50 protein-coding genes and 6 pseudogenes (1 of these 56 only partly in view) are annotated in these 56,826 nt (G+C 69.9%); 29 read left to right on the plus strand and 27 right to left on the minus strand.

Annotated features, from left to right (window positions below; genetic code table 11):
- Positions 1-124: 124 nt before the first annotated feature.
- Together LQ326_RS37535 and LQ326_RS37540 are read right to left on the minus strand one after the other, a co-directional pair.
- Positions 125-868, minus strand: a complete 744-nt coding sequence (locus tag LQ326_RS37535; protein WP_234543552.1) for an SOS response-associated peptidase — start codon at positions 866-868, stop codon at positions 125-127.
- A 155-nt stretch (positions 869-1,023) separates the two neighbouring features.
- Positions 1,024-1,890, minus strand: a complete 867-nt coding sequence (locus tag LQ326_RS37540) for a helix-turn-helix transcriptional regulator (protein WP_234543553.1) — start codon at positions 1,888-1,890, stop codon at positions 1,024-1,026.
- A gap of 211 nt (positions 1,891-2,101) precedes the next feature.
- Between LQ326_RS37540 and LQ326_RS37545 the strand changes: the two genes are divergently transcribed.
- The 3 genes from LQ326_RS37545 (at position 2,102) to LQ326_RS37555 (ending at position 5,840) form a co-directional block, all read left to right on the plus strand.
- On the plus strand, positions 2,102-2,800 hold the full coding sequence (locus tag LQ326_RS37545; RefSeq protein ID WP_234543554.1) for a type 1 glutamine amidotransferase domain-containing protein: 699 nt from the start codon (positions 2,102-2,104) through the stop codon (positions 2,798-2,800).
- A 98-nt stretch (positions 2,801-2,898) separates the two neighbouring features.
- Positions 2,899-4,401, plus strand: coding sequence for an NAD-dependent succinate-semialdehyde dehydrogenase (locus LQ326_RS37550; RefSeq protein ID WP_234543555.1), 1,503 nt, complete (start codon positions 2,899-2,901; stop codon positions 4,399-4,401).
- Entirely contained in the window at positions 4,398-5,840 is a 1,443-nt protein-coding gene (locus LQ326_RS37555; protein WP_234543556.1) for a lyase family protein, read from the plus strand. Before LQ326_RS37550 ends, LQ326_RS37555 begins: the two co-directional genes overlap by 4 nt.
- On the opposite strand, the pseudogene LQ326_RS48480 reads toward LQ326_RS37555, so the two are convergent.
- A pseudogene (locus LQ326_RS48480) lies at positions 5,805-6,096 on the minus strand (IS630 family transposase); the annotation flags it as partial. The gene LQ326_RS37555 and the pseudogene LQ326_RS48480 overlap by 36 nt on opposite strands.
- Positions 6,097-6,115: 19 nt before the next feature.
- Between LQ326_RS48480 and LQ326_RS37560 the strand changes: the two are divergent.
- Entirely contained in the window at positions 6,116-7,018 is a 903-nt protein-coding gene (locus LQ326_RS37560; protein WP_234543557.1) for a hypothetical protein, read from the plus strand.
- 336 nt (positions 7,019-7,354) lie between these two features.
- On the opposite strand, the gene LQ326_RS37565 is transcribed toward LQ326_RS37560, so the two are convergent.
- Positions 7,355-8,404, minus strand: a complete 1,050-nt coding sequence (locus tag LQ326_RS37565) for a LuxR C-terminal-related transcriptional regulator (RefSeq protein WP_234543558.1) — start codon at positions 8,402-8,404, stop codon at positions 7,355-7,357.
- 368 nt (positions 8,405-8,772) lie between these two features.
- On the opposite strand from LQ326_RS37565, the gene LQ326_RS37570 reads away from it, so the two are divergent.
- Both LQ326_RS37570 and LQ326_RS37575 read left to right on the plus strand, forming a co-directional pair.
- Positions 8,773-12,738: a S8 family serine peptidase gene (locus tag LQ326_RS37570; protein ID WP_234543559.1), complete on the plus strand. Its 3,966-nt coding sequence runs from the start codon at positions 8,773-8,775 to the stop codon at positions 12,736-12,738.
- A 480-nt stretch (positions 12,739-13,218) separates the two neighbouring features.
- Positions 13,219-17,019, plus strand: a complete 3,801-nt coding sequence (locus LQ326_RS37575) for a S8 family serine peptidase (protein ID WP_234543560.1) — start codon at positions 13,219-13,221, stop codon at positions 17,017-17,019.
- A 244-nt stretch (positions 17,020-17,263) separates the two neighbouring features.
- On the opposite strand, the gene LQ326_RS37580 is transcribed toward LQ326_RS37575, so the two are convergent.
- The 4 genes from LQ326_RS37580 to LQ326_RS37595 all read right to left on the minus strand — a co-directional run bounded on the left by LQ326_RS37580 (position 17,264) and on the right by LQ326_RS37595 (position 22,492).
- Positions 17,264-20,212, minus strand: coding sequence for a SpoIIE family protein phosphatase (locus LQ326_RS37580; RefSeq protein ID WP_234543561.1), 2,949 nt, complete (start codon positions 20,210-20,212; stop codon positions 17,264-17,266).
- A gap of 136 nt (positions 20,213-20,348) precedes the next feature.
- Positions 20,349-20,522 carry a UTRA domain-containing protein gene (locus LQ326_RS48075; RefSeq protein WP_308402105.1) on the minus strand — a complete coding sequence of 58 codons (174 nt, stop codon included), beginning with the start codon at positions 20,520-20,522 and terminating at the stop codon, positions 20,349-20,351.
- Positions 20,523-20,564: 42 nt separating this feature from the next.
- Positions 20,565-21,464 (minus strand): LysR family transcriptional regulator, encoded by a 900-nt coding sequence (locus LQ326_RS37590; protein WP_234543563.1) that lies wholly within the window; start codon positions 21,462-21,464, stop codon positions 20,565-20,567.
- A 167-nt stretch (positions 21,465-21,631) separates the two neighbouring features.
- A complete protein-coding gene (locus LQ326_RS37595; protein ID WP_234543615.1) occupies positions 21,632-22,492 on the minus strand; it encodes an NAD-dependent epimerase/dehydratase family protein in 861 nt (286 codons plus the stop codon).
- Between the two features lie 299 nt (positions 22,493-22,791).
- On the opposite strand from LQ326_RS37595, the pseudogene LQ326_RS37600 reads away from it, so the two are divergent.
- The 5 genes and pseudogenes from LQ326_RS37600 to LQ326_RS37620 form a co-directional block, all read left to right on the plus strand.
- A pseudogene (locus LQ326_RS37600) lies at positions 22,792-23,032 on the plus strand (IS4-like element ISSav1 family transposase); the annotation flags it as partial.
- A 739-nt stretch (positions 23,033-23,771) separates the two neighbouring features.
- Complete coding sequence (locus tag LQ326_RS37605; protein WP_234543564.1) at positions 23,772-24,377, plus strand: BlaI/MecI/CopY family transcriptional regulator; 606 nt, start codon at positions 23,772-23,774, stop codon at positions 24,375-24,377.
- A gap of 567 nt (positions 24,378-24,944) precedes the next feature.
- Positions 24,945-25,265 (plus strand): amidase family protein, encoded by a 321-nt coding sequence (locus LQ326_RS37610; protein WP_308402106.1) that lies wholly within the window; start codon positions 24,945-24,947, stop codon positions 25,263-25,265.
- Between the two features lie 40 nt (positions 25,266-25,305).
- Positions 25,306-25,458: a hypothetical protein gene (locus tag LQ326_RS37615; protein ID WP_234543566.1), complete on the plus strand. Its 153-nt coding sequence runs from the start codon at positions 25,306-25,308 to the stop codon at positions 25,456-25,458.
- Complete coding sequence (locus LQ326_RS37620) at positions 25,418-25,621, plus strand: DUF6233 domain-containing protein (protein WP_234543616.1); 204 nt, start codon at positions 25,418-25,420, stop codon at positions 25,619-25,621. The genes LQ326_RS37615 and LQ326_RS37620 overlap by 41 nt, the downstream gene beginning before the upstream one ends.
- Before the next feature lie 260 nt (positions 25,622-25,881).
- Here LQ326_RS37620 and LQ326_RS37625 read toward each other — a convergent pair whose 3' ends face one another.
- From LQ326_RS37625 to LQ326_RS37640, 4 genes are read right to left on the minus strand one after another with little or no spacing between them, the layout of a single operon-like run.
- Positions 25,882-27,522 (minus strand): glycoside hydrolase family 13 protein, encoded by a 1,641-nt coding sequence (locus tag LQ326_RS37625; RefSeq protein WP_234543567.1) that lies wholly within the window; start codon positions 27,520-27,522, stop codon positions 25,882-25,884.
- Between the two features lie 56 nt (positions 27,523-27,578).
- Complete coding sequence (locus LQ326_RS37630; protein WP_234543568.1) at positions 27,579-28,412, minus strand: carbohydrate ABC transporter permease; 834 nt, start codon at positions 28,410-28,412, stop codon at positions 27,579-27,581.
- Positions 28,409-29,461 carry a carbohydrate ABC transporter permease gene (locus LQ326_RS37635; protein ID WP_234543569.1) on the minus strand — a complete coding sequence of 351 codons (1,053 nt, stop codon included), beginning with the start codon at positions 29,459-29,461 and terminating at the stop codon, positions 28,409-28,411. Before LQ326_RS37635 ends, LQ326_RS37630 begins: the two co-directional genes overlap by 4 nt.
- Before the next feature lie 11 nt (positions 29,462-29,472).
- A complete protein-coding gene (locus LQ326_RS37640) occupies positions 29,473-30,771 on the minus strand; it encodes an ABC transporter substrate-binding protein (protein ID WP_234543570.1) in 1,299 nt (432 codons plus the stop codon).
- Positions 30,772-31,140: 369 nt separating this feature from the next.
- Here LQ326_RS37640 and LQ326_RS37645 point away from each other — a divergent pair, with 369 nt between their 5' ends.
- Positions 31,141-32,223, plus strand: coding sequence for a LacI family DNA-binding transcriptional regulator (locus LQ326_RS37645; RefSeq protein WP_308402103.1), 1,083 nt, complete (start codon positions 31,141-31,143; stop codon positions 32,221-32,223).
- A gap of 82 nt (positions 32,224-32,305) precedes the next feature.
- Here the strand turns inward: LQ326_RS37645 and LQ326_RS37650 are convergent, their stop codons facing one another.
- Complete coding sequence (locus LQ326_RS37650) at positions 32,306-33,145, minus strand: IS3 family transposase (protein ID WP_234543571.1); 840 nt, start codon at positions 33,143-33,145, stop codon at positions 32,306-32,308.
- A gap of 65 nt (positions 33,146-33,210) precedes the next feature.
- On the opposite strand from LQ326_RS37650, the pseudogene LQ326_RS37655 reads away from it, so the two are divergent.
- Positions 33,211-33,525, plus strand: a pseudogene (locus LQ326_RS37655) (rod shape-determining protein); the annotation flags it as partial.
- A 480-nt stretch (positions 33,526-34,005) separates the two neighbouring features.
- On the opposite strand, the gene LQ326_RS37660 reads toward LQ326_RS37655, so the two are convergent.
- Positions 34,006-34,263 (minus strand): hypothetical protein, encoded by a 258-nt coding sequence (locus tag LQ326_RS37660; protein ID WP_234543572.1) that lies wholly within the window; start codon positions 34,261-34,263, stop codon positions 34,006-34,008.
- 3 nt (positions 34,264-34,266) lie between these two features.
- On the opposite strand from LQ326_RS37660, the gene LQ326_RS37665 reads away from it, so the two are divergent.
- The 4 genes from LQ326_RS37665 to LQ326_RS37680 are packed head-to-tail and all read left to right on the plus strand — an operon-like array spanning position 34,267 to position 37,521.
- The gene (locus tag LQ326_RS37665) at positions 34,267-35,262 is read left to right on the plus strand and encodes an FAD:protein FMN transferase (protein ID WP_234543573.1); all 996 of its coding nucleotides are present in this window, start codon (positions 34,267-34,269) and stop codon (positions 35,260-35,262) included.
- The gene (locus LQ326_RS37670; protein ID WP_234543574.1) at positions 35,259-35,981 is read left to right on the plus strand and encodes a ferric reductase-like transmembrane domain-containing protein; all 723 of its coding nucleotides are present in this window, start codon (positions 35,259-35,261) and stop codon (positions 35,979-35,981) included. Before LQ326_RS37665 ends, LQ326_RS37670 begins: the two co-directional genes overlap by 4 nt.
- Positions 35,978-37,303, plus strand: a complete 1,326-nt coding sequence (locus LQ326_RS37675; protein WP_234543575.1) for an NADH-ubiquinone oxidoreductase-F iron-sulfur binding region domain-containing protein — start codon at positions 35,978-35,980, stop codon at positions 37,301-37,303. The genes LQ326_RS37670 and LQ326_RS37675 overlap by 4 nt, the downstream gene beginning before the upstream one ends.
- Positions 37,300-37,521, plus strand: a complete 222-nt coding sequence (locus LQ326_RS37680) for a ferredoxin (protein WP_234543576.1) — start codon at positions 37,300-37,302, stop codon at positions 37,519-37,521. Before LQ326_RS37675 ends, LQ326_RS37680 begins: the two co-directional genes overlap by 4 nt.
- 95 nt (positions 37,522-37,616) lie before the next feature.
- Here LQ326_RS37680 and LQ326_RS37685 read toward each other — a convergent pair whose 3' ends face one another.
- Positions 37,617-38,159 carry a hypothetical protein gene (locus tag LQ326_RS37685; RefSeq protein WP_234543577.1) on the minus strand — a complete coding sequence of 181 codons (543 nt, stop codon included), beginning with the start codon at positions 38,157-38,159 and terminating at the stop codon, positions 37,617-37,619.
- Between the two features lie 98 nt (positions 38,160-38,257).
- Here LQ326_RS37685 and LQ326_RS37690 point away from each other — a divergent pair, with 98 nt between their 5' ends.
- Positions 38,258-38,950 carry a response regulator transcription factor gene (locus LQ326_RS37690; protein ID WP_234543578.1) on the plus strand — a complete coding sequence of 231 codons (693 nt, stop codon included), beginning with the start codon at positions 38,258-38,260 and terminating at the stop codon, positions 38,948-38,950.
- On the plus strand, positions 38,947-40,290 hold the full coding sequence (locus LQ326_RS37695) for a sensor histidine kinase (protein ID WP_234543579.1): 1,344 nt from the start codon (positions 38,947-38,949) through the stop codon (positions 40,288-40,290). Before LQ326_RS37690 ends, LQ326_RS37695 begins: the two co-directional genes overlap by 4 nt.
- A 140-nt stretch (positions 40,291-40,430) precedes the next feature.
- Here the strand turns inward: LQ326_RS37695 and LQ326_RS37700 are convergent, their stop codons facing one another.
- Together LQ326_RS37700 and LQ326_RS37705 are read right to left on the minus strand one after the other, a co-directional pair.
- Positions 40,431-40,754, minus strand: a complete 324-nt coding sequence (locus LQ326_RS37700; RefSeq protein WP_234543580.1) for a hypothetical protein — start codon at positions 40,752-40,754, stop codon at positions 40,431-40,433.
- Between the two features lie 35 nt (positions 40,755-40,789).
- Positions 40,790-41,215 (minus strand): hypothetical protein, encoded by a 426-nt coding sequence (locus LQ326_RS37705; RefSeq protein WP_234543581.1) that lies wholly within the window; start codon positions 41,213-41,215, stop codon positions 40,790-40,792.
- Positions 41,216-41,349: 134 nt separating this feature from the next.
- On the opposite strand from LQ326_RS37705, the pseudogene LQ326_RS37710 reads away from it, so the two are divergent.
- A pseudogene (locus tag LQ326_RS37710) lies at positions 41,350-41,573 on the plus strand (hypothetical protein); the annotation flags it as partial.
- Between the two features lie 32 nt (positions 41,574-41,605).
- A pseudogene (locus LQ326_RS48910) lies at positions 41,606-41,748 on the plus strand (ISAzo13-like element transposase-related protein); the annotation flags it as partial.
- Between the two features lie 112 nt (positions 41,749-41,860).
- Here the strand turns inward: LQ326_RS48910 and LQ326_RS37720 are convergent.
- The 3 genes from LQ326_RS37720 to LQ326_RS37730 all read right to left on the minus strand — a co-directional run bounded on the left by LQ326_RS37720 (position 41,861) and on the right by LQ326_RS37730 (position 45,833).
- Positions 41,861-42,985, minus strand: coding sequence for a golvesin C-terminal-like domain-containing protein (locus tag LQ326_RS37720; protein ID WP_234543582.1), 1,125 nt, complete (start codon positions 42,983-42,985; stop codon positions 41,861-41,863).
- 39 nt (positions 42,986-43,024) lie between these two features.
- A complete protein-coding gene (locus LQ326_RS37725; RefSeq protein ID WP_234543583.1) occupies positions 43,025-44,758 on the minus strand; it encodes a hypothetical protein in 1,734 nt (577 codons plus the stop codon).
- A gap of 673 nt (positions 44,759-45,431) precedes the next feature.
- The gene (locus LQ326_RS37730; RefSeq protein WP_234543584.1) at positions 45,432-45,833 is read right to left on the minus strand and encodes a hypothetical protein; all 402 of its coding nucleotides are present in this window, start codon (positions 45,831-45,833) and stop codon (positions 45,432-45,434) included.
- A 184-nt stretch (positions 45,834-46,017) separates the two neighbouring features.
- On the opposite strand from LQ326_RS37730, the gene LQ326_RS37735 reads away from it, so the two are divergent.
- The gene (locus LQ326_RS37735) at positions 46,018-47,142 is read left to right on the plus strand and encodes a helix-turn-helix domain-containing protein (protein ID WP_234543585.1); all 1,125 of its coding nucleotides are present in this window, start codon (positions 46,018-46,020) and stop codon (positions 47,140-47,142) included.
- Positions 47,143-47,325: 183 nt separating this feature from the next.
- Here LQ326_RS37735 and LQ326_RS37740 read toward each other — a convergent pair whose 3' ends face one another.
- From LQ326_RS37740 to LQ326_RS37755, 4 genes are all read right to left on the minus strand, one after another.
- Positions 47,326-48,336: an amino acid permease gene (locus tag LQ326_RS37740; protein WP_234543586.1), complete on the minus strand. Its 1,011-nt coding sequence runs from the start codon at positions 48,334-48,336 to the stop codon at positions 47,326-47,328.
- A gap of 457 nt (positions 48,337-48,793) precedes the next feature.
- Positions 48,794-49,561: an amino acid ABC transporter ATP-binding protein gene (locus tag LQ326_RS37745; RefSeq protein WP_268208081.1), complete on the minus strand. Its 768-nt coding sequence runs from the start codon at positions 49,559-49,561 to the stop codon at positions 48,794-48,796.
- An 85-nt stretch (positions 49,562-49,646) separates the two neighbouring features.
- Positions 49,647-50,492, minus strand: a complete 846-nt coding sequence (locus LQ326_RS37750; RefSeq protein WP_234543587.1) for an amino acid ABC transporter permease — start codon at positions 50,490-50,492, stop codon at positions 49,647-49,649.
- Between the two features lie 31 nt (positions 50,493-50,523).
- Positions 50,524-51,366: an ABC transporter substrate-binding protein gene (locus LQ326_RS37755; protein WP_234543588.1), complete on the minus strand. Its 843-nt coding sequence runs from the start codon at positions 51,364-51,366 to the stop codon at positions 50,524-50,526.
- A gap of 213 nt (positions 51,367-51,579) precedes the next feature.
- Between LQ326_RS37755 and LQ326_RS37760 the strand changes: the two genes are divergently transcribed.
- Entirely contained in the window at positions 51,580-53,199 is a 1,620-nt protein-coding gene (locus tag LQ326_RS37760) for a gamma-glutamyltransferase family protein (protein ID WP_234543589.1), read from the plus strand.
- A 51-nt stretch (positions 53,200-53,250) separates the two neighbouring features.
- On the plus strand, positions 53,251-53,964 hold the full coding sequence (locus tag LQ326_RS37765; RefSeq protein ID WP_234543590.1) for a TetR/AcrR family transcriptional regulator: 714 nt from the start codon (positions 53,251-53,253) through the stop codon (positions 53,962-53,964).
- A gap of 134 nt (positions 53,965-54,098) precedes the next feature.
- On the opposite strand, the gene LQ326_RS37770 is transcribed toward LQ326_RS37765, so the two are convergent.
- Positions 54,099-54,359, minus strand: a complete 261-nt coding sequence (locus tag LQ326_RS37770) for a hypothetical protein (RefSeq protein WP_234543620.1) — start codon at positions 54,357-54,359, stop codon at positions 54,099-54,101.
- Here LQ326_RS37770 and LQ326_RS37775 point away from each other — a divergent pair.
- From LQ326_RS37775 to LQ326_RS49160, 3 genes and pseudogenes are all read left to right on the plus strand, one after another.
- Positions 54,268-54,553: pseudogene (locus tag LQ326_RS37775) on the plus strand (hydroxymethylglutaryl-CoA lyase-like TIM-barrel protein); the annotation flags it as partial. The gene LQ326_RS37770 and the pseudogene LQ326_RS37775 sit on opposite strands and share 92 nt — an antisense overlap.
- A gap of 164 nt (positions 54,554-54,717) precedes the next feature.
- Positions 54,718-54,840 carry a hypothetical protein gene (locus tag LQ326_RS48085; RefSeq protein ID WP_268208089.1) on the plus strand — a complete coding sequence of 41 codons (123 nt, stop codon included), beginning with the start codon at positions 54,718-54,720 and terminating at the stop codon, positions 54,838-54,840.
- 106 nt (positions 54,841-54,946) lie between these two features.
- Positions 54,947-55,660, plus strand: a complete 714-nt coding sequence (locus LQ326_RS49160; protein WP_234543619.1) for a hypothetical protein — start codon at positions 54,947-54,949, stop codon at positions 55,658-55,660.
- A 206-nt stretch (positions 55,661-55,866) separates the two neighbouring features.
- On the opposite strand, the gene rpsN is transcribed toward LQ326_RS49160, so the two are convergent.
- Together rpsN and rpmB are read right to left on the minus strand one after the other, a co-directional pair.
- Complete coding sequence (rpsN, locus tag LQ326_RS37785; protein WP_234543591.1) at positions 55,867-56,172, minus strand: 30S ribosomal protein S14; 306 nt, start codon at positions 56,170-56,172, stop codon at positions 55,867-55,869.
- Positions 56,172-56,408 carry a 50S ribosomal protein L28 gene (gene rpmB / locus LQ326_RS37790; RefSeq protein ID WP_234543592.1) on the minus strand — a complete coding sequence of 79 codons (237 nt, stop codon included), beginning with the start codon at positions 56,406-56,408 and terminating at the stop codon, positions 56,172-56,174. Before rpmB ends, rpsN begins: the two co-directional genes overlap by 1 nt.
- 67 nt (positions 56,409-56,475) lie before the next feature.
- Between rpmB and rpmG the strand changes: the two genes are divergently transcribed.
- Positions 56,476-56,640 carry a 50S ribosomal protein L33 gene (gene rpmG / locus LQ326_RS37795; protein ID WP_030573688.1) on the plus strand — a complete coding sequence of 55 codons (165 nt, stop codon included), beginning with the start codon at positions 56,476-56,478 and terminating at the stop codon, positions 56,638-56,640.
- Positions 56,641-56,671: 31 nt separating this feature from the next.
- Positions 56,672-56,826, plus strand: partial view of a type B 50S ribosomal protein L31 gene (locus tag LQ326_RS37800; protein WP_234543593.1) — the 5' portion only. The gene runs 100 nt beyond the window's last position; only the first 155 of its 255 coding nucleotides appear in the window; the start codon lies at positions 56,672-56,674; the stop codon falls past the right edge of the window.

Below are 56,826 nucleotides of genomic sequence, written 5' to 3' on the forward strand. Positions count from 1 at the left end.
TCAGCGGGCACGATGCCACATCGGAGACCGCATGGCATGCGAGTGGTCCGAGCGCGCCATTACTCGCGGCCGGAGCTGTAGGGCCGACTCCAGACGGTGCGCAACCCCGGTCCGCTGGAGCGATCTACGGTGCGGTTTCTTCAAGGAGTTGAGGGCCGTTGTTGCGGACGTTGTTGACTGCTGTGGAGACCGGCCGGGCGTCCAGGTGGCCGTCGGCGGGCTGGGTCAGCAGTGCACGCAACTCGTCGGGGTCCTGGTGGTGGGGGTCGAGCCACGCGTCGTAGTGCTCCGGGGTGAGCGCCAGCGGCATGCGCGGGTGCACGTGGCCAGCAGCGTCGGTGGCCTCGGTGGTGATGATGGTGCAGGTCATCAGCCAGGCGGACGGGTCGTCGTCCTGCTTGACCGCTGGATCGCGCCAGTACTCGTACAGCCCGGCGAGCGCCATCACCTGGTCGTTTTCGGGATGGATGAAGTACGGCTGCTTGCGGGCCTTACCCGTGTCCTGGTGTTTGATCTGCTGCCACTCGTAGAAGCCATCGGCGGGCAGCAGACAGCGGCGCTTGGCGAACGCGCGGCGGTAGGCGGACTTCTCGTGCACGGTCTCCACCCGCGCGTTGATCATCCGGGCGCCCACCTTCACATCCTTCGCCCACGACGGCACCAAGCCCCAGCGCAGCGGCCGCAACTGTCTGCCCTCCGATGCGGCATCATCCTGTCCACGCGCGGTGCGCTCAAGGACAGCCCACACATCGTTGGTCGGCGCGACATTCCAGTTCGGCGCGAGCGTCTCCTCGGCACACCAGTCGGTGACCTGGAAAAGCCGGACCAGATCCCCGGCGCTGCGGGTGGAGACGTATCGGCCGCACATACAGCCACTGTGCCACCGTCCGGGCTGATCGAAGAACCGTCTGGCGCCCCATGCCGGGCCGTGTCCCGAAGCGGTCCGGTTCCCGGGGTTCATCGAGGAGTTCCCGCGGCCCGCTCTGGAATACGTCGCCGGGAAGTGATCGAGGCTCGCGGAGTTCAGGACTCGCTGCGAGGGACGGTGGGGGTGAGCGTCCAGGAGGTGAGGAGGTCGAGTGCGTGGCGGGACGGGGAGCCTGCTTCGGTGCTGTAGAGGAAGACGGTTGCTTCGGTGTCTCCAGGGAGGTTGAAGGTTTCGTACTGCACGGTGACCTCGCCGACGAGCGGGTGGAGCAGTCGTTTGGATCCGTGGGTGCGCTGGTGTACGCGGTGCTGCTGCCACCAGCGGTCGAACTCTGCACTTTTTTCCTTCAGTTCGGTGACGAGGTCCTGGGTGGGCTGGTCGTCGAGGGTACGGCCAACCTCGAGGCGGAGGTTCTCCACGGCTGCGCGGGCTTGGAGGTCCCAGTCGACGAAGAGGGTGCGGGCTTCCGGGTCGAGGAGGAGCCACCGTGTGTAGTTGCGTTGAGCTGGCGGCAAGGCGTCGAAGTCGGTGAACAGCGCCTTGGCTATCCGGTTGACGCCCAAGACGTCCCCTCGGCGTCCCAGGACCAGGGCGGGGGTGCCCTCCATGGAGTCCAGCAGTTGGTGAAGGCCGGAGCGCAGGCGCTGGACGGTCGGCGGGCGCCGGCGTCGGGGGGCCGCGGTGGTGCCGATGAGGTCGTTGAGGTGGGCACGTCCGGCGGCGTCCAGTTCCAGCGCCTGGGCCAGTGCTTCGACCACTGCGGGTGAGGGGGTGATGTGGCGTCCCTGTTCGAGGCGGGCGTAATAGTCGGCGGAGACGCCGGCCAGTCGTGCCACCTCTTCGCGTCGCAGGCCGGGTACGCGGCGCACGCGGGCGTCCGGCGGCAGGCCTGCGCGCGCCGGGTCGCACTGGGCACGGGCCCGGCGCAGGAAATCGGCAAGTTCGCGGTTCGAGGTGGCCATGGGTCCAGTGTGGCCGATTCGCTGCGGCCACGGCCGCCTCAACAGGGACTGTCAGTCCTAGGCAAGGCGGACCCAGGCAGGTCAGGGCCGAGGATGGCCGCCTTCAGGCGGCCGGGGCGGGTGACAGTGGATGCAGTGCCGGATCAGCCGATCTGGCATCCCCGGTCCCGCAGGTGACCGGCCGAATTGCCGAGACGCCGAGGAAGAAGTCATGAGTCGTGTTCTGATCGTCATGTCCGCAGCCGCCGTGTGGGAGCGCACCGACGGCTCGCAGTACCCCACGGGCTACTGGGCGGAGGAGCTGGCTGCGCCGCACGAGGCGTTCGTCGGCGCTGGCCACGCCGTCGACTTCGCCTCCCCCGGCGGTGTGCTGCAGCCGCTGGACAAGCACAGCGCCGACCCGGCAATCGCCGGTGAGGACTGTGCCCGGCACGTGGCCCATGCCCAGAAGGCGCTCAGCGACTTCGGGCCGCTGCTGAAGCTGGAGGAGGTCTCGGCCGCCGATTACGACGCCGTGGTGCTGCCGGGCGGGCACGGCCCCGTGGTCGACCTCTTCCAGGACGCGAACCTGGGCCGGCTGCTGGTCGAGGCAGACCGCGCCGGCAAGATCGTCGGTGCGGTCTGCCACGGTCCGGCCGCGTTGCTGTCCGCGGTCGACGAGCACGGCAAGTGGATCTTCTCCGGCCGGCGGATGGCCGCGTTCACCGACGAGGAGGAGCGCATGTTCGGCACCGCCGACAACGCTCCGTGGCTGCTGGCGAGCCGTCTGCGCGAGATGGGCGCCCGGCACGAGCAGGGTGCCCCCTATCAGGCGTTCACCATCCAGGATGCCAACCTCTTCACCGGCCAGAACCCGGCTTCCAGCACGCCGATGGCCAACGCGATCAACACCGCGCTGGCAGCGGGCTGACCCCTTGCCCCCCGGGCCGCCGCTGCGCACTCCCCCAGGCAGCGGCGGCCCGGGCTGCTCCTCCTGCTTCCTCCTTCGACGACAGGTGAGAAACCACCATGACGGACCGCACGCCCCGCCCCCACGGCGTTGACGCCCTCCCGCAGGGGCTGCTGATCGGCGGAAGGTGGCGGCCTGCGACAGGCGGCGCCACGTTCCCCGTGGAGAACCCCGCGACGGGCGAGCCGGTAGCCCGGGTCGCCGATGCCGGCACCGGGGACGCACTCGACGCCCTCGGCGCAGCCGCCAAGGCGCAGCCGCAGTGGGCCGCAACATCGCCGGGACAGCGCAGCCGCATTCTGCGCCGCGCCCACGACCTGCTGCTGGAGGGCCGTGAGGACTTCGCAGGGCTCATCACTCTGGAGATGGGCAAGTCCCTCGCCGAGGCCCGTGCGGAAGTCGATTACGCGGCCGGATACTTGCGCTGGTTCGCCGAAGAAGCCGTCCGCATCGACGGGACCTGGAAGGTCAGCGAGGACGCAACGGCGCGGGTTCTGGTCATGCGCCAGCCCGTCGGACCGTGCCTGCTGATCACGCCCTGGAACGCACCGCTGGCGATGCCGGCCCGTAAGATCGCCCCCGCCGTGGCTGCCGGCTGCACGATGGTCCTCAAGCCCGCCCCGCAGACCCCGCTCACCAGCATCGCACTGGCCGCTGTCCTGGCCGACTCCGGCCTGCCCGCCGGCGTTTTGAACCTCCTTCCCACCACCGGCGCTGCTGCAGTGTCCGAGGCGCTGATGAAGGATCCGCGGCTGCGCAAGGTCTCCTTTACCGGATCCACCGCGGTCGGCCGGCTTCTGCTGGCCCAGGCATCCGCCAACGTATTGCGCACCTCGATGGAGCTGGGCGGCAATGCCCCGTTCATCGTGTGCGCCGACGCCGACCTGGAAGCGGCGGTGGACGGTGCCATGACCGCGAAGCTGCGCAACATCGGCGAAGCGTGCATCGCGGCGAACCGCTTCCTCGTCCATGCCGACGTCGTGCAGGAATTCACCGGGCGTCTGGTGGACCGGATGAGCGCCCTGACTCTCGGCAGCGGAACGGAACCCGGTACCGACCTCGGCCCGCTGATCGACCGCACCCAGCGCGACCGCGTCGCCCAGCTGGTGGAGGAGACCATCGCCGGCGGCGCGCGGCTGCACACCGGCGGCAGCACCCCCGACCTGCCCGGCTACTTCTATCCGCCCACCGTGCTCACCGACATCCCCGCCGACGCACGCATCAGCCGCGAGGAGATCTTCGGTCCCGTAGCCGCCATCCGAACCTTCTCCAGCGACGACGAGGCCCTCGCGCTGGCCAACGCCACCGAGTTCGGCCTGGTCGCCTACCTCTACACCCGCGATCTCGGCCGAGCACTGCGGATGAGCGAACGGATTGAGAGCGGCATGGTCGGCCTCAACCGCGGCTACGTCTCCGACCCTGGGGCACCCTTCGGCGGCATCAAGCATTCAGGTGCTGGCCGCGAGGGCGGCAATTCCGGCATCGAGGAATACCTGGAGCAGAAGTACATCGCCATCGACACTCCCGCCGACGCTGACACCGCCCCCCAGGACCGGTCATGAACACCCTTGCCCCACTGCCGGGACCCTTCTCCCTGACCAGCCGGCTCGCGACAGACCCCGAACAGCACGCCCTCTTTTGTGAGGACGCGACCCTCAACAGCTGGCTCGCCGCCGAACGCGCTCTCGCCCAGGCCCAGGCCGATGCCGGAGTGCTCAGCCGCGCGGAGGCCGTCGCCATCCGCGATGTGGCACAGCTGCACCGCATCGACCGCGAAGAGCTGTGGCGCACGGCCCGCACCGTCGGCTACCCCATCCTGGGACTGGTCCGGCAGATCAGCCGCCAGCTCCCGCCGGGACCCGACGGCCGGGTGCACTACGGCGCCACCACGCAGGACATCATGGACACCGGTCTCGCCCTGCAGATGGTCCGCTCCCTGGCCGCTCTCGAACGCCGGATCGCCGAACTCGGCGATGTCCTCGCGGACCGTGTCACCGAGCACGCCTCCACCGTGATGGCGGCCCGCACCCACGGCCAACAGGCCGTACCCACCACGTTCGGCGCCACCCTGGCCACCCTCCTGGCGCAGTTCACCCGCCACCGGCAGCGCCTGGCCCAGGCCGCGCCGCGCATCGGCATGATCTCCCTGTCCGGAGCCGGCGGCACTGCAGCCGCATTCGGCCCTCACGCGGCAGCGGTCAGAAGCGGCATGGCCCGTCTGCTCGGCCTGCGCGACACCGCGACCCCCTGGCACGTGGCCCGCGACGGAGTCGCCGAGTTCGGCTGGCTGTGCTCCTTGCTCACCGCGACATGCGCGCGCCTCGCCCGCAACATCGTCGACCTCTCCCGGACCGAGATCGCCGAAGTCTTCGAGCCCTACAGCGATCACCGCGGCGCATCCTCGACCATGCCGCAGAAAGTCAACCCGATCACCTCGGAAAGCATCATCGGACTGAGCGGCACCGCCGGCGCTCTCACCTCCGCACTGCTCCGTGCCCAGGAAGCAGGCCATGAGCGCGCAGCCGGAGAATGGCACACCGAATGGCGCGTCCTGCCCGAGCTCGCCGTAACCGCCGGAGCGGCCCTCACAGAGACAATCGCCCTCCTGCGCGGACTCCGGGTCGACGCCCGCCGCATGCGCACCAACCTCGACAGCGACGGCGGCCTCGTCATGGCGGAATCACACATGATCACGCTGGCCGGACCCGTCGGTCGGGAACGCGCCCACGGCCTTGTCCACGAAGCAGCAACCCGTACCCGTACCACCGGCACACACCTCACGCAGACACTGCGCGACGTCCTAACCGAACACCACCTCGACACACTCCTGCCCGGCCTTCACTCCCAGCCGGAGAACTACCTCGGACAGGCACACCAGACCGCCGAAGCCACCATCCGCCTCTGGCGCGCCCAAACCGCATCGCTCCCCGAAGCACCTACTCCCCTCGACCGCCTAGTGACCGCATCAGGCCACGTCTGCCCTGTCGACGACGGCGCGTAGGCGCCGGTCGTCGGCGTGACGGTTTCGCCAGATGATGTACTGGCGGATCATGCTTCCCTGCTCTTTGTGGCTGGCGTGGTCGGTGCCGTCGAGGGTGAAGTAGCGCAGAGCGGTGAACTGGGCCTCGATGCGGCTCAGCCACGAGGTTGGTGGGGATGTAGGCGATCTCGACGCTGTTGGCCTCTGCCCAGTCCGCCACCCGGCGGCATCGCTTGGTGGTCAGGTGCGGAGAGTAGTTCCAACCGTCGCACCTGATCACCGAGTAGGAACGCACCATGTCCCACCGCATCTCCGCAGCGCCGTTCGACGTGGAATCACTGATACCGGAACTCGTCGGTCTCGGGCGGCAAACGACCCTGCTCTACCCGCGAAGCGGCGAACCGGGCGTGTGTTCCAGTTCCATCGGCGGGCCCCTGCTGTGGCCGGCCGACGAGCCGTGGCCGCTGTGTGCCGAGCCCGGGCACTGGAAGCCGCTGAGGACTCCCACCGAGGTGGTCGGGCCTGAGCCGGTGGCGATGGTGCCGGTCGTGCAACTCTATGCAAGGGATGTGCCCGAGCTGCCGTTCCCGGCAGGCATGGACGTGCTGCAGGTCGTGTGGTGCCCCTTGATCCACGATGACGAGGTCGGGGCTGCGCTGCCGAAGGTGTATTGGCGCAGCGAGCAGGCAGTCGCGGCGGGAGGGATGTTGCCAGACCCGCCGGCGCCATACGAATACGAAGAGGAATTCGTGCCCCGGCCCTGCACGGTGACGCCAACGCGAGTGGTGGAGTACCCGAACAGGGATCTGCCGGGAGACCTTGCCCAGGCCCTGAGCCAGCGGTTCAGTGAGATCGAGGAGGCATTCGGCTTCTCGTACTACGAGATGGCCACCACCGTCCAGAGCAAGGTCGGAGGGTACCCAGGTTGGCTTCAACAGCCCGACTGGCCGAGCTGCCGCTGCGGCCGGCGCATGGACCACCTTCTCAGCATCACCGCCTCGGAACCGATCGAAGGGCGCTGGTTTCCGCTCGACGAACAGGGACCCGAGATCTCGATATCCAGCCGGTGGGCCATGACTGACCACACGTTCGCCGACACCATCGGCCACGGGATGGACATGGGCGACCTCGGCGGCGTGTACCTCTTCGTCTGCCCCGAGTGCCCGGACATGCCGTACACGCATCGCTACGACTGCTGAGCAGCCCATGAACTTGGGAAGCGATCAGTGGGCAGATGGTAAGCGGTCTTCAACGGCTCGGCACGCGGCTGGTCAGAAGTGCTCGTGAACACCCCGCTCTCCGAACCGCAGTCGGGCGCCTGCGTACCGAGCGCCTAAAGACCCCACCCCGTACCGACCTGACCGGTTCGAGCGGGACCACCCCACCTTCGTGCATCCCGCGCCACCTCGGCGAACGACCTCGCCGCTTCGTTCCCGGTCGTCGAACCGGATCGCTGAGCGCGGAACCGGCGCGACGTTCGCGGAGACGTCCGTCTCCCCGGCTGCCCGAACGGCCGGCTCCACGAAGGTCTACGGTCACCGGCGCGGAGTCAGCCAGCCGCGCTCCTGGGCGAGCAGCGCGATCTGGAAGTGGTTGCGCGCACCCAACGCCGTGCCGATGTCGCTGATGTCCTTCTGCACAGTGCGCCGGCTCACCCCCAGCGTGCGGGCGATCGACTCCTGCTTCATGCCGAGCGAGAGCAGCCGCAGGACCTCGCGTACCCGCGGGTTCGGCGTGTCGGAGGCGGGCGCCGGCGGCGCTGGGCGTCCCTCCTGCCCCCAGGGCACCCCGTGCGCCCACAGGCTCTCGAACAGCGCCGCCAGCACGTGCAGCAGCGTCGGGGAGTGCACCAGCAGTGAGCCGGCCGCCGCGTCGTCCCGCCGCAGGGGCATGATCGCGGTGGTGCCGTCGAAGATCACCAGCTTCATCGGCAGGCCGCTGGACAGTCGCACCTCGCCACCGATCTCCACGCCGCACCGCACGGTCTCCAGCGATATCTCGTCGGTGAGGGTGTCGCTGTCGTACACCGACCGGAAACGGACCCCCGTGCGGATCGCCGCCGCCTGTACGGCCAGCCTGTCCGGGACCCCGTCGACCGCCGCCACGTACGGCGGCATCACCAGGTGCAGCACCTCGTGCCGGGCCGCTCTCAGCTGATGGGCGTAGCGAGCGGTGACCCGTTCCTCGGTGTCGAGGATCTCGAACTGGTCCGAAGCGAAACGGTGGTTGGTCACCGAGATGTGCATCTCGTGCAGCAGCTCGGCGTGCGTCTCCAGACTCGCCAGCTCCTCGCGGCGGCGGGCCAGGAGGCTGCCGAGCGCCGGGCGTGGCGGGCTGGCGCTCCAGCGGTCCGCGCGTCCACTGACGCGCACGGCGAGCAGTTCGGACTCCAGCAGCCGAAGGGCCCGGGCGGCATCGGACGTCGGCGTGCCCAGGGCCGCCGCCACCTCGGCGGGAGCCGTCTCCGGATGCGCGACCAGGTACTCCAGGACCCGCCCGGCCAGCGGCGGCAACCCCAGGCCGCTCCAGGGGACCTGCGGGATCTGCGGCTCCGCGGCCATCGGGCGGCCCCTGCTGTCGTTCACCGGTGGAAGTGGAGTGATCTTAACCCCGTCCCGCGTGCTCCAGGCCGGCGAGGGAGCGTTCCCACGCCGTCATGACCGGGTCCGTAAAACTTCCCCAACCACACCATTCCTGGACCAACCACCGTCCGGCACACCGCTGCCGGATCGCGCCAAAGTGCAACTGCGCTCAGCCGCACCGGCATTTCCTTGTCCCCGTCGGCACATCCGTCCCAAGGTGATCAGCGACTCTCTGCCGCGCACCCCGGTACACCGCCACACCAACCCGATCGGCCAGGCGTTTCGCGGCGGCGGGAACCGGCAGGAGCTGCCCCGCCGGGCAGACCCGCACCCGCGCCGCCCCGAAGTCCCCGCGCGCAAGGAGCATGTTGATGCACCGACAAGTAAGACAGGCAGCCGCCGCGCTGGCCCTGCTGGTCCCCTTGGTGGCGGCCGGCCCAGCCGTCGCCGCGCCCGCCGGCGACCCCGCACCAGCCGCGCCCGCGCCCCACAGCCTGACGCTCGCGGACGGCTCGAAGGTGGTCTGGGCCGACGACGGCACCGGCACCCTCACCGACCCGCAGGGCCGCACCCGCGCCTTCCCCGTGCCGCGCTCGGCCGGCCGCACCGGACTCGGGGCCACGATCACCCCCTCCACCACCGCGATCACCGCCCGCGCCGAGACCGCCCGCGGTGCCTCCTACACCCTCGGCACGAAGCAGGGCGCCGCCGCACAGCGGGCACCCGTACAGCCGATGAACACCGGCCCCGTGAAGCTGCCCGCCGCGGCGAAGACGGCGCTGCGGCAGGACGCCCGCAGGGCGCCCCAGCCCGGCCCGGCCACCGGCCTGCCCGCCAACGACGGCCTCAGCACGTCCTTCCAGTCCTACCTCAACGCCCAGGGCGTGGACGCCGCCGGCGCCTTCGCTGACGCGGCCACCTACCTGCACGCCCTGCCCGGCGCCGGACAGATCGTCACCAACGTCTCCATCGGCGACCTCACCGACCAGTCGATGGCCGACGGCGGTGACGACTACGTACGGGTGTACGGTCCCACCACCGTCGTCAAGAACGGCCGGCGCTACCTCGACGAACCGTCGATGCCGCTCATCCCCACCTACACGGCTGACAACGACGGCAAGCTGGACCCCCACGGCTCGACCGAGGGGCAGGATCCGAACCTCGGCGAGGTGCTCCTCGACTTCTCGATGATGGCCCCGCTCCCGCACGACCGGCAGCGCCCCGGCGCCCTCGGCAGCGGCGCCACCGACCTGCTCGGCATAGCCCCGGGCGCCCAGTACCGTCTCGTGGTGCCGCAGGAGGCCAGCTACGAGGGCATCACCGCCGCGCTGAAAGCCGCCGCGAACCAGAAGCCCCGGCCGGACGTCATCACCGCCAGCCTCGGCTTCGGCACCGACGAGCAGATCGGCTTCCCCGGCCGCTACCTGGAGGACGACCCGACGATCCGGGCCACCCTGACCTCCATCGTGAAGTCCGGCATCGCCGTGGTCGTCTCCTCCAACGACGGCACCCGGCTCGCCCTGCCCGTCGCGGTCGGCCCCGACGGCGGCAGCACCCCCACCGACACCACCACCAAACCGAGCGCCCAGACCGACATCGACGACGTGGAGCCCACCAGCACGCCCTCGAAGATGGTCGACAACGGTGTCATCGCAGCCGGTGCCACCACCACCGACGACACACTGAGCTCCGCCGACACCCGGCAGGGCGTCTACCCGACGACCCGCTACAACGGTTCGGCCGCCTACTCGTCCGGTTTCGGCACCCGCATCGATCTCGCCGCTCCCGGTGACAACCTGCCGTCCCTCATGCACGTCTGCACTTCCAGCCCCTGCAAGGCGCAGGATGTGGAGGTCGTGCTGAACGGCGGCACCTCTGCCTCGGCCCCTGAGATCGCCGCCGCCGTGGCCGACGTGCTCCAGGCCGCCAAGGCCACCCACCAGAGCCTGACCCCGCGCCAGGTCCGCGACCTGCTCGTCTCCACGGGCAACTCCATCGCACAGCCCCCGCAGACCGATCAGCCGCTCACCATGGGAACCCAGCTCGACGTGACCCGCGCCGTGGAAAGGGTCCTCGCCAGGACCTACCGCATCGCGCCCCGGCCCGTTCGGCTCTCGGTGGCCCAGCGGCAGCTGCTGCCCACGCAGTACGGCACCGCCTTCACCGAGTCCACCGACCCCACGGCGATCGACCTGGCAGGGCCCGCGGACGGCAACGGGGCGCCGACCGGCCAGAACGCCGTCTCGCCGATCACGCTCGGCCTGGACATGACCGGCGACCTCAGTGGCCTGACCTACCGGGTCAGGGTCGGCGACAAGGGCGTGTTCACCGCCAGGACGCCGAGCCTGCGCCTCACGCCCGCCCAGCTGCTGGGCGCCGCCGGGCTGCCGCTCGCCTCCGACACCGCCCGCAGCGTGCCCGTCACCTTCCAGGCGCTGCGGGGCGGCAAGGTGGTCGGCGAACTCTCGCAGCGTCTGACCTTCCTCGCCGGCGACGGCACCTACGCCCAGGCGCTCGCCCCGGCGGCCCCCGGTACTGCCCCGCTCGGCCGGTCCGTCACCGTCTCCTATGACCTCACCGGCCTCCGCGGCGCGGACAGCCCGCGCCTGGTGCTCTCCTCCGTCGGCCACTACTCCCCCAGCGCCGCGGTGGACGACTTCAACGTCCAGTGGTCCACGCCGCTCACCCGGACCAGGGGCACCGTGACGATCCCCGCCTCCGCCTTCACCGCGGGCGGCGCCGGACTCTACGGCGTCGGCATCCGGCAGGCCGACCTCTACGGGGTGCTCCCCGTCTACGGCGACTTCCGCGCCCTGCGCATCGGGCCTGCCGCCGACGAACGGCCCGACGCCCCGCTGCTGACCACGGAAGGCCACATGCGTGCGCACGCCGCCGACACCGCCCGTAGCGCGCCGAAGGTGACCGTGAACTGGGACGCGGCCGGTGTACGCGGCGCGGACGGCGCCGAGTTCGAGGTGATGTCGCCCGGCCCCACGCTCTACGGCTCGCTGAACACCGTCACCAACCAGAACGGCAGCCGCCGCGACGACGACGGCTTCAACCATCCGTCCACGCTCACCGTCAGGCTGCCCGCGGTGAAGGGCCACACCGTACTGGACCTGTCGGCGCTCAAGCTGCCGACCGGGCTGCAGTACCCGGTGCGGGTGCTCGCCACCCGGCACGGCTCGCCGATCGGCCAGGCGTCCCCGACGTCCTTCCTGCAGTACCGCGACGGCGACCAGGTCCACGGCACCGTGGAGAGCTTCACCGTCTCCGGCGGCAAGGCGCTGATATCCACCGACGCCTTCACCCTGACGGGCGGCGACGAGGTGTACCACCTGGACCGTTCCGCCACCACCGGCTACGACCTCACCACCGGCACCGCCGGTGACTCCTTCGCCGAGTCCACCGACGGGCAGACGATGCAGGAGGTGCTCGGCACCGACCCGGCCAGCGGCCACGCCCTGATCATCCACACCCCGTTCGCCGGTTCGAACGCCCGGATCGACGTGGAGAACCCCGCAACCGGCGCCCCGGTGAAGGTCACCGCGCTCTCCGACCTGATCAGCGGCAACGCCTACCTGGAGGGAGGCACCGTGGACACGGCCCGCCACCGCGGCCTGGTCACCACCTACGAGCCGGACAGCGGCCTCAGCCGGGTCTGGCCGGTCGACATGACCACCGGACAGGTCGGTAAGTCGCTGGCGCTCAACCCGGACAACCTGTACCGCTCCTACAACAACGTCTCAGTGGACGCCTCCACCGGCGAGGTGTTCGTCGCCACCGCCGGAACGATGGGCCCGTGCCTGGGCGGCCGCGTCTCCTACGGCGCGGTCGGCGCGGACTTCGGCACCGGCACCGTCACCCCCGTCACCTCGCTGCCGCGGTGCGTCTCGGCGTTGCTGCCCGACGGCAGGGGCGACAAGGTCTACGCCGCCGTCGGCGCCGCCCAGCCCAATCCCGAGGGCGGCGATTTCCCCACCAGCTCCTGGCTGACCGCCGACCAGAAGACGCTCACCCCGTCCGCCACGGTCGACACCGGCACCCGCGGCCCGGTCTGGCCGACCCTGGACAGCGCCCACCAGGTCGCCGTGGAGGCGAGCCTCTACGAGAGCGGAGTCGAGACCGACAACAACGCCATGAGCGAGATCACCGTGCTGAACCCGGCGACCGGCGAGGTGCTGGCACGCCACGCGGTGGCCAACCTCGTGAACTCCACCGTCGCCGGCTCCAACTTCGAGTTCACCGGCCGCCAGGGACTCTTCCTGGACCCGCACACCCGCACGGGGTGGGTCGTGAACGGCTGGGGCACGGGGCTGGAGCGGTTCTCCTACTGACGTCCGAACCAGGGCGAGTCCCGAAACCCCCGACGGGCCCTCGCCCTTCGAGCGACGACGCCGCTTCCAGAACGCGCCGGGGTGGGAGCACGGTCCCGCCCCGGCCCGAGACGCGCACCGGTGCCCGCGCCCGCGAGGTCCCGCCGTACCGGCGGACCGTGTCTGACGTCATCGCGGGCGCGGTGGCAGCCGCCGGACGCAGGCAGGTCCTGACTCCCCGTCCGTTCCTGGACGGCGCCCGGTTTCCCGGGCGCGTCCGTGACGTTGCCCGGTTCGGCGGCTGCCGCGTTGCCCCCAACTGCTCTGGTCCAGCCTGCCGTAGGAGCCTCCGGCCCTGCGCGTGTCCACACACGCGACACGCGACAGGCCGGTAGTCCAGATTTCAATTACTTACTTTTTCCTCGTACCGATGATCAGATTCGGTCCATCAGTGATCCAGGAGTGAGTGTGCATTCTCTGTCCGCACGAAGATCGGGTGCTTTGGCGGCGGCAGTCCTCGCTGCCGCGCTGACCGCCCCCGGGACGGCCCACGGCGCGACTCCTCGTCCGGCCCCGCAAGCCGTCGGCGACGGGTCCCCCGGAGCGCGGGGCCTGCCGGTCACGGTGACGCTGATCACCGGCGACCGGGTGACGGCGATTCAGGAGCCTGACGGATCGGTGTCGGTGGACGACGTCTCAGGTGCGACGGGAGCGGACGCCTCGGCGCGCGTCGTGGTGGAGGGCCGGGACACCTTCGTGTATCCCGACAGCGCCATGCCCTACATCGCGGCCGGACGGCTCGACAAGCAGCTCTTCGACATCACCCAGTTGACAGCCCAGGGTTACGACGACGCCCGTATGAGCGCCCTCCCGTTGATCGTCACGCACTCTCCGGCCGGGAGCGGTGCCCCCGGCGGGCGGCTGCGGTCCGACGGTCCGCTGCCGGGAGCGAGAACGACCCTGGCACTCCCGTCCGTCCACGGAGAGGCCGTCGAGGCCCGACGGTCGACGACACCCGTCTTCTGGGACGCCCTGACCGGCGACGGCGGACGGGCCGCCCCGCGGACGGCGGGGAGGATCGACGCGGCGTCCGGCGGAACGACGGGACCCTCCTTCGCGGCGGGTGTCGACAAGGTGTGGCTCGACGGCAGGGCACGGGCGGACCTCGCGGACTCCACGACGCAGATAGGCGCCCCCGCGGCGTGGAAAGCGGGGGCGACCGGCGCGGGCGTCCGGGTGGCGGTGCTCGACTCGGGTGTGGACGCCACACATCCGGATCTGGCCGGCCGCATCGTGGGGGCTCGTAGCTTCGTCGAGGGAGAGGACGTCACCGACCGCAACGGACATGGGACGCACACCGCGTCCACGGTGGCCGGAACGGGAGCCGCCTCCGGCGGAAAGGAACGCGGAGTCGCCCCCGGCGCAGACCTGATAGTCGGCAAGGTCCTCGACGACAGCGGATCGGGCCCCGTATCCGGCATCATCGCCGGCATGGAGTGGGCGGCGCGGACCGAGCACGCCAAGGTCATCAACATGAGCCTGGGCACGCCGGCGTGGCACACCCAGGACGACCCGCTGAGTCAAGCGGTCAACCAGCTCAGTGCGGAGACCGGCGCCCTCTTCGTCATCGCCGCGGGCAACTCCGGGAACAACCCGTACAGTGTCAGCGCCCCGGGAACGGCGGACGCCGCCCTCACCGTCGGCGCGGTGGACGCCGCCGACCACCTCGCGGACTTCTCCAGCGCGGGACCGCGGATGAACGACGACGCTCTCAAGCCCGACCTCACCGCTCCGGGGGTGGACGTACTGGCCGCCCGCTCGCAGCTGATGAGCTCGGGCGAGGGCTACTACCGTACGGACAGCGGCACTTCGATGGCCGCGCCGCATGTCGCCGGGGCAGCGGTGCTGCTGGCCCAGAAGCATCCGGCCTGGACCGGCCGGCGGATCAAGGACGCCCTGATGAGCACCAGCGCCCGGACCCCCGGCTACAGCCCCTACCAGGCCGGCACCGGCCGACTCGACGTGGGCACCGCGTACCTCCAGGACCAGGTCGTCGCGAGCGGGTCTGTCGACGCGGGGCTCGTCCCCTGGTCGAAGGACCAAAAGCCGAAGCCGGTGAAGCGGCAGATCACCTACACCAACACGACCGGGCACCCGGTCACCCTGCGCCTCCAGGTGGACCGCGGAGACGCGCCCGCAGGGGTGTTCACCCTCGCGGCCGACCGGATCACGGTGCCGGCGCGCGGAACCTCGACGGTGACCCTCCTGGCAGATCCCCGGGGGCTGCGGCCGGGACAGTACGCCGCCCAGGTCACCGTCGGCTTCGCGACCGGCGCCGTGCACACCGCCACGGGTCTGTCCGTCGAATCCGAGAAGTACGGTCTGACGGTTCACCTCAAGGACCGGGCGGGCAAGCCCGTCAGCGGCGAGGTCGAGATCACGGGAGCCGACGGGAAGACCACGATCATGTGGGTCCCGAACGGCACTCTCACCAGCCGCTGGGCCCCCGGCTCCTACACCGTCGTCTCCACCTTGGACGTGACGGGCCGCAACGGACCGCACTCCCTGGGATACGCCGTACTCGCCGCTCCCGAGCTGAAGCTGACGTCCGACATGAACGTCGACCTGGACGCGTCACGCATCCGCCGGATCAAGGTGGCCACGCCCAAGCCGACTTCGGTCACCACCGCCAGGATCGACCTCTACCGCTCCTTCACCTCCAGCCTGCCGACGCCCGCCGACGACCGGGCGCTGCACGAGATCCTCATGCCCTCACCCGCGTACGACAGCCTCTGGGCGCTTCCCAGCAAGAGCAAAGTGACCCAGGGCAGCTTCGTCTTCACCACCCGGATCCGTGCCAAGCAGACACCGCTGAACATCACCTACGACGGGCACCGTCTGGATGACGCACTGCTGGTTCAGCCGGGATCCGCGTCGTTCCCCGACGGCTCCACACACGTGGACGCGGTCTTCGCCGGCAACGGCGCACCCGCCGACTACACCGGCCTGCACGCCCGCGGCAAAGCCGTCGTCGTCCGCCGCAGTGACGAGGTGACGCCGGCAGACCAGGCGGCCGCGGCGCATGCGGCGTCGGCGGCCATGCTCCTCGTCGTCAACGAGGGCGACGGCCGTGGGTACGACTGGTACGGCGATCCGGACCAGAGGACAACCGGACCCCTCCCGGTCGCCTCGGTCGCCCAGGACGACGGAGAACGCCTGATCCGCACCCTCACAGCCGCGGGGAAGAGGAGGGCCGGTCTGGCAGTCGAAGCCCATCCCGCACCGGCGTACCTGTACGACCTGGCCGACTACCATCGAGGAGGAGTGCCGCAGGACCCCTCGCCGGACACGGACCCCGGCAGCCTCGCCCGCATCGACAACACCTTCTCCGCGCCCGCCGGCAAGCAGATCCTCGAGAGCCGGGAAGACAGCCCGTCGTACGAATACTGGCCTGCCGCCTACCCCTACTCCGTGTACGGAGGAACGCGCGTTCCTCCCTTCCCGCGGGAACCGGTGGCTGCCCGGCACCGCACCGACTGGGTCTCCGCCGGAAACGGCGTCAAATGGCAGCAGTACGCGTCCATCGACGGATGGTCGACCTTCACCGACATCACGAGCTACCGGCCGCGCAGCGTCCACGGCGAGCACTGGTTCGGCCCCGTCACCCGGCCGCGGATGCTCAGCTTCGAGGTCCCGCACCGTGTCGGAGACGCCATGGGCGGCACACTCGCGGGATTCGGCGACGGAGGGTCCGCCCACAGCGGTGACACGGGCCTGATGTCCCGGAGCTTCGCGCTCTACCAGGGCGACAGGCTCCTGATGCGGAACGGCCCACGGCCCGACTTCGGGGTCGGCGACCTCGCCCCCCAAAAGCTGCCGTACCGGCTCGTCGCCGACACGCAGGGGAACACCGACCTGACCCCCTACTCCTCGACCACGCACACGGAGTGGACGTTCGTCTCCGGCAACGCCGACGATCAGGCCATCCCTCTGGCCCAACTCGACTACGGAACAGACCTGGACGGCAAGGGGCGTGCGGCACGCACCTCGGACTTCTCGGTCGACCCCGTCGTGGTCGGAAGCGACGCCGCGAAGGACGCCGTCACAGCGGTCGGACTGGAGGTGTCCTATGACGACGGCGCCTCCTGGCATCGGCAGGGCCTGAAGGACGACCAGGGCTCATGGCGGACCCGGCTCCACGCCCCGGCCCGGGCGACCTACGTGTCCATCCGGGTCACGGCCGAGCAGCGAAACGGCGGCGGTGTCCGGCAGACCGTCAACCGGGCCTTCGGCCTCAGGTGACCCTCGCGAGCGGCCGGAGCCCGCGCCTACGACGGCATCCGGGCACCGGCCGCTCCAGAGATCCGCACGAAACGCACGGATGCCCGTGCCGGCGGGCCGATGTTCAGCGCGTGCAGACGAAGCTCGACGCGCTGTCCGGATCGCCGACAACCGCCCCGGCCGGACCTTCTCCACGTGAGGCTGGTCGGGCCGACCAAGAGCAGACCTGCCCGCCGAAAAACAACCTAAATCACCGGTATTGTGCCTAGAGGAGTGAATCCATGTCACCGTCGAAGTCTCCTGTGTCCAGGAAGGACAGGTCGAGGGTGACGGGCGGCGACCCTTTGTCGTTCTCCGGGCCGGGGAGTGCCTGTTCGGTCCAGATGCACTTTCCTGTCGGCGTGTAACGGGTTCCCCAGTGTTGGGACAGGGCGCTGATGAGTTGGAGCCCGCGGCCTCCTTCGTCGGTGTCCGTGGCACGGCGGATGCGGGGCATGGTGAGGCTTTCGTCGAAGACCTCGCAGACGAGGCCGGTGCTGTGGAGAAGGCGGAGGCTGACGGGTCCCTTGGCGTGTCGTACGACGTTGCCGACCAGTTCGCTGGCCAGGAGTTCCGTGATGGGCGTGAGGTCGTCCAGACCCCAGGCGGAGAGTTGCTCGCGGATGTAGGCGCGGGCCTGGCCGGCTGCCCTGGGATCGTCGGCGAGCGGCCACGAGGCGATGCGGTCGCTGGTCAGGGCGTGGAGGCGGGCGATCAGGAGCGCCGCGTCGTCGGCGGCCTGGTGCTCGGCCGGCAGCAGCCGGGCCGTGAGGATGTCACAGAGGTGTTCGAGGTTCTCATCGGCCCCCTTGTCGTGCGCGGTGCGCAGTATCCGGCCCAGTTCTGCCATGCCCTGGTCCATCTCGCGCTTCGACGACTCGACCAGGCCGTCGGTGTAGAGCACGAGCAGGGTTCCCTCGGCCATGGCCAGTTCGGCCGTCTCGAAGGGGGGTTCCCCCGCGCCCAGTGGTGGGTCGGAGGCCAGTTCCGGGAAGTGCACGGTTCCGTCGGCGTGGATCAGGGCGGGGGGAGGGTGCCCGGCTCGCACGATGGAGCAGATCTGGGTGGTGGAGTCGTAGAGCGCGTAGACGCAGGTGACGTAGAAGTCGTCGCCCATGCCGGCGACGATTTCGTTGAGGTGGCCCATGATCTCGTCGGGGGGCAGTTCAAGGTCGGACAGGGTGTGCACGGCTGTCCGCAGCCGGCCCATGGTGGCCGCCTCCGGCAGACCGTGTCCCATGACGTCACCCACAACGAGGGCGACCCGGCCGCCGGACAGAGGCATCACGTCGTACCAGTCACCGCCCACGTCCATGCCCTGTCCGGCGGGAAGGTAGCGTGCCGCGGCCTCGCACGCGGGCAGGTCGGGCAGGCCCCGGGGCAGGAGACTGCGCTGGAGCTGGCGGGAGCGGATGTGCTCGGCGTCGTAGAGCCGCGCCCGTTCCAGGGCCTGTGCGACGAGGGCGTTGATCGCGGTCAGCAGGGTGCGTTCGTCCCCGGAGAGCCGACGGGGGTGGTCGAAGGAGACGACGCACACCCCGAAGGTGTGTCCGGACGCCGTCATCGGAAGGAACGCCCACGACTGCTTCCCCCCGGCGGTGACCAGGTCGGCCAGCTCCGGTGCGTGCGCCACGAATTCCCGCGGTGAGGAGAAGAACAGCGGCTCGCCCCCGGTGATCGCTTCCCAGGCGGGATCGCTGGCCACGGGGGTGCGGTAGTTGACACGTCTGAGGAAATCGTCCGGGTACCCGGCGGCTCCCACGTAGTGGAGCCGTTCGTCCTGGGCGACCTCCATCAGCAGTCCGGCCGCGCCGAACGGCGGCAGCACCCGGTGGGCAACCGCGTCCACGACATCCTGGGACGTCGTCGCCCTCGCGAGCTCGGCGGTCAGCTCGGCGATGCGTGCCGCCCGGTCCGACGCTGCCCGTTCGGCCGCCCGGCGCTCGTCCGCCGCACGACGCTGCTCGGTGATGTCAGCGAAGTACAGGGTGTGACCGTCGGGGCCCGGGACCAGCCGGACGTGGTAATGGCGCCCGCTGTCCGGCATGGACACGTAGAAGCTGGTGGGATTCTCTTCGGCGGCGGCCCTGCGGCAGCCGCTCTCCAGCCCCGGGATCCGCTGCGCCCTGGGCACGTCCCACAGCACGCGCCCGAACAGCTCCGCCTCGGAGAGGCCGAGGCTCTGCTCCGCTTCCAGGTTCGCGAAGGTGATCCGCCATGTGCTGTCCACCGCCAGGAAGCCGTCCCTCATGTGCCGCAGAGCTCGGCTGAGGGCGTCACGCGCGGACCGGGACTCGTCGGTCTCCCAGCCGACACCGATCATCCGGAGGGGTTCCCCCTGGCTGTCGTACGTGGCCCGTCCGCGGGCCCGGGTCCAGCCGTACGTGCCGTCCAGGCGCCGCGCGCGGTACTCGGCCTCGTACAGCGTGTGGTCGCGGATCGCCCGCTGCGCCGAACTCAGCGTCTGGGGAAGGTCGTCGGGGTGGACGATCCGCATCCAGTCCTCGATCCTGCCGGTGAAGTCGGCAGGTCTGGTGCCGTACAGCTCCAGTGCCGCCTCGTCCCAGATCAGGGCTCCGGTGCGGACGTCCCAGTCCCATGAGCCGACGCTGACCTCCTTCAGGGCCCGCCGCAACCAATCGCCGCTCAGATCGGGCTCGGCCGGACCGAGCGGAGGTGCCAGGGCCATCCGTTCCTCGGTCCAGGCGGTCACGCCCCGGAGGAAGTCCCACTCCCGCGCCGTGGGCTCACCCCGGTTGCCTGTCACCACGGTGAAGGCCCCGATGACGCGCCCCGCACCGGACAGCGGAAGGGCGGCCAGGCCGGAGCCGGGCCAGGCCGTCTGAGCCCCGCCCTGCGAAGGACCGGCCGGACCGACTGTCCGGAGGCAGTCACCGGTGGGGCTCGTCGGCACCCATACACCGCTGGCCTGCTGCTGCAGGACGCGGGCCGGCGCCGACGAGCCCTCCTGGTCGATGATCTCCCATGACCGGGTGAGCGCGGACGGGAGACCGGTCGCCGACACCAGCCGCAGGGCGGACATCGGTCCGCGCAAGTGGATCATCCCGCCGAGGGCGTTCAGCTCTCCTACCGCATGCAGAAGGGCCAGGCGGAAGACCTCACTCTCCGTGACACCGGGGTCCACCGCGTTGAGCAGCGCAAACCGCGAGTTCATAGATCAAACCTTAGCGGTCTGCGTGAAAAGTCGGTATTGCGGCGTTTCGCGATTGACATCCACTGGCGGCCTGGCGAAAGGGGCCCGCACCCCGGCCTAGATCAGCCGGTCCGGTGGCGTCGCGGCTTCGGTCGGCTCAGCGGAGCACCAGGAGGGAGGTGACTCGGAGCCGACCGCTGTGGATCCATACGTCGGAGTACTCCACGGGACGGTCGTCGGCGAGGTGGGTGACCTGCTGGAGGTACTGCACGGGTGCGCCCTCATCGAGGGCGAGCGCATCGGCGGGCCTTGACCGAAGGCCCGACTCCACCTGTCCCGGAATCTCGTGCTGCCGGCCAGCCAAGCGCTTCGTCTAGTAATTTCCCGGCGGCTGTTCCTCGGCCCGGACCAGAGTCTCTGCCGCGGCTTCGGCGAAGTCGTGGATGAGAGGGGAGCGCCGGGATGCCACCCACGCCAAGGCCACTTCGTTGGGGCCAAGGCCCTCCACGGGCAGCGAGATCACGTCCGGCCGGACGTAGAAGCTCGCGGTGGACAGGGGGATCACGCAGACACCGGCTCCGGCAGCCACCAGCTCAAGCTTCTCTTCCACCTGATGGATTGCCGGCACCTCGGGGCGCCGGTTGCCGCGCAGTTCCAGGGCCACGTCCCGCCACTCCGGAACGGCGTCCGGATCCTGCAGCAGGTGCTCGGAAGCAAGATCGGCGACGCTCACCGATGTTCTGTCCGACAGGCGGTGCCCGGCAGGGAGCACGACGACCCGGGGCTCCTGGAACAGCGGCCTCACGTGCAGGCCGCGCTGGTCGATGGGCAGACGTACGACGCTGACGTCCGCCCGGCCCTCCAGCAACACCTCCACCTGGTCGTCCCAGCTGGTGCGCAGCAAGCGCACATTCGCTTCTGGGTGACGGGCAGTGAAGGCCACCATGGCCGAGGTGACCATGATGCCGGGCATGAAGCCGATCGTCAGTGTCGGAGTCCCCAAAGTCGCCGACTTCACCCGCCGGACCAGCGCTCGGGCCGACGCAAGCAGAGGGACGGCGTCCTCGAACAACTGCTCTCCAGCCGGGGTAAGCAAGGTGCCGCGGCGCCCACGATCGAAGACCTCGGCGCCCAGGTCGTCCTCCAAACTGCGGATCTGCCGGGACAGCACCGGCTGAGTGATGTGCAGCCGCTCGGCCGCGCGTCCGAAGTTCAGCTCCTCTGCCACGGCCACGAAATAGCGGAGCTTCCGCAGATCAAGGTCAAGATTCACCCGGGCTCACCGCTCACCTTCTCAATACGACGGCCTGCCTGGTTACCCGACCGTCCTGGAATTGGCTGCCCCAACCGCTCTGCGAGGCGATCGGGGCAATCCTGCGTGAATTTACCGCCCGGTCGGATGAAGCGTCGCGAACGATACCCACCGACTCCAAACAGCGGTCACGCGCCGTTGCCGAGGTCGGCCAGGGGATCGGTGTGCACGGGAGTCCAGCCCAGTTCGGCCTCGGCGCGCGCCGGGGTGAACTGCTGGTCCAGTGCAAAGGCGTCCGCTATCGGGCCCATCTGCTCTCGTGCCTGGTCCAGCGTGATCGAGACAACCTTGCCGTCGAGGCCCACAGAGCGGGCAACGGCCAGGGCACAGTCCTTCGCAGTGGGATTCGTCCCGCCCACGCCGACGTACACCGCACCGGCCTGCGCCCTGAGCGTGGCCACGTAGAGTTCCGCGACGTCGTCGACGTGCACCAGGGCCCAGTGGTTTTCACCGTTCCCGATGCAGGGGATGGCGCCGTCTTCCTTGCCCGGAGTGGTGTAGAAGATGTCGATCAGACGATTGTCTCCGCCGTAGAGCAGGCCAGGCTGCACCACGACAGGCCGGCCGCCCTGCTGGGCGCGCTGCAGCACGGCGTCCTCGACGGGCCTACGCCAGGCGACCAGGGACGGCGGGTTCCAAGGGGCGGTCTCGTCCGCGACACCCTTGGTGTCGCCGTACACCCAGGTGCCGCCGGTGTGGATGTACGTGCCGTTGCCGATGCCGTCCTGCATGGCCGTGGCGGCTGCGAGGTCCTCGTCACCGCTTACGGCCTGCGCCAGATGCACGACCGCCTCCGCGCCCGCGGCGGCAGCGTTGAGTATGCCGAGGTCCCCCAGGCCGCCGCGCACCGGTGTCGCCCCGAAGGCACTGACGGTCTCAGCAGCGCGATCGTTGCGGGCCAGCGCTTCAACGGTGTGCCCGTGGCGTATCAGCGCGCTGATGGTGGCCTTGCCTACGTATCCGGATCCTCCGGTGAGGAAAACCTTCATGGTCCGAGTTCCGATCTCTTTGGGACGGTGACTTCGGTCAACAGCCTGCGCCAGGAGACGGACCTCGGTCCAAGACCTCTTCCGCCACTTCTGATGCCCAAAAGGCATCAGTGTCCGGGCCGAGATCACCGAGTCGAGGCTCATGCCCGTCGAGCATCAGCGATGTCCAAACAGGACTTGGACATCCGCCCGGTCGCCTCGAAACCTGGAAGGACCTAATCAGCTCAGCAATTACCCTGGCCAGTTTCACACAAGAGGGATTTCTCTGAAATTCTGGATAGCCTTGCACAAACGTGCATCGCGACCGCACACTGCAACTTTTGCGCACCGCTCCTCTCCGCACCTGCGCGCAGGTGAAATCGCTCGCGGCATCGGACCGGACGACGCCCAAGGACCACGTGCGGAACTGGGGCGCTGGGTCCGCGAAGGAATCCTCCGCCGCACGGGGCGAGGCATCTACACCCTTGAACCCGAGTGGATCACACCCGATCTTCACCACCATTCGACCCCGACCATTTGACAACCGCGGATCCGCTCTGACTCCGTGGTCTTGGGGTACTTCCTCGGCGCAGGCATCGTCTGGGCTCCTCTCGTGAAACCCATCTGACTCTCTGTCACCTATTCCCTCGTCTCACGGGATCCTCAGGCCTGCTGCGCGGCATGCGCCTGCACGGACGCAAGGAAATCTGGGAGGAACTCGCCCACGGAGCCTGGCGAAAGTGCCCCCACCTCAGGCCCACGCAGGTGGAGGTACAACTCCTCGACGCCACCGTCCTGGACCAGGCGCCCGGCACGCCTGCGCGCTGCCACGCCGCCCAGTGGGTGCCGCGGCCTGCACCATGGCACCTGCCCACAACCTCACCACCTGCGCTGCGACTGGTCACGCTCGTCCTGACTGCGCACACAACCGACCGTGCTGCGCGCCGGTCTCGACATGGACGTGCTCACCCGCTTGAGCGGGCACTCGCGTCAGCAGACAGCCGAGTTGCTCGACCGACTGATCGCCGTCCGGGCACTTGCAGGTTGGCGCCAGGACCGGGACACCGACGAGGTGCTCTGGGAACCGCTCGCGCCTCGCACACACCTGCGGCCGGCGACCCCGCATCCGTATCCGCCCGACCGATAGCGGCACTCTCACACCTCTCCGGGGCCAAGGATTGCTGTACACATAACGGAATCAGGGTGTCCCACCCGTACTATCGCTACGCCAGGGTATGTCCCCCGGCTCACACGGCCGTCGACCGGAGCGCCAGTCCGGTATCGAACAAGGGAGAGCGAAATGCCTGAAAGCGCAACTCACAGCACCGAGTTGACTTCGCAGTACATCAGCCAGGTGACCAGCGACCTCGACCGCAACATCAAGGAGCAGGAGCGCGTCAAAGAGGAACTCGACACCCTGCAAACCCAGTTGACCACACTGCAGCAGGACCACACGGTACTGGTCAGCGTCCGGCAGGCACTCGGCGTCCCGGTCTCCTCCCCCGAGTCGTCCGGCACCGAGGCCGCCGTGGTGCCCTCCCCCAGGAAGAAGACAGCGCGTGCATCCGCCGCGGGCCGGCAGACGAAGAAGGCCACGACACGAGGGCCTCGGGCCAAGGAGACACCCGCGAAGACGACTCAGCCCACTCTTGTCGACCTCATCCACCAGCACTTGACCGAGCAGAAGGAACCCCGGTCCGCAGCGGAAATCGCCGAAGACCTCAGGCAGACGCACACCGAACGCACCATCGACAGCAAGGTCGTACGCACCACGCTGGAAAACCTGGTGGCCAAGAGCCGCGTCGTCAGGACCAAGCAGGGCCACTCGGTGCTCTACACAGCAGCCGACACGCAGGAGCAGACAGCAGCACCTCAGAACGAGGTCCAATCCGAAACAACCGTATAAACCACGGCACACCGCCGACCCGGCTCGGTCGCCCTCAAGGGCGCCGAGGTGTCGACCGACGCCTCGCCCGCAAGCTAAGGCCGGTGAGTTCACTCACGGCGGACTCCCGGTAGCTCGCGGTGTCCTGGGCTGCATCCGTGACGGGTAGTACAGCGACCCCGGGCGAGGGCAACATCCTCATCTGCTGCAGCAGGATCCGCTCGCTGGAGATGCGGTCTGCCTCCGAGCGTACGCGTCGACGAGGGCAGGTACGCGCTGACCGAAACCGGTGTCGTCCTCGGCGGTTCGTCGAGGAGGACCGACGCCGCCGTGGCTTGCGATCAAACCCGCTCATGACTCCGCCCTGAGCGGCCTGCTCAAACCGGAGGCCCGCTACGAGTACGACGGTCTGGCGATCGGCGCGGACGGGCCCCTGACCGCCATGGACGTGTACGCCATGTCGGTCAAGCGCAACGGCCTGTACCGTGCCTTCCTCGGCCTGTTCGAGACCTACGACTACGCCGTCCTGCCCACCGCCCAGGTGATGCCTTTCGACGCCACCTGCTCTGGCGGAAGAGCATCGAGGGTATCGAGACGAGCACGTACCACCGCTGGATGGAGGCGGCGACCATCGGCACCCTGCTGGGAGCGCCCACCCTCGCCATGCCCGCCGGGTTCAACAAGGCCGGTCTCCCCATCGGCATCCAGGTCATCGCCCGCCATCACGACGACTCATCCCTCATGGACCTCGCCCACGCCTGGGAGCAGCAGACGGGGTTCGTCCAGCACCGGTTGTCTCCTCTGCTGAGCACCTGCCCGAGGCGTCACCGCGCACGTCTCGCAGGACTTGGTCGACGTACGCGACGCCGACCACGCACCACGCCTGCGGCCCAAGCACCGCACCGCTGATGCCCCTCAGCGGTCCCGTCCCAAGCCGTTCGAGATAGACGTGGCAACCGCCGCGACCGCGGCCCTGCGCGCCATCGAGGCAGAGCGGGCCGACGCGGCGTTCCCAGGACCGACGGTGGCGTTCACCCGTCTGCTGCGGCTGCTTCCGGCCTCTGCGCGCGGGGCGGCGCTGCGGCGACTCGCACGCGGCTGAACGCACCGGCGCGAGGCCATCGAGGACACCTCGCTGCCGGAACCGGACCACGAGGACCGACCCCAGGGGCGGCCGCGACGAAGCCCGCCGGCTCCTCACCGCAGACGCAGTACCGGCCTGCACGATCTGCCACCCCGACACCCAGCTGCACATCATCGACTGAGCCCTGGGACGACATCACCGCCTGGCAGGCAGCCTGCCTCGCCAGGGCGCAGGCTGATCATGCGCAGTGGCCCGTGGACGTCGCCCTGGCGCGGCCCGCGACGCAGCTCCCGTCGGGCTTGTGGGCTTATGAGATCAAGTTATGGACAGGGTTTGCAGCTGTCCGTTGTCCAACGGGTCAGGGCCTCTCCGATCAGCGGCGAAGTGACACCGGAGAGGCCCTGACGAATCGGGAGGGGGCGCTACCCCCGAAGTGAACCGTCAGACTTGGAGCCAGATCGCGTGGTCCGGTTCCAGAAGTCCGTCCGTGATGGGGCCGCTGGCCAGCAGGGTCGCGGTGTGTTCGGGCAGCCGGTACGGCTCGTCCGAGAGGTTGACCACGCACAAGAGACCGGGGGCGCGGCGGAAGGCGAGGACCCCGACGGGTGCGTCGACCCAGGCGAGGCTGCCGTCGCCGAGGGCGGGGTGGTTGCGGCGCAGGTGCAGGGCGGTGCGGTACAGCTCCAGCATCGAGGTGTGGTCGCCGGTCTGGGCCTGCACGCTGCGTTCGCTCCAGTTCGCGGGCTGCGGCAGCCAGGGTTCGCCGGAGGCGTCGGCGGGGCTGAAGCCGAAGGGCGCGCTCTGTCCGGACCAGGGGATGGGGACGCGGCAGCCATCGCGGCCGCGGTCGGTGTGGCCGGAGCGTTCCCAGATGGGGTCCTGGAGGACGGCCTCGGACAGGTCTTCGACTTCGGGCAGGCCGAGTTCGTCGCCCTGGTAGATGTAAGCGCCGCCGGGCAGGGCGAGCATCAGTAGGGCGGCGGCCCTGGCACGCCGGGTGCCCAGTTCCAGGTCGATGTCGCCTTCGGGCTGGTAGCGCTGGTTGGGGACCCAGCGTGCGACGGTCTTGCGGGCGTAGCGGCTGGTGTGGCGCATGACGTCGTGGTTGGACAGCACCCAGGTGGCTGGCGCGCCTACACCGCTGAGCATGGCGAGGGAGTCGTCGATGACGGTGCGGAGGTCCTTGGCGTCCCAGCTGGCCATGAGGAAGTCGAAGTTGAAGGCGGTGTGCAGGCCGCCGGGGCGGACGTAGGCGGCGAGGCGTTCGGGGGTGTCGGCCCAGGCTTCGGCGACGAAGGCGCGCTCGCCGTCGAACTCGTCGGCGATCTTGCGCCAGGTGCGGTAGATGTCGTGGACCTCGTCGCGGTCCCAGTGTGGGTGCTGGACGTAGGGGCGGGGCTGGCCGTCCGCCGGGGCGGGGAGTGGCGGCAGGTCGGGCAGTTCGGGGTCTTTGGCCAGGCCGTGGGCGACGTCGATGCGGAAGCCGTCGACGCCCCGGTTGAACCAGAAGCGCAGGATGGACTCGAACTCGGTGTGGACGTCGGGGTGTTGCCAGTTGAGGTCGGGCTGTTCGGGGGCGTAGAGGTGGAGGTACCAGTCGCCGTCGGGCAGGCGGGTCCAGGCGGGGCCGCCGAAGCAGGAGATCCAGTTGTTGGGCGGCTCGGCGCCGTCGGGGCCGCGGCCGGGACGGAAGATGTACCGCTCGCGCTCCGGGCTGCCGGGGCCGGCGGTGAGGGCGGCCTGGAACCAGGTGTGCTGGTCGGAGGTGTGGTTGGGCACGATGTCGGGGATGATGCGGATCCCGTGCTCGTGGGCGTCGGCGATGAGCTGTTCGGCGTCGGCGAGGGTGCCGAACAGCGGGTCGATGGCGCGGAAGTCGGCGACGTCGTAGCCGCCGTCGGCCATCGGTGACTTGTACCAGGGGTTGATCCACAGGGCGTCCACGCCGAGCGACTTGAGGTAGGGCAGGCGGGAGCGGATGCCGGCGATGTCGCCGACGCCGTCGCCTCCGGAGTCGGCGAAGCTGCGGACGTAGACCTGGTAGATGACGGCGCTGCGCCACCAGGGCGTGGTGGAAGGCATGGTGCTGAAGGGTCCTTTGAAGCGGGGTGTGGGGGATCCGGTCGCCGGGAGGGCGGCTACTTGGCCGCGCCTGCGGTCAGGCCGGCGACGATGCGGCGCTGGAAGATGAGCACCATGATCACCAGGGGGACGGTGACCAGGACGCCCGCGGCCATCTGGCTGCCGAAGGGGACGTCGAACTGGGTGGCGCCGGTGAACTTGGAGATGGCGACCGGCGCGGTCTGGATGCTGGGCCGGTTCGTCATCGACAGGGCGATGAGGAACTCGTTCCAGGCGGCGATGAAGGCGATGATCGCGGTGGTGAAGATGCCCGGCGCGGCGATCGGGATGATGACCTTGCGGAACGCCTGGCCGCGGGTGCAGCCGTCGATCATGGCGGCTTCTTCGAGTTCGTCGGGCATCTGCTTGAAGAACGTGGTCAGGTTCCACACCGCCAGCGGCAGCACGAACGACATGCTCGGCACGATCATCGCCTGGTAGGTGTTGATCCAGCCGATGTCGGTGAACAGTTTCAGCAGCGGGACCACGATCGAGACGACCGGGAACATCGAGGTGGCGATGATCAGGGTGAGGATGAGCCGCTTGAAGCGGAAGTTCAGCCGGGCCATCGCGTAGGCGGTGAACGTGGCCAGCAGCAGGGCCAGCACGGTGGTGGTCCCGGAGACGATCAGGCTGTTGAGCAGTGCGCGGCCGAAGCCCTGGGAAGGGCTGAAGACGGCCCGGTAGTTCTCGAACGACACCGAGGTCGGCAGCAGTGAGGTGTCGAAGATGTCGGAGGTGCTGCGCAGGCTGGAGACCAGCATCCAGTAGAAGGGGGCCAGGCAGTAGGCCACCACCGAGGCAACGCCCAGGTAGAGCAGCCAGGTTCGCCATTTCACGGTCGCGGTCATGCCGATGCCTCCGCGCCGCCGGACACCGCGGTGCGCCGGAGCTTGTTCTTGCGCTTGGCCTTGGGCCCGCCCACGTCGCCCACCAGGTCCGTGCCCAGCAGCCGGACGAAGCCGAGCGCGATGAGGAAGACGTAGAGGAACAGCAGCACCGCGTAGGCGGCGGCCGGGCCGAAGCGGACGTTGGACGCCTCGTTCTGGGCGAGCATGGACAGGGTTTCCACCGAGTTCTTCTGCGCGCCGATCAGGAGGTAGGGCAGGTCGAACATGCGCAGCGCGTCCAGGCAGCGGAAGAGCACCGCGACCAGCAGGGCGGGCTTGACCAGGGGCAGGGTGATCCGCCAGAACTGGGCCAGCGGGCCGGCTCCGTCGAGGCGGGCCGCCTCGTAGACCTCCTTCGGGATGACCTGTAGTCCGGCCAGGACGAGCAGCCCGATGAAGGGCGAGGTCTTCCACACTTCGGCGATGATGACGGCGACCTTGGCGTGGAAGCCCTCGGTGGTCCACAGGACCTGGCGGCCGATCAAGGCGTTGGCGATGCCGTCGCTGTTGAAGATCCACCGCCACAGCAGGCCGGAGATGGCCGTGGGCACAGCCCAGGGAATGAGGATGCTCGCGCGGATCAGGGCCCGGCCGCTGAACGCCTTGTGCATGATCAGCGCCATCGAGACACCGATCAGGGTCTCCAGGCCCACCGTGACGACGGTGAAGAAGGTGGTGTTCCAAAAGGCGTTCCAGAACCGGTCGCCGGCCTCGCCGAAGATGTCGGCGTAGTTCTGCAGGCCGACGAACGGTTCGGTGTCGCTGATGAAGCCGGTCTTGGGGTCCAGGCCCTTGGTCCCGTACAGCGACTCCTTGAACGCCATGACCGTCGGGTAGAGGACGACGACGGTGAGCACCAGGAGCGTCGGCGACACCAGCAGTGCCGCCGTACGCCCCGAAGCCGCGGTCGCCCAGGCCCGCTTGCTCGCCTTCACCGGCGCGGATCTCCTTCCGACAGGACCACCGGGGGTGCCCGCGGCGGCGCCGGACGGGATGTCGGTGTCGACCACGGCTTTGCTCCTCACTGTGCCGCGGACTTCTGCAGTTCGCTCTGCAGGTCCTTCAGCGCCTGCGCGCTGGACTTGTCACCGTTCAGAGCCGCGTACGCCTCCTGCTGGATCGCCGAGGACGCGTCGCCGTACTGCACCACCCGCGGACGGGGCACGGCACCCAGGATGGACTTCTTCAGCACCGGCAGGTACGGGTACTGCTTGACCAGCGCCGCGTCGTCGTAGAGGGACCCGTACGGCGGGGCCATGGAGGCGTCCTTGAGGAACGTCGCCGCGCTGGCCTCGCTGGTGAAGAACTTCATGAAGTCCAGCGCGGTCGCCTTGTTCTTGGCGAACGAGGACAAGGCCACGTTGTGGCCTCCCAGGCTGGAGGAACCGGCCCCGGTCAGGCCGGGCAGCGGCGCGACCGCGAACTTGCCCGCCACCTTGCTCTTCTCGGCCAGAGAGTACACATACGGCCAGTTCCGCAGGAAGATCAGCTTGCCGGACTGGAACGCCTGGCGGCCTTCCTCCTCCTGGTAGGTGATGGCCTCCTTGGGGATCGTGCCGTCCTTGAAAGAGTCGACGAGGAAGTCCAGGCCCTTCTTCGCCGCAGGCGTGTCGACGTCGGGCTTGCCGCTGGCAGCGGTGATGACGCCGCCGGCGGAGTTCACGGCCTCGGCGAAGTTCACCGTGAGGCCCTCGTACTTCTGGAACTGGCCCGCGTAGCAGTCCAGGTCCTTGGCCTCGGGCAGCTGCTTGACCTTGGCGCAGTCGGCCTTCATCTCGGCCCACGTGGTGGGTGCGGCGCTGATGCCGGCCTTCTTCAGCAGGTCGGTGCGGTAGTACAGCACGCCGCCGTCGGAGGACTGCGGGACCGCGTACAGGTTGCCGCGGTACTTGCCCGTCTCCACCACCGGCTTGAGCATCTTGTCCAGCGGGAACTGGTCGGCGGGCAGCTGGTCGATCCACTGGTGGGCGGCGAACTCCGAGGTCCACACCACGTCCATCCACAGCACCGTGTAGGCGTCGGACTTGGTCTCGGCGTTCTGGATCATCTGCTGGCGCTGCTGGTTCACGTCCGCCGGCAGCTGCACGAAGGTGACCTTCTCTTTCGGGTGCTGCGCGTTCCAGCTGTCCATCACCTTCTGGACGACGCCGGAGCTGTCCTTGGCAGCGGCGAACGTGATCGGGCCGCGGCCGGTGAACGAGGGGCTCTTCGACTGGCCCGAGGAGCTGTCGCCGCCGGAGGAGCCGCAGGCGGTGAGGACGAGCCCGGCGGCGACGAGCACGGCCGAGCACTGAAGGACTCTGGTGGTTCTGGCGTTCACTGTCTCTCCTGGACGTGCGGAACCGAAGTCTCGGTGGGGGCGCCCTGTAGGGAGTAGCTACCGAGATGACTCTGGGATGCCTCTGTTATGGGACTGTGCTGTCACGGCATTCTGTAGATCAAAGGCGCAGGTCAACGCATCGAAGGATGACTTCACGGTGACGGCTCTGCCTCCGCTGAGACAACGCTTGCACCGTAGGAGCGCGTCTGGCGGAAGTCAATGCGTAACGTCGCAGTAGCACCGATGAAGCAGGGGGCAAATATCGTGCCTATATGTGATGCAACCGGTCATCGTTCCCTGCTGAAAGACTTGAGACAGCGCTGTCATGAAGGCTCCCACCAGAGGGTCGAACTGTGCTAACTTCCGCTCATGTCACCAGCTCAGCGGCACCCGACCCTGGCCGACGTCGCCGAACGTGCGGGGGTCTCCCCGTCGACCGTTTCGCGCACCATGCGCGGCCTGACATCGGTTTCGCCCGACGTCCGGGCCCGGGTCGAGCAGGCCGCCCGCGAGCTGAACTTCGCGGTCTCACGTCAGGCATCCAGCCTGGTCACCGGCCGCACCGGTGTCATGGCGGTGCTCGTACCCACGCTCGACTCGTGGTTCATGGGGGCGGCACTGTCCAGCCTGGGTCCGCTGCTGCGGGAGGCGGGCATGGAGATGACCGTCTACGTGGTCCCCGACCTGGCCGAGCGGGCCGAGTTCTTCGACCGCCTGCCGGCCCGGCGCAACGCCGACGCCCTCCTGGTGTTCTGCTTCGACCTCACCAAGGAGGAGACCGCCCGCCTCGACGACCTCGCCATGCCGGTCATCTACATCAGCCAGCACGTCGAAGGCCGCCCCAGCGTCTACGTCGACGATGTCGCCGCCGCCTGCAGGGCCACCCGCCACCTGATCAACCTCGGACACCGCCGCATCGCCTTCGCCCACAACGCCAACGCCCGCGGCTTCAGCTTCAGCTCCCGAGAGCGCCTCCTCGGCTACCAGCAGGCACTCACCGAGGCAGGCATACCGCTGGACGACGACCTGGTCGTCACCACGCCGCCCCGCGACAAACGCGGCACCACCCAGGCCGTCGGCAACCTGCTCAGCCTGCGCGAACCACCCACAGCGATCTTCGCCGAGCAGGACGAACTCGCCGCCTCCGTCATCTCCACGCTGCGCGCCGTACAGATCGAGGTGCCTCAGCGCATCTCCGTCCTCGGCTTCGACGACCAACTGATGGCCGAATGGCTCGACCTGTCGACCGTCGCCCAGTCGCCGTCCGACCTGGGCCGCGCCGCTGCCGGACTCGCCCTGGAACTCATCAACGACCCGCAGACCGACCGCGGCCGGCACATCGTCCTGCCCACCCACCTCATCCCACGAGGAACCACAGCCCCACCTCCTGCTCACCCCAGCGAGCAGGAAAGTTCCGGCGGGCAACCGCAGGGAGCGGACCGAACGCACTGACCTGCGTTTCCCCGTCCGGCATCCGGCCACGCCAGGCCAGTCCCATCAGGTGGTGAAGGATGGCGCCTGGTCCCAAGCGAGGTCAGGGCCGTGATGGTGACGAGGCCCGGATGCGGGCGGGCAGGGGGACGACGGTGGCGCCGCTGCACAGGGCGTGGTTTTCGAGGGCGAGCTGACGGATGGCCTCCTCGTACAGGGCGAGGGTGCGGCGCAGGTCGGTGTTCTCCTGCCGCAGTCGGCGCAGGTTCTCCTCCTTCGTCTCATCTCTCTTCGGCCGGTCTGTGTGCGTCTCCGCGCGGACTGCGGGGATCCGGGGCCGGAAGCGGGTATCGATCAGGTCGGCGTAGTGGCGGTGGAAGGGGGCGTGGGGAATACCGGGGCCGTGTTGGCGCATGAGCCGCTCGACGCGCTTGCGGTTCACCATCGCACCGCCCTCGCGGAGCTCGGCGGTGATCCGCTTGGCGCCGTACGTCTTCCCGGACTCTGAGTGGATCTTGCGTATCCGCCGGGTGAGCGCGGCGGTGGCCTTCTTCGCAGCCCGCGCCGGGGCAGTCTTCAGCCACCGGCAGAACCCGGACCGAGACAGATTCAGCACGGTGCACAGCCGCTTCACGCCGAAGGCGTCGCGATGGTCGGCAACGAACTGGAAGCGGTTCACCAGTGCCCTACCTTGATTCCCGGGAGGATCCCGGCCATTCGTAGGGTCGTGGACCTGCTTACGCAAGGCCGCGATCTCCGCGTCCTTCGTGGACTCCGCGAGCGCCTCGGGCCGCTCGGTGTTCTCCGCGGTCTTGATCCACTGCCGCAGCGTCTCGTGGTTCACGCCGAACTCGGCGGCGATGCGTGAGACGGGCCGGTGCGACGAACGGGCCGGCGCCACCGCGTCCGCCCGGAACCCCGCCGAGTACTTGTAGGTCCCCACATGGGACTCCTCTCACTGGACTCAAGATCCAGTGTCGAGGTGTCCACGATCAAGGTGGAGGGCCCGTCGACACCGCCGCCGTACGCAACGCCATCCAGACGCCGCTGACCGCCGTGCTCGACAGCATCGGCAAGGTGCTGCGCGAGTGCCCGCCCGATCTGGTCACCGGCCTGGTCGACCGGGGGATCATGATGGTCGGGTCCGCGCTGCTGCCCGGCGTCGACCGGATGCTGATCGAGGCGATCGGCATCCCGGTGCACATCGCCGAACGGCCCGGTGATCTCGTCGGGATTCCGCCGCCGGGGTCGCGGCCGGTGACACCGAGCCCCCGGCTCCTCGGCTCCGTAGCCCGGTCACGGGCCCCGGCCCCTCCGTCATGACCGGCACCGGCCGATCGAACCGTCGCTGTGTCAGGACCGGCGGTCAGCAGAGGCACCGCACCGGTGGCCGGCCCTCGCGCCATGACCATAAGCCATCGTCCCGTGACGAACCGGTCACGGCGGCGCCCGGCCATCCGAGATTAGCGTCCTCTTAGGGGGGCCTTAACCCCCTCTCCGCTGGGGTGAGACGGCACGCACGGGGATCTCCACCACACAGGAGCCACCGCCCCGCAGGGCCCCCGAGGGCCGTGACCACCAGGCAGGAGCGAACAGCATGAAACACAGGGACACCGCCGGCGCGGAGCGCCACGACGGCCTCCGGAGGCTGTCCAGGTTGACCTGGCGTGTCACCCAGCTCAGCGCGCTGGCCACGGTGGCCTTCGCCACGCTCTTCACGCGGTCCGCGCCGGTCGTCGCCGACACCCAGACACCCGGCACCGAGTCGGCTCCGGGCGGGGTCGGTGCGAGCGCCTCCGCGTCTCAACCGGCCTCCGGACCGGAGTCGCCCTCGGCCTCCCCGTCCGCCTCGCCGTCCACCTCGGCCTCCCCGTCCGCCTCGCCGTCCACCTCGGCCGGCGCGAGCAGGTCCCGCACGCCGACCACCACGACGACCACGCGCTCCGCCGCGCCCGCCCCGGTGGTCACCCGCAGGACCACCGCGCCGGTGATCACGCCTACGACCACTGCGCCGAAGCCGACACCCAAACCCACGCAGACGACGTCGTCGCCGAGTCCCAAGCGATGAGCGGCCCCGCCCGGCCGGCCGGCCCCGTCGCGCCGCTTCCCGGCATCGCCCACGCGGAACTCCGGGCTCTGGGTACCGTCGCCGCCCTGCTGGTCGACGAACCCGCGGCGCTGGACGAGGCCCGCGGGCTGCTCGACGCGGAACTCGCGGCGATCGACCTCGCCTGCTCCCGGTTCCGCGAGGACTCCGAACTCAGCGCGCTCAACCGGGCCGGCGGCCGTCCGATGCACATCAGCGACACCTTCGTCGACGCGCTCGGCGTCGCCCTCGACGCGGCGGCGGCCACCGACGGCGACGTCGACCCGACGTGCGGCGGCGTGCTGGTCGACCTCGGCTACGACCGGGACTTCACCGAGGTCGCCCGGGGCGGCGCCGGGACGGTCGTGACCGCGCGGCCGGTACCCGGCTGGCGCGTGGTCGAACTCGACCGGGAGACAGGCGTGGTGCGGGTTCCGGCGGGGCTGGTGCTCGACCTCGGGGCTACCGCCAAGGCCCTGGCGGCGGACCGCGCCGCCGCCCGGATCCACGCCAGCGTCGGCTGCGGCGTGCTGGTCAACCTGGGCGGTGACATCCGCGTCGCGGGGCCGGCACCGGACGACGGCTGGCGGGTCCTGATCACCGACGGCACATCCACCGCCGCCGAGGACCCCCGCCCCGCGCGCGCCGGCGAGGCGCACCGGGCCGTCGCCATCACCGAGGGCGGCCTCGCCACCTCCGGAACCGGGGTGCGCCGATGGCGACGCGGCCGGGAGACGGTCCACCACATCGTCTCCCCGGCCACCGGGGAGTGCGCGCCCTCCCACTGGCAGACCGTGACGGTCGCCGCGTCGACGTGCGTGGGCGCGAACACCGCCTCGACGGCCGCCATCGTACGAGGGGCGGCGGCGGCGGGCTGGCTCGAAGAGCTCGCCGTGCCGGCGCTCCTGGTCCGCCCCGACGGCCGCGCCACCTTCACCGGCGCCTGGCCCCACCTCCACGGAACAACCGGATGACCACGATGACCACTCCTCTTGCGCTGCCCTTCGAGGTGTCCTTCGACGGACCGGGACTGTGGTACGCGACGCGTGCCACCGGGCTCGTCGCGCTGCTCCTTCTCACCCTCTGCGTCACGCTCGGTGTTCTGACCACGGTCCGTTTCACGAGCCCGAAATGGCCGCGCTTCGTCACTGTCGGCCTGCACTCCAACACGTCCCTGCTCACCACGGTCTTCCTCGCTCTGCACATCCTGACCACGGTCGCGGACTCGTACACCGACATCCGTCTGAGCGACGCCTTCCTGCCCTTCGCCGCGAACTACCGCCCCGTCTGGCTCGGTCTGGGCACGGTCGCCTCCGACCTGTTGATCGCCCTGATCGTCACCAGCCTGGTCCGCGTGCGCATGGGACACCGAAGCTGGCGCGCGATCCACTGGCTCGCGTACGTCAGCTGGCCGGTCGCGATGGTGCACGCGTTCGGCACCGGCACCGACCCGTCCACGGTCTGGGTGTCGGCCCTGGCGCTGGTCTGCCTCGGCACGGTCCTGGCGGCGTCCGCGTGGCGGCTCCTGACCGGCTGGCCCGACCGCAAGGGCCTGCGGCTGGCGGCGGCGACGTCGGTGGCCGCCGTGGTGCTGGCCGGCTGGGGATGGGCGAGCAGCGGACCGCTGGCCCCGGGCTGGTCCAAGCGGGCTCTCGCGCCCGTGACGCACGCCTCCACGGTGTGGTCGTCATGACGCTGACCACCACGACCCGGAACCTTCCCGCCGCGCCGCGACTGCCCAGGCTGCTGGCCGGAGTCCCGCGCGACAGGGCGGCCGGCCTCACCGAGCACCTGGCGCTGCACGGGCGCCCGCCCCTGGGGGAGCCGGGCGACCGCGACCGCCCGGACCGGCTGGTCGACCGCATCGAGCGGTCCGGACTGACCGGCCGGGGCGGCGCGGGGTTCCCGACGGGACGCAAGCTCCGCTCGGTGCTGGACGGTCGGGGCACGCCGGTCGTCGTGGCCAACGGCGCGGAGGGGGAACCCGGCAGCGCCAAGGACCACCTGCTGCTCTCCCGGGTGCCGCACCTCGTGCTGGACGGGATCTCTCTGGCGGCGTGCGCGGTGGGCGCGGACGAGGCGTACCTCGCCGTGCACCGTACCGACACCGCGGTGCTCGCCGTGCTCGGCCAGGCCCTGGCCGAGCGGCGGCAGGCCGGCCTGGACCCGGTCCCGATCCGGCTGGCCGGGATACCCGGGCGCTATGTGTCGAGCGAACAGTCGGCCATCGTCCAGTACCTCAACAAGGGGCCGGCCATGCCGACCTTCGCACCGCCACGACCGCACGAGCGCGGCGTGCACGGCCGTCCGACCGTGGTCAACAACGTCGAGACGCTGTGCCACCTCGCGCTGATCGCCCGCCACGGCGACGTGTGGTTCAGGCAGGCGGGCACCCCCGGCGCGCCGGGGACGACCCTGGTCACGGTCAGCGGCGCCGTGGGCCGGCCGGGCGTGTACGAGATCGAGATGGGCGCTCCCGTCGGGCACGTCGTCACCCTGGCCGGGGGGCTGGTGGAACGCGCCGGGGCGATCCTGGTCGGCGGTTATTTCGGCACCTGGATTCCGGCCGACACCGCCTGGTTCACCCCGCTGACCCACGCCGACCTGCGGGCGATCGGCGGCGCCATGGGTGCCGGGATCATCATCGTGCTGCCGGAGTCGTCCTGCGGGCTGGCCGAGACCGCACGGGTGGTCCGCTACCTCGCCGAGGAGACCGCCGGGCAGTGCGGGCCGTGCGTAAGGGGGCTCCCGGAGCTGTCCAACGAGCTCGTCACCCTCGCCTACAGCGGTGGCCGGGGGCGCACGCTCGCCCGGGTCGAGCAACTGGTCGAGCTCGTCGAGGGCCGCGGCGCGTGCAAGCACCCCGACGGGGCGGCCAACCTGGTGCGCAGCGCGCTGAAGACGTTCGCCCAGGACGTGTACTGGCACGACGACGACCGTCCCTGCACGGGGCTGGAGCGCCCGCCGCTGCTGCCCCTGCCGGACGATCAGGCACGAGACTGGGAGTTCCGGTGAGGTACAGGCTGCGCGTCAACCCCATCACCTGCGAGGCGCACGGCATGTGCGCCGAGCTCCTGGGCGAGATCATCGACCTGGACCCGTGGGGATACCCGATCCTCGGCTCCGACGCGGTGCCCCCCGATCTGGTCGGGCACGCAGAGCGCGCCGTGGTGAGCTGCCCGACGCTGGCGCTGATCCTGGACCGCTCCTCCCATGCCCGGGCACGGGCCTGACCGAGTCCGTGGCACGGCTCCGCGCACCGTTCCGGGCCGGGGTCGGGCATGTCGGCGTACTCCCCCGCCCGATGCCGGAAGGGGTCCGTCCGGGCTCAGTGGTGGTGGTCGTCGTCTTCGTGCTCGGAGTCGTCCTCGGACCTGGTGGAGACCTGCGCCGTGGGGATGCCCGAGGAACAGCTGACCCGCAGGACGACCAGCGTGCGGGAGGCCGCGAAGGTGACGGAGGCGACACGCGAAGGCCCCCGGAACACCGACCGCACCTCGTATCCCTGCGCCGGGCTCCATGAGGCGAGGTACGCCCCCGACACACCGCACGCGGCGAGCGCGGTGCCGCCGGACGAGGCCACGGCATCGGTGTGGCCGGCGGTCTGCGGTGCCGATACGGCCGGAGCCGAACGCGAAGGGCTGGGTTCGGCGGCGGGCTGCGAGCCGGCGTGCGGACCGCCCGTGGGGGCGGCGGTCGGATCCGAGGAGGCGGCCGCCAGCGCGCGGGCGACGTCGTCGCCGCTCCAGGTGCGTACCCGGCCGGTGTAGATCCCGTCACCGAGTGCTGAGATCGCGAGGAGGCTCAGGGTGGTCGCCAGGGTGGCGCCGACGGTCCAGGCGGCCACGCCTCCCCATATGCGCGCGTGCATGGACGGCATCATGGCGCCCCGCAGGCTAAGCCCGGGTAAAGGCTTCGACAAGTCCAGGCCTTAGGCAGTCGGCACCGGCTCGGTTATCGTATGGCGCCATGGCACAGCTGCTGCTCGTGGAAGACGACGTGGCGATACGCACCGCCCTCACCCGTTCCCTGACGGAGCGAGGGCATGCGGTCACCAGCGCGGGCACCGGCCTGGAAGCGCTGCATCTGGTGGTGGAGCGTCAGCCGGATCTGCTGCTGCTCGATCTGGGACTGCCCGATCTGGGGGGTTACGAGGCCCTTTGCATGATTCGCGCGATCAGTGATGTGCCGGTGATCGTCGCCACGGCCCGTGACGAGGAGGCCGAGATGATCCGGGTGCTCGATGCCGGAGCCGACGACTACCTCGTCAAGCCGTTCGGAGCGGGCCAGGTCGACGCCCGGATACGGGCCGTGCTGCGCCGCACCGCGGCCGACGAGGCGGGCGGGGCGGAACCGACGGTGGTCGGCGGCCTCGCCTTCCATCCGGATGCGCACGAGGCGCGGCTGGAGGGCCGTCTGCTGGAGCTGAGCCCCAAGGAGTTCGCGCTGCTCCATTACCTGGCCGTGCACGCCGGGCAGGTGGTGCCCAAGCGCGATCTGCTCACGCACATCTGGCGGCAGCCCTACGGAGGCGCGGACAAGACCGTGGACGTGCACCTCGCCTGGCTTCGGCGCAAGCTCGGTGAGACGGCGCAGGAGCCCCGCTACCTGCACACGGTGCGCGGAGTCGGTATCAAACTCGTGGATCCGACCCGGTCGTGAGACGGCGCCTCGTGCTTCTGGTGGTGGCGACCAGTTCTCTCGTCCTGGTCGCCTTCCTGCTGCCACTCGGGCTGCTCGTGCGCACCGTCGCCGCGGACCGCGCGATCGACGGTGCCGTGACCCGGGCCCAGTCGCTGACGCCCCTGGTCGCCACGCTGGAAAGGACGCGGCTGGCTCAGGTCGTCAGGCAGCTGGACACCGAGACCCCCGACAGCCCCATGACCGTGTTCCTCGCCGACGGCGGCACCGTGGGGGCGCCGGCGCCGCGCTCGCAGGCCATGCGCCTGGCCGCGAGCGGCCGCAGCATCGTCGCCCAGGCGCCGGGAGGAGTCGAGGTCCTGGTCGCGGTCCAGGGACTGCCGGACGGCACGGCGGTCATCCGGGTCTTCGCCCCGGAGTCCGAACTGCGCCACGGGCTCGACGCGGCCTGGATGCTGCTCGGCGCGGTAGGAGCCGGGCTGCTGGTACTGAGCATCCTGGTGGCCGACCGGCTCGCCCGTTCGCTCGTCCGGCCGCTCAGCGATCTGGCGCGTGCCTCCGACCGCCTCGGCACGGGCGACCTGACGGCCAGGGCGACGCCCGCCGGCCCGCCGGAGGTACGCAAGGTCACAACGGCGCTCAACGCCCTGGCGGGGCGCATCGGAGAACTGCTGACGAGGGAACGCGAGTCCGTCGCGGACCTCTCGCATCGCCTGCGTACCCCGCTGACCGCGCTGCGCATCGAGGCGGAGTCGCTGACCGACCCCGAGGAGAGCCGGGCCATCGGCGAGGGACTCGACACGCTGGAACGCACCGTGAGCGACATCATCCGGGAGGCGCGCCGCCCGTCCCACGGAGGCCTGTGGGCGGTCTGCGACGCCGTCGCGGTCGTACGGGAGCGTGCCGACTTCTGGTCGGTGCTCGCGGACGAACAGCGACGGCCGATGTCGGTCCGGATACCGGAAGGCCCGATCCCCGTGCTCGTCTCCGCCGAGGACCTGGCGGCCTGTGTGGACGTGCTCCTGGACAACGTCTTCGCGCACACGCCGGACGGAGTCGGCTTCGGCATCGGTCTCTCGCCGCGGCCGGGCGGGGGCGCACGGCTGACGGTGCGGGATGCCGGGCCGGGATTCATCGGAGGCCTGCCCACCGAGCGCGGCGCCAGCCAGGCGGGCTCCACCGGACTCGGCCTCGACATAGCGCGGCGTACGGCGAAGACGGCCGCCGGAACACTGGAGCTGGACAACGGGCCGACCGGTGGCGCGTGGATCACGCTGGAGCTCGGCGCCCCGCCCGGAGCCCAGCCGCGCCGACACCGGCGCCATGGGCGTCTCCCCCACGCCGGCACCGGCTCGCGTTGACCGCGCCCCCGTCCCCTCGCGGAATCCGGGACGGAACCCTGCCGGTGGCTGGTCCCACGGGTGTACCCGGAACCCGGACGGCCGGCTCCTCGCCTTCTGGTATCTGAGATTGACTCTGTCGGTGATCTTGATGGCCGAGGTCAACTGCCGAAGGTTCGCCAGGACTTTGACCGGGGGATTTCGTTGACCTGCCCCTGGGGGCATGTGACCTGTCGGCGGTCGAAGTCGATGTGGAAGTCGTCCCGGTCGAAGCCTTCGTTCCTGCGGTGCTGGCGGGTGTGGATGCCCGGCAGCGGTCCGCTGACGGTGACCTGGTGTTCGCGGGAGGCTCGTTCCAGGTGGACCAGAGAGGTGTAGCCGCCGTCGACCAGGTGCTCGGCGGGCAGCAGCCCGCGACGAGTCAGGCGGGTGTGGATGCCGGTCAGGGCCTGGCCGTCGTTCGTGGCGGCGGACGTGGTAGCCACGTCCGTGATCATGTTGGCGCTGTCGGAGGCACACGTCACGGTGAGGTGGGCGGCGAACCCCTTCCAGCGGATGATGTGCCCATGGCGGACGTAGCGGGCCGTGTGTCGTAGGGCGAGACGAGGAGGAGGGAAGGCGGCAGGCCGCCGTCGGCGGCGGTGCGCCAGCGCAGGCAGCCAGCCGTGTCGCGGTGGTAGTTCTGCACGATGATCTGCCGTAGCGCCTCGGCCTGCGGTCCGTGCCGGTGGATGTGTTCCAGCAGTCGGCAGGCGTCGTCGCCGGCGGCGAGGATCCTGGTCTTGGGCCGGGTGGGGTTCTTGCCCAAACGGACCGGCCGGCCGTAGCGGCGCCCCCACTCCTCGTCGCCCAGGACGGCCGGCAGATGCTCGGCCGTGCGTGCCACTTCTTCCAGTGCGGCACGGACCGCCTCGGTGACCAGTTCCAGCCGGGTGAGGACGCACATTGCGGCCAAGACATGGGATGGAGTCGCCGCCCGGGCAGCCCCGCCGCGAAGCCACCACAGACACCATCGGCGCAAGGCGTTACCCGTACCTGAGGAGCTTTGCCGGAAAGACCTCTGATCCCTGTCCCCTCACGATGCACCGTTGTCCATCGAGGCGACGTCTCGCAGAGCGTTGCCAGACCCGACTACGCGCACATATGGCCGCTGAGAGGGGTATCTCCCGAGGGTGTGCGCCGAAGCGGGTGAGCCGTCGACGTCGTACGGAGAACTCGGACTCCGTGACCGGTCGAGGCCGCACCGGCAGCCGCGGGCCACCGACGACGTAGTTGTCCGGAGCGAGGAACTCCGCCTCGCTCATACGTGATCCGCAGCGTGGATCCGTGTCTGTGACCCGCGCTGCTGGCACTTGTCGAGCCAGATGTGCGGGGGAATCCGATGTCGCCCCTGAGCCGGCGACGAAGCCGCCCCGGAATCCCGCAGCCGAGCTCGCCCGTCAGGGACACAAGGTGAGCTCGGACACGGTCGGGAACCTGCCCTGGTCGGCGGACTACAAGAACGGCGGGCGCCAGTGGCGGCCCGAGGCCGAGCCAGTGCTGGTCAAGACGCTCGAGGACGACGTGCGGCGTGGCCGTATCGGCCGTCCGGCTAGGCCGTCGGCACGAAGGCCAGTGCGTCCCAGGCGATCGAGTCGTCGCCGGTGCCGTTGTCGGCGGGCGAGCTGAGCGAGACGCTCGGGCTGCCGTGGAACGCGTATGTCCCCAGTGACACCCAGGCGTTCCTGCCGCCCGTGTCCTGGTCGATCGTCTTCTCCTCCGCCGTGCCGTCACCGAGTTCGATACGGTACGTCGCCGTGGGCGCGTTGGCCTCGTGGTCCGGGAGGTGCACCATGACCTCGGCCTCGCCGTCGATCCTTCGGTCAGGTGTCCAGACGCCGGTGACGACCGAGTCGGTGTAGCTCGGCGCCCGGGTGTGCGTCATCCAGAAGTGGCCGCCGAATCCACCACTGAGCTGATGGAAGTCGATCTTCGACGGGTAGACGGTCGCCCCGTTCTGCTGCGCGGAGCCGAACGTGAAGGTGAGCGTGCCCCGGCTGGTCCAGTTCCGCTGCCCGGCGCACGGGTTGATGCCGCCGGTCCGGAACTTCACCGTGTTGGGCACGTCGTCGACGATCAGCGCGTTGCGCGGCAGAGTGGAAGCGCAGGCGGTCGGGTGGACCGCGGCGACCTGCGGCTCGGGGTCGGTCGCCCGGTACTTCAGCACCTCGATGCCGCATGTCTGCGGGCAGTCCGTCCAGGTCACCGGGAAGTGCGTCCAGCACTTGAAGTCGTCCCGCTGACAGGGTCCGGCCGGCTGGCTCGACCCCTCGGCCTTGTGCGGCTTGGATGTGTCGCAGTCGTTCAGGCCGGGCTCGCAGAACACGTCCCGCGGCGGCTGGGCATCCTGCGGGTTGCCGGTGGGCCAGTGGCCGACCGTGAAGGCCTGGACCGTGGCACCTGTCGTCGGATCCTTCTTCTGCTGGGAGTACGCCGCCCAGCCCATCACCCGCTCCTCGTAGGACCACAGGTTGGGAGTGCGGGCGTCGTCGTAACCGCGGGACAGGAACATCTTCCGGTCCGGCGGGTAGACGCTGTTGGCCGGGTTGTTGAACCAGCCCAGGCCCCACGGGGCGGAGGCGTCGGAGGCGTTGGGCAGGTTGAAGCCGCTGTTGTAGGCCCACAGCGCGTAGAACCAGTTCTCCAGGTACTGCGGGTCGCCGTCGTTGACCAGCATGCCGTGGCCGTACAACTGGTTCCACTTGCTCTGCAGGATCTACAGACCCGCCGCGATGTCGGCGGCGTAGTCCACGGTGATCGCATCCTGCTGTGCGGTGGTGTAGACGGTGTCCGACCTGGCCATGCCGCTGGTCACCTGGGCGATGCCGTAACCACAGTCGGCGGCAGACCAGTTGATGGTGTGGACGCTGCCGCCGTTGCCGTAGTAGCGGCCCTGGACGAAGTTGCCGCTCTCTCCGGCGGAGGCCCGGGATGTGGCCTGGAGCAGATTCGACTCCTGGGAGAGCACACCGAGCATGATCTGCGCGGGCACCCGGCCGCCGCCCTTGAGAGCGACGGGCGGGAACAGGCCCTGCGGGGTGTACGACGGGATGTCGGTGCCGTTCCATCCGGTACGGCGGCGTACTTCGAGCTTGCCTTGGACGGCAAGGTCCGTGGCCCACTCGACCATGGCCGGGGACGGCTGGAGCGACTGGAGCTTCGGGTCGTTGCGGGTGACCGCGCAGCTCCGGTCCGGGTCGGTTGTGGAGTGCACGGGGCTGTCGGGGTCGGTGGCTTCCACGGCGTCGGGCTTCCTGGTGCCCGACGACCCGCCGGTGGGGGGCGCGGCCAGTGCCGGGGACTGCTCGGAGCCCTCGGCCGGCTTCTGGGCCTTCGGCTTCACCCGGAATTCGAAGGTCTTGCCGGTGCCGGGCACCAGGGCGTCGATGCCGACAGGCAGAGCGGTGCCGGTCGTGGTCTTCCTGCCGCCGGCCGTCCCGGCGCCGTTGCCGACCCCGGTCAGGGCCAGAAGACCGGTCGTGGAGACTTCGGAGGCGGCAGGGACGTCGAGGATCTTCCAGCTCTTGGGCAGGTCCGGGCCGAACACGTCGTCCTGCGCGTCCTTGCCGGTCACGAAGACATGGCCGCCGGTGCCGCGCAGCGACAGCGCACCGAGCAGGCCGGAGGCGAGCAGCTTGTCGGAACCGGCTTCGGTGACCCGGCGGACCTGCACCTTCTTCTTGTCGGCCGTCGGGACCTGGTAGGCGAGGCCGTCGTGTGCGTCCGGCACGAGACGGAAGGGCGTGCCCTGAGCGCGGGTGAGGGTGCGCAGGTGCCCCTGGCGGTCGACGGAGACCACCGCGTCACCGGTGGCCGCAGCGATGCCCGCCCCGAAGGGCACGGCGGAGGTCAGCTCACCGGCCACGGTCTGCCGGCCGGCCACCTTGCCCTGGTCGGCGTCGATGGTGAGGAGTTGGGTGCCGTTACCCTCGGGGCGGGAGAGCACGGCCTTCTCGCCGTCGCCGCAGCCCGGGTTGAAGTAGGCCATCGAGACCAGTTCCGGCAGCTTGGTCACCGTGCCGTTCACCAGGTTCACCACGGCTGCGAAGGCGCCCCGCTGGAAGCCCTGCTGGTCGTTGACGGCCTGCCGCGGTGCGTAGACCACGATGGCGCGGTCGCCGGAGCCCGTCACACAGCTCTGGCCGATCCACTGGTCGGTGTCGATGCCCGGCTCGGAGAGGGTCGCCGCGGTGCGCCACCGGTAGGCACTTCTCGCGTCGGCCACCAGGACGTGCAGTCCGGTGGAGTCGCCGTCATAGGAGACCATGCGGTCGCCGGACTGCTGCCAGCCGTCGGGAAGTCGGGAGGTGTCCGTCACCCGGTCCGTCGGTGCGGCGTCGGGGTCGAAGGAGCCAGGCAGGGAGGCTGAGGCGAAGGGCGCGGCGATGGCCATCACCGCCATGGATACCGCGCCGGCCAGGAGTATTCGGCCGCGCCGGCTCTTCGGCACCCGCCAGCGATGCCTTCCTCCTGAACTTTCACGGGAAGTGCGCAAGGAATTCCATCCGATTTCATTTGTGAAGGTCCGTTACCGGCACGGTTGTTCCCCCGGAACCGGTAAATGCGGAAGCTACCAGTCCGCACTGAACGGATTCCTGACGAAGGGTGGGCTACCGCCGGGTATCCATGGAATATCCACAAGATCCACTGGCTGATTGCAGTGGGGTGGTGCGTTGTTCACGCGCCCCCCATAAGCACACCGAGGAGCCGGGCATCCACAGGATGCCCGGCGCGGCTGGGGCCGCCAGGCGGAGGCGGACGCCGGGGAGCGCGGCGACCGGGCGACCACTCCCGAGCCCGAGGATCGAGACAACTCCGTGTGAAAACAGAGGCATTGAGGCCGACGACATCCGCGAAGCGGCGAGTGCGGGTACACCAGCCAGGCCCACCGAGACCAGCGCCTCCGCGCCGGCCGGCTCCGTCACGGACAGCTGCGACAACGTGATGGCCGAAGCCCTGAACGGCATCGTCAAGGCCGAACTGACAGCCGTTAGGCTCCTCACCCCACGAGGCACAGAACATGGCGAGAGCCTTTGCGCGCATAACGCGCGCAATTCTCGGCGACGGCCGGACTTGCGCCGGGCCGTCGCTTGTATTCCCAGCGCCGCCGGCGCGGTCCCGAGCTACCCCTCGACGGTGAAGGACGGGCCGTCGGGCCGGGTGATCCGGATCTCCTTGAGGTCCGTACGGGGTTCGCCGACGTACCGGGGGAAATAGTTGCCCTTCTCCTTGGGCACGGGCACGAACCCGTTGTCCTCGACCTCGACGACCTCGCCGGAGTTCTGGTCGTAGACGACGACCAGGTTCTCGGCCGGGTGCGCGTAGGGGTCGTCGTCCTTCTCCATGCGGGTGTGGACGAGGCAGCGCAGCAGGCGCCGACCATCCACGTCGTCGCCGTAGTGGCCCGTCGACCACGGCTCGATACAGACGAGGTCGAGATCGGTCATGCCGCGGGCCGCCAGCACCTCGATCACGCGCGGGTCCTTCTTGCAGTTCTCCTCGGCCTCGGCGAACTCGTCGAGCATGACCGGCGGCTGGGTGCCCTTGGGCAGTTCCTTCCAGCCGGTGGTCGTCTCGGCGGCGAGATCCAGGATCGCCTCGTAGGCCGTCCCGGTCGCCCGGCCGATGGGGAACGAGTTCGCACGCCGGATGGCCGCGACCGGATGACTCTACACCTACGTTTCCAAGGCTTTCGGGCCAAGTACTGGCATGTTCACCAGCACCAGTCCGCAGCTGGCCTACGGATTCATCTCCGTATTCGCGCTGGCGAGCAGTGTCGACCATGTCGGCCTCGCCGTGCACCGGAGCACCGGTTGGGCCCCGCCCCCGTGGGCCTCGGCCGTGCTCGTGCTGGCCCTGGCGGGCGCGGTGGGCACGCTCATCGTCCGGGAGATCAGCCTGACGCTGCGGATCCTGCTCATCATCGAGGCGGCCACGGCTGGCGTCGTCCTCGTGCTCACTCTCGTACTGCTCGTCAACCTGTACCTGCGCGGGCAGATGGACTGGTCTTTGCTGGCGCTCCACCAGGCGACTCCGAAGAACGTCGGCGCCGGGGCCGCCGTCGTCATGACGGCGTTCGTCGGTTTCGAGAGCTCGACCGCGATCGGCGCCGAGGCCACCAGCCGTTCCGCGACATCCCGCGTGCCCTGGTGTGGACCGTGGTGGCGGGCGGTGCCCTCTACTTCCTGGCCGCCTCGCCCCAGGTCGCGGCCGTTGGCATGCTGGACATCCCCGCCGCGGACGGCGGATCTGCGCGCCCGTGAACCGAAGGCCATCCACCGAGCGCTGCGTGTCCTGGAAGCCGTCGCCGAGATCGGTCCCGGAGCAACCGCGAAAGAGGTCTCCCAAGCACTGGAGTACCCGACCGCGACGACCTACCGGCTGCTCAACCTGCTGGTCCAGGACGGATACCTGGTGCGGATGCCGGACCTGCGGGGATTCGCGCTGGGCCGGAAGGTCACCGCGCTCGCCGGATACGTCGAGGCGGCACGGGTGCCGACCGCCGTACGCGCACTGTTGGAAGAACTGCGCGGACAGATCCACGCCGGAATCCATCTCATCCGGATCGACGGGGGCCGGCTCACCTTCGTCGACACCGACGACGTCTTCCCGCCGCCCGCCCTCGACGCGGTCCGGATCCTGCGCACCGGGGATCTCACGGCCCTCGTCCACGAGGCCACCGATCTGCCCAGCCTCGTCGCCCCCATCCTCGACCACAGCGGGCAGATGGCGGCCTGCCTGCTGCTCGTCGGCCGGCCGTCGCCACCGCCCGGCGACCGCGAGGCGCGGATCCTGAGTGAGTACGCCGAGCGGTTGACCCCGCTGATCGTTTGAAAGACCGGTGGGCGACCGCCAGGGCCGGCGCTCGCCCACCAGCCGGCCGGAGTCGCGACCGGTTCAGCGAGCCTCTTGTGAGGCTCCCCGCGTTCACCGGAAATCCTCCACCGGGAGCTCTGCCTCCAGTTCGCCGCCGTAGTGCTCGACCGCCGGATCGCGGTGCAGCCCACCGCTCATCGCTTACTCCTCTTCCGGCGCGAGCACCAGGCGGTGACGGGCGACGAGGTAGTAGAGGGCGAGCCCGATCACATAGAGCACGGCGATCGCGATCACTGCACTGCGGTGGTCGCTGTTGATCAGGATGCCCACGAAGGTGACCGCCGCGATCACGAACGCCAGTACCGCGCCCCAGTTGCCGGTGGGACTGACGTAGGGCCGCACGGCGCGGGGGTACTTGCGGCGCAGCACCACGAACGAGACCATCTGCAGCATGTAGGCCAGCACTGCACCCCAGACCGAGATGTTCAGCACGATGCTCGACGCGGTGGCGCCGGCGTGGCTCGCGACGAGCAGCGCGACGAAGCCGATGGCCGCGCCGGCCAGCAGGGCGGCATAGCGCGTCTGGCGCTTGCCGGTGAGAGACAGGAACCGCGGGTAGTAGCCCGAGCGCGACAGCGAGTAGAGGTTGCGGCCGTAGGCGAACATGATTCCCTGCAGACTCGCCAGGAGCCCGATCAGCGCGAACCCGGCGAGCACGCGTGCCCAGCCGCCGGGCAGGAACGACGCGAAGCCGTCGAGGAGGGGCTGTCCCGAGGCGCCGGTCGTCCTGGCGCCGAGCACCGCGGTGTTGAAGACGTAGACCAGGACCGCGAAGACCATCAGGGTCACCATGCCGGCGATGCCCGCCCGGGGCACGTCGCGCTGCGGGTTGTGCGCCTCCTCGGAGGCCAGCGGGAGTTCCTCGATGCCGAGGTAGAACCACATCGCGAACTGCAGCGCGTACAGGAGCCCCTTGAGCCCGTGGGGGAGCACCGAGCTGTGGCCGGCGCCCGGGGCGATGTCGTCGAGCGAGCCGAAGTGGACGGCGCCGTGCGCGAGGGCGGAGACGAAGAAGAACGCGAGGATCGCGCAGGAGAGGATCGCGATGGTGAGGGCGAACTTGAACGACACCGCCGCGCCCCAGGTGTTCAGGGCGACGAAGACGCCGTAGAGAATGATCCACCACAGCCACCCGCGCAGGCTGAGAACCACCCCTCACGGTCAGAGGCGTACTGCCTCTGTGGCTGCCGGCAGGGGAAGTGGCCCCAGCCGGCATCGAGTTCCGCCTTCTCTTGTCGCTCTCGAACGCCGTGATCGTCAATGGGCATTGACCCCACCGGGGTACGCAAGACGCAGGTCGGCGGGTGGAGCCGTCACCATCCGCCGACGCGGCCCCGGTGGTGATGGCTGAGGCCGGCAGGAGGCGGCAAGTGGGGTCACGGAACACTGATCTTGATCTCTGTCCCCGGTGTTGAGCCGGACCCGGCGATGTGTCCCGCCATGGGCGGCCCAGAAGTTGTCGCCGTCCGGGCCCGGTGAGCGTCACCACGGCCACCGGCAAGGGCATCTGGGCCGCGACCCGGGCGCTCCGCAGGCTTGACCGGCCACCCCGCTCGGCGGCAGGATGCGCGCCGGGATCCGTGTCGGCGCCGCGCGTGCTCAGCGTTGCTCAGCCGTGCTCGTTGATTCGGCGCAGGAAGGCGCGTGTGCGTTCGTGGGCGGGGTCGGTCATGAGTTTCTCGGGAGGGCCTTCCTCCAGGACGACCCCTTGGTCGAACATGACCAGCCGGTCGGCGGCCGAGCGGGCGAACCCCATCTCGTGGGTGACGACGATCATCGTCATGCCGTCGTCGACGAGTTCCTTCATCACGGCGATGACCTCGCCGACCATCTCGGGGTCGAGGGCGCTCGTCGGTTCGTCGAAGAGCATCAGCTCCGGCTTCATGGCGAGGGCGCGGGCGATGGCGACGCGCTGCTGCTGGCCGCCGGACAGGGCCGACGGCCGCGACGATGCCTTGTGTTCGAGGCCGACCCTCGCCAGGAGCGCCTGGGCCTGCTCCCGCGCCTCGGCTTTCGGCATGCCCAGGACCTTCGTCGGCGCGACGGCCACGTTGTCGAGCGCGGTCAGATGGGGAAAGAGGTTGAAGCGCTGGAAGACGAAACCGATGTTGCGGCGGCGTTCGGCCACCACCTTCGGCCGCTCCTCCACCGGCCGATCGGAGCCCGACGGCCGCGGCCGGTAACCGACCGGGCGGCCGTGGATGAGGATCTCGCCCTCGTCGATGCGCTCCAGGTGGTTGAGACATCGCAGGAACGTGGTCTTGCCGGACCCGGACGGCCCCACCATGACCACGACCTCGCGGGCCCTGACGTCCATGGAGATGCCGCTGAGCACCCGGACATCGCCGAAGCGCTTGACCACCCCGCGTGCCGACATCACCGCCGACGCGTCGGCCGGCCCGGCGGGTGACACTGTCCCGTGGCCCTCTTGTTCGCCGGCCTGCCTCGTGATCGGTTCCATGTCAGTGGGCCTCCTTGCCTACGAGCGTGGCGTCCTCGCGGCCGGTGGTGCGGCCCAGGCCGCCACCGGTGAGCCGCTCCCGCAGCGAGGGTGCGGCGATCAGCTGTCCGGGATCGGCGAGTCTGCGCTCGATGAAGCGCTGGACGAAGGACCACACCGTGGTCAGCGCGAGGTAGTAGCAGGCGGCGACGAGGAAGATCTCGAAGGTCTTGAAGGTCGCCGAGTTGATCGACTGCGCGGTCAGGAACATCTCCTGCAGGCCGATGACCGACAGGAGGGAGGTCGACTTCATCATCAGGTTGAACTCGTTGCCCAGCGGCGGAATGATGATCCGGATCGCCTGCGGCAGCAGCACGACCCGCATGGTCATCGCCGGGGTCATGCCCAGGGCCTGCGCGGCCTCCGCCTGCCCGGGATCGATGGCGTCGAGGGCCGCGCGGAAGATCTCGGCCATGTACGCGGCCTCGTTCACGGCGAGCGTCAGAATGGCCGCCTGCACGACGCCGAGGAGCACGAGCCCGCCGACCTGGACGTCCTCGAAGCGGTAGACGCCCGCCGCGGCGAGGCCGTTGTAGACGAGGACGAGTTGGACGAGCAGGGGCGTACCGCGGATCAGCCAGACATAGGTCCGGCCGCCCCAGCGCAGCGGGGAAAAGCGGCTGCGCTGGGCCAGGGCGACGGCGAACCCGAGGAGCACACCGAGCAGTTGGGCGACCACCGAGATGTAGACGGTGCGCCAGAGCCCGTCGAGGAACACTCCGGAGGGCGAGAACAGGTAGTGCCAGAAGAACGGCCAGTCGAAGCCGGCCGGCTGCACTGCGTCGGCGAGGACGGTTGCGTGAGTCACGTCGTCTTCTCTCTGCGAGCCTTTCCCTTGATCAGTTGGCGATGTCGTCGCCGGCCAGGTTCCACTTCTTGAGGATGGTGTCGTACGCGCCGCTCTTGCGTACCGCTGCCAGGGCCTGGGTGAGCGCGTCGTGCAGGGAGGTGTCGTCCTTGCGGGTCGCGGCTCCCACCTTGATGCGGTTGAACGGTTCGCCGACGAGGCTGAAGGCGCCCGGCTGCTGCTTCAGCACATACGCGGCGGTCTCCAGCGTCGTGCCGTAGGCGTCCACCAGGCCGATGCGCAGTTGCTGGAGGGCGTCGCTGTCCTTGGTGAACTGCCGGATGTCGATCTTCGGCTTGCCGGCCGCCGCGCACTTCTCGGACTGACCGGTGAGGTACTGGACGACGGTTGTGCCCGTCTGCCCGGCCGCCTTCCTGCCGCACAGATCCTCCGCGCCCTTGATGGCCTTGGCATTCTTCTCGGCCACGACCAGGGTGTTGGAGGCGTACATGTACGGGACGAAGTCGACGACCTTCTCCCGCTCCGGCTTGATGTAGAGCTGGCTGATGATCGCGTCGCACTGCTTGGCCTGCAGCGCGGGGATGATCCCGTTGAAGCTGGTGTTGGCCCAGTTCGCCCGGACCCCGAGCGCGGCGGCCAGCGCGTCCCCGAGTTCGACCTCGGCTCCGACCGGCTTCTGCGCGGCGTCGTAGTACGTCAGTGGCGGCGCGCTGATGTCCGAGCAGTAGGTGATCTGACCGCCCTTGACGAGCGCGCCCGCGGGCAGCTTGACCGACGCCGCCGTCGTGGTGGCGGCGTCGGCTCCACCGGAGTTGCCGGCGCATCCGGTGAGGGCCATGGCGGCCGCGGCGGTGGCGGCGGTCAGTACGGACACCGATCGACGGGAGAGGGACAGCGACCTGGCCATTTCCGAACCCCTTTGCGATTTCACGCTGTTGCGCGACGATGTAAGTCAGTGTCATAGTCGATATCGTTGACTATGGAGGGAAGCTAGGCCCGCCGCTCTCGGACTGTCAAGAAGTCCCTTGTAACGCGGCGGTTAAAGAGGCCGCACCGCAGGCGGCCGCCGACGTACTCGGGAAGGGAAATGATGTCCGCACTCACCGAACGCCCGCTCGCCGCGAGGGGCGGGGAATGGGCCGTCGCCACGCCCCACGCCACAGCCGGCGACGTGGCGGCCGAGGTGCTGCGCGGGGGAGGCAACGCGGTCGACGCGGCGCTTGCCGCCGCCGCCATGCTGACGGTGGTCTACCCCAACCAGTGCTCGGTCGGCGGCGACCTGCTGGCGCTGGTGGGCACCCGGGACGGTGACATCCGCGTCGTCAACGCCAGCGGCCGGTCCCCCCGCGCGGTCGACGTACCCGCGCTGACGGCGGCGTACGCCATGATGCCGGTCCGCGGAGCCCTGCCGGTGACGGTCCCCGGCGTGGTCGCCGGATGGGGCGCCCTCGCCGAGAACTGGGGCACCCGCCCGCTCGCCTCGGCGCTCGCGCCCGCCGAGGCCGCCGCCCGTGAGGGGGTGCCCGTGGCCTCCGGACTGGCCCACGACCTCGCACGGGAGAGCGGCCACCTGGCCCGGGATCCCGGCATGCGAGGGGTGTTCTTCACCGACGGCGAGGTCCTCGCGGCCGGACAGACGCTGCGCCAGCCCCACCTCGCCCGCTCCCTGGCCCTGATCGGCTCCGAAGGCCCCGCCGCGATGTACGGCGGAGAGGTGGGCGCGAGCCTGGTGAAGCTGCTCGCGGCGGGCGGCTCCGCGATGACGGAGGAGGACTTCGCCGCACACACCGTGGACCTCTCACAGGCGCTCGCCGTGGAGTACGACGGTGTCGAGTACCTGTCGGCCGGTGCGAACTCGCAGGGCCTCTACTTCCTCCAGGGCCTCAAGGCACTCGACGTGGTCCGCACGGTCCGCGGGCCGCTCGACCCGCTGGGCCGCGACGCCGGCGTGGTCGCCTCCGTACTCGCGTGGGCCGCCGGTGACCGCGACCGCTACTGCGCCGACCCGGACTGGAGCAGTGCCCCGGTCGACCACCTGCTGTCCGACGCGTACGCCCGGCGCGTCGCCGAGCACGCCATGTCGGGCGCGGCGGTCGGCCTCCTCGCACAGCGCAAGGCGTCCGGTGACACCGTCGCGGTGGTGGTGGCCGACGCGGACGGCACCTGGGTCTCCCTGATCCAGAGCGTCTTCCACAGCTTCGGCGCCGCCGTGCTCGACCCCGGCACCGGGATCGTCCTGCACAACCGGGGGGCCTCGTTCTCCCTCGACCCCGCCTCGCCCAACGTGCTGGCCGGAGGGAAGCGGCCGCTGCACACGCTCATGCCGGTTCTGGTCCGCGAAGGGGGCGAACTCGTCGGCGCGCACGGCGCGATGGGCGGACGCGCGCAACCCCAGGTGCACACCCACATGGCCCTGCATCTCGCCGCAGGTTCCGCCCCCGAACACGCCGTGTCGGTGCCACGCTGGATACTCGGAGCCATGGAGGCAGGGGGGACGACCGGCGCGGGTGTCGTCAGCACCGAGCAGGACGTCCCGCCCGCCGGCGTCCACGCCATCGAGGGGGCGGGCTTCACCGTCCGCTCGCTCGGCGCGAACGACGACGAGGTGGGCCACGGGCAGTTGGTCCGGCGGGTCCCCGGGGACGGCGGGCCGCACCTGGCGGCGGCCAGCGATCCGCGCGCGGACGGTTCGGCGGTCGCCGGCTGACGCCGTGGCCGGGTACGCGATCATGAGATCGATCGACGTGGGGAAGGAAGCATGACCAACAGCAGTACCAGGACGACCAAGAGGGCGGGCCGGAGCCGGCTGCCGCGAGGCACCCTGAGCCAGGAACTGATCATCCAGGCGGCATTCAGGGTCGCGGACTCCTCCGGTATGGAGAAGCTGACGTTCCAGGCCCTCGGCCGTGAGCTCTCCGCCCATCCGACGGCGATCTACCGGCACTTCCGCAACAAGGACGAACTACTGCTGGCACTCATCGACGCCCTGCACGAGGAGGCACTGGCCAGCACCCCGCCGCCCACGGACGACTGGGCGCACGACCTCATGGAGATCGCGATCCACACCCATGAGGCGTTTCTCCGCCATCCCCGGGTGGGGGCCCTGGCGGCCGCGCGCACCGCCCGGCGGGAGAACGAGTTCCGGTCCGTGGAACGCAAACTGGACTGCATGCGCAGGGCCGGCCTCGACGACGCCGAAGCAGCCCGCTACTACCGGGTCTTCGCCGACCTGGTGCTGGCCTACAGCGCCATGGACGCGAGCCTGGCCGCGCTGTCCCCGGAACTCCGGGACGCCGACCTGCACGCATGGAAGACCGACTACCTCACGCTGCCACCCGACAGATATCCCAACATCGCACGGGTCGCCCCACGGTTCGTGGGTCTGGACGACCCCCAGAACTTCGTGACGGCCGTCCAGGCGGTCATCGACACGGTCCGGGCGAAGACGGAGCACGAGGCGCGCCGCACCTGAGCCGCGGCGCGCCGGGTCCTCACGAAGCCGACCAGCCGCGGCGCACCCGGTCCTCACGACGCGGACACGACGCGACGCGAGCCAAATCCGTAGGACTGCGACATGCCCGCGCAGACCTCCGCCAGGCCCTACTGTCAGCCCACGCAGCACTGGTCACTCACCCCAGCGGCCCTCATGGTCGGCGAGCGCGGCAGCCAGCGCATCGAGGACGCACAGCCTTCGTCAGCCCCGCGAGGGCGCGAGGGGACGGGGAGTTCCGGGTCGTTCTCGTGCAGAAGCCAGCGCAGCTTGTTCGCCGCGGCGGTCGACGTGCCCGTCATCTTCCACGGCCACAACAACCTCAGCACGGCCGTCGCCGACTCGATCGCCGCGGTCTGCGCGGGTGCCACCGTCATCGACGGCTGCGCGCGGCTTCGGCGCCGGTGCCGGCAACACCCAGCTGGAAGTGGTCGTGCCGCTCCTGGAACGGCTCGGCTACGCCACCGGTATCGACCTCGAAGCCCTGCTGCACGCGGCGGACGTCGCCCACGAGCAGCTGATGCCCGCCCCTCCGATCAGCGACTCGGTGAGCTTGGTCAGCGGACTGGCAGCGTTCGACGTCGCCGCCGTGTGCACCGGCTTCGTGTACGCCCTGGCCGCTCGGACCGATGGTGCTCGGCAGCGACGGCGCCCACCGCGACCTCCTGGTCGTCCCGCACAGCGGCCACATGCAGATGCAGGGCCCGGACCCTGTTCCGGCACGCCGTCGACGGGATGTGGCTGCCGCCCGAGCGGCTCGGCGTACGTCTCGGCGACGACGTCCTGGACAAGGACGCCGGCATCGGAGCCCTGAGCACGCTGGTCGAGCAGCAGCTCGGCGCGCAGGAGCAGCGGTGAACCGGCCCGCACGGAGGTCACTGAGGGCCTGGCTGATCACCCCCGCGGTGAACGCCGGCCGGTTCGAGAAAGCCAAGTCGTCCGGGCCGACGTCGCCCTGGCGGACCTGGAGGGCTCCGTCGCCCCCGCCGACAAGGCGACCGCCGCCCGCCTTCTGCACTCGGCGGCGGGCGACGGCCTGGTGCTGGGCCGGCGCGTGAACGCGCCCATCACCGTCGACGGTGTACACGACCTCGCGGCCGTCTCCGGCTACACCCACCGGCCTGGCATCGTCCTGGTCGCGAAGGTGGAGTCCGCCCGCGACATCGAAGTGGTCGCCGGTGCCCTGGACACCGGCGGGCAGGCCGCCGTCATCTACGCGCTGACCGAAACCCCGCGCGCCATCGACCGGCTGCCCGCGATCGTGAGGGCCGACCGGCTCGACGGCCTCCTGTTCGGCGCGGCCCGCAACACCTTAGCGCGCCCGGGGAAGGTACGACGCCGGGTGCCCTCGTCGTCGGCGGAGAACACCCAGCCGGTGTGGTCCGTGTGCAGGTGGGTGAACGCCACCGTGTCGATGTCCTCGGGCGACCTGCCCAGCAGGGCGAGCGTCTCCAGCAGCGCACCGCTGTCCGCCGCGCCCATCTCGTTCGCGAACGTGAGCGCACCGGGTCCCGTGTCCATCAGCAACGCCCGGCCGGCCCGCTCGACGAGCAGGCCGCCGACCGACATCGGCACCCGGCCCGTCGCGTCCAGCAGCCCGGCACTCCCCTACCAGTGCCCTCCCGGCACCGAGGGGAAGAAGGCACCCGTGAAAGCCATCACCCCGTCGACGACGTAAGTCGCCCGCACGTCACCCGTCTGAGAGAACGGACTGCGGACTGCGCTGCCAAGGACCCGGCAGCTTGACTACTCGCCAGACACCCTGTTGTTCACATCGGATTCGCGTCAGTCGATCGGTCACGCACAGACCATGATCGCGCAGACACCTGGAAGGCACGGCTCGGACGTGGGACGCGCCCCTGGTGTTCCGGAGCAACCGTCATGTCACCAGGACGACTTGGTGACACCGGGCAGGTAACCCGCGTGCGCCTGCTCCCTCACGCGGACACGGGAGAGCCCGAACTTGCGCAGATGCCCCCGGGGGCGGCCGTCGACGCTGTCACGGTTGCGGACCCGGGTGGCGCTGGCGTCGCGGGGCTGCCGACGCAGTTCGGCGATCGCGGCACCTCGCTCGGCCGCCGTCGAGGACGGACGCCGGATGACGTCCTTGAGTTCGGCGCGCCGGGCGGCGTACCGCTCGACGAGGGCCTTGCGCTTCTCGTTCTTCGCGATCTTGCTTCGCCTGGCCATCAGACCTTCCCTCCCCGGGCACGGATGCGCGCGACCGCCGCCTCCACGCCGATCGTGTCGACGATCTTGATCCCCCGGGCGCTCAGGGTCAGCCGCACATGCCGGGACTCACCGGGCAGCCAGTACCGCTTGCGCTGGACGTTCGGGTTGAAACGGCGGGAGGTGCGCCGGTGGGAGTGGGAAATGCGGTTGCCGAAGACCGGCCGGGCGCCGGTCAGTTGGCAGTGAGCGGACAAGGGATGACCTGCCTCTCCTTGATCGACTGACTATTGAGAATGGAAATCGTTCCCATATAGTAGCCGCATGGCTCGCAACGAACTCCGCCCGGTCATCAAGCTCCGCTCCACCGCGGGGACCGGCTACACCTACGTGACCCGGAAGAACCGCCGGAACGACCCGGACCGTATGACCCTGCGCAAGTACGACCCGGTCGCCGGCCGGCACGTGGACTTCCGCGAAGAACGCTGATCCGACCGCCCACCCCTCAAGGGAGCCCGCCATGAAGCCCGGCATCCACCCCGCTTACGGTCCCGTCGTCTTCCGGGACAAGGCCGCCGATTTCGCCTTCCTGACCCGCTCGACTCTCTCCAGTGACAAACGCGTCGAGTGGGAGGACGGCAACACCTACCCCGTCGTGGACGTCGAGATCTCCTC

The sequence above is a fragment of the Streptomyces shenzhenensis genome (assembly GCF_021462265.1).
In the GTDB taxonomy this organism is placed as follows: domain Bacteria; phylum Actinomycetota; class Actinomycetes; order Streptomycetales; family Streptomycetaceae; genus Streptomyces; species Streptomyces shenzhenensis.

Bases quoted from the DNA above. Each gene is read 5' to 3' on its own strand.
- LQ326_RS37535 (WP_234543552.1), bottom strand. From the start codon at position 868: ATGTGCGGCCGATACGTCTCCACCCGCAGCGCCGGGGATCTGGTCCGG.
- LQ326_RS37540 (WP_234543553.1), bottom strand. From the start codon at position 1,890: ATGGCCACCTCGAACCGCGAACTTGCCGATTTCCTGCGCCGGGCCCGT.
- LQ326_RS37545 (WP_234543554.1), top strand. From the start codon at position 2,102: ATGAGTCGTGTTCTGATCGTCATGTCCGCAGCCGCCGTGTGGGAGCGC.
- LQ326_RS37550 (WP_234543555.1), top strand. From the start codon at position 2,899: ATGACGGACCGCACGCCCCGCCCCCACGGCGTTGACGCCCTCCCGCAG.
- LQ326_RS37555 (WP_234543556.1), top strand. From the start codon at position 4,398: ATGAACACCCTTGCCCCACTGCCGGGACCCTTCTCCCTGACCAGCCGG.
- LQ326_RS37560 (WP_234543557.1), top strand. From the start codon at position 6,116: ATGTCCCACCGCATCTCCGCAGCGCCGTTCGACGTGGAATCACTGATA.
- LQ326_RS37570 (WP_234543559.1), top strand. From the start codon at position 8,773: ATGCACCGACAAGTAAGACAGGCAGCCGCCGCGCTGGCCCTGCTGGTC.
- LQ326_RS37580 (WP_234543561.1), bottom strand. From the start codon at position 20,212: ATGAACTCGCGGTTTGCGCTGCTCAACGCGGTGGACCCCGGTGTCACG.
- LQ326_RS37595 (WP_234543615.1), bottom strand. From the start codon at position 22,492: ATGAAGGTTTTCCTCACCGGAGGATCCGGATACGTAGGCAAGGCCACC.
- LQ326_RS37605 (WP_234543564.1), top strand. From the start codon at position 23,772: ATGCCTGAAAGCGCAACTCACAGCACCGAGTTGACTTCGCAGTACATC.
- LQ326_RS37625 (WP_234543567.1), bottom strand. From the start codon at position 27,522: ATGCCTTCCACCACGCCCTGGTGGCGCAGCGCCGTCATCTACCAGGTC.
- LQ326_RS37630 (WP_234543568.1), bottom strand. From the start codon at position 28,412: ATGACCGCGACCGTGAAATGGCGAACCTGGCTGCTCTACCTGGGCGTT.
- LQ326_RS37645 (WP_308402103.1), top strand. From the start codon at position 31,141: ATGTCACCAGCTCAGCGGCACCCGACCCTGGCCGACGTCGCCGAACGT.
- LQ326_RS37665 (WP_234543573.1), top strand. From the start codon at position 34,267: ATGAGCGGCCCCGCCCGGCCGGCCGGCCCCGTCGCGCCGCTTCCCGGC.
- LQ326_RS37670 (WP_234543574.1), top strand. From the start codon at position 35,259: ATGACCACGATGACCACTCCTCTTGCGCTGCCCTTCGAGGTGTCCTTC.
- LQ326_RS37675 (WP_234543575.1), top strand. From the start codon at position 35,978: ATGACGCTGACCACCACGACCCGGAACCTTCCCGCCGCGCCGCGACTG.
- LQ326_RS37685 (WP_234543577.1), bottom strand. From the start codon at position 38,159: ATGCACGCGCGCATATGGGGAGGCGTGGCCGCCTGGACCGTCGGCGCC.
- LQ326_RS37690 (WP_234543578.1), top strand. From the start codon at position 38,258: ATGGCACAGCTGCTGCTCGTGGAAGACGACGTGGCGATACGCACCGCC.
- LQ326_RS37705 (WP_234543581.1), bottom strand. From the start codon at position 41,215: ATGTGCGTCCTCACCCGGCTGGAACTGGTCACCGAGGCGGTCCGTGCC.
- LQ326_RS37720 (WP_234543582.1), bottom strand. From the start codon at position 42,985: ATGCTGGTCAACGACGGCGACCCGCAGTACCTGGAGAACTGGTTCTAC.
- LQ326_RS37730 (WP_234543584.1), bottom strand. From the start codon at position 45,833: ATGCTCGACGAGTTCGCCGAGGCCGAGGAGAACTGCAAGAAGGACCCG.
- LQ326_RS37735 (WP_234543585.1), top strand. From the start codon at position 46,018: ATGTTCACCAGCACCAGTCCGCAGCTGGCCTACGGATTCATCTCCGTA.
- LQ326_RS37745 (WP_268208081.1), bottom strand. From the start codon at position 49,561: ATGTCGGCACGCGGGGTGGTCAAGCGCTTCGGCGATGTCCGGGTGCTC.
- LQ326_RS37760 (WP_234543589.1), top strand. From the start codon at position 51,580: ATGATGTCCGCACTCACCGAACGCCCGCTCGCCGCGAGGGGCGGGGAA.
- LQ326_RS37765 (WP_234543590.1), top strand. From the start codon at position 53,251: ATGACCAACAGCAGTACCAGGACGACCAAGAGGGCGGGCCGGAGCCGG.
- LQ326_RS37770 (WP_234543620.1), bottom strand. From the start codon at position 54,359: ATGACGGTGGCACCCGCGCAGACCGCGGCGATCGAGTCGGCGACGGCC.
- LQ326_RS48085 (WP_268208089.1), top strand. From the start codon at position 54,718: ATGTGGCTGCCGCCCGAGCGGCTCGGCGTACGTCTCGGCGACGACGTC.
- rpsN (WP_234543591.1), bottom strand. From the start codon at position 56,172: ATGGCCAGGCGAAGCAAGATCGCGAAGAACGAGAAGCGCAAGGCCCTC.
- rpmG (WP_030573688.1), top strand. From the start codon at position 56,476: ATGGCTCGCAACGAACTCCGCCCGGTCATCAAGCTCCGCTCCACCGCG.